Below are 56,851 nucleotides of genomic sequence, written 5' to 3'. Positions count from 1 at the left end.
CCTCCGCGTCGCCCAGATCGCGCAGGAAGGTCGTTTCGGCCGAAATCACCTTGGCCTCGCGCTCGGGCTCGACCGCGCGGTTGTCGCGCCCCTCCGCCATGCCGAACAGCCATTTGCCCGTATCCGCGTAGCGCGCGGCGAGTTCGCGCTCGCCCGCGCGCTGCAAATCGGCGACCGAAACGAAGCCGTCCTCGGCCAGTCGCGCCCCCAGCTTCGGCCCCACACCGGGCAATACGCGGATGGAACGCGTCGCCAAAAACGCATGCGCCTCCGCCCGCCCGATCACGCCGAAGCCGCGCGGTTTTTCGAGCTCGGAGGCGAGTTTCGCGATCAGCTTGTTGGGCGCCAACCCGACCGACACGGTGATGCCGATCTCGACCTCGATCCGCTTGGCGATGCGCGCGAGCGTCGCCGCCGGCGTTGCGTGATGGAGTTTTTCGGTGCCCGACAGATCGAGAAACGCCTCGTCCAGCGATAGGCTTTCGACCAAGGGCGTCGTTTCCTCGAAAATCGCCTTCACCTGGCGCGAGACGCCGGCGTATTTCGCCATATCGGGGCGCAGGATCACGGCATGCGGGCAAAGCTCGCGCGCCTTGAACATCGGCATCGCCGAGCGCACGCCGAATTTGCGCGCGTTATAACAGGCGGTCGAGACGACGCCGCGCGTGCCGCCGCCGATGATCAGCGCCTTGTCGCGCAAACTGGGATCGTCACGCTTCTCGACCGACGCGTAGAACGCGTCGCAATCGATATGCGCGAGGCTCAGCGTGTCGAGTTCGGGATGCCGGACGATGCGCGCGGAGCCGCACGCGGCGCACCGCAAAGCCGCCGCATCCTCGATCCGCGCAAAACAATCCCGGCACAGTCCTGGAGTCATGCGCCCATCATAACCGCCCTTCGCGGGAACGCGGGAGGCCGCTATGGTTTCCGGGACAGCAACACGGGATTCCGCCATGCCGCCCCAGAAACTTACGCCCCGGATCGTGACCATCGGCTGCGCCCAGATGGGCCCGATCGCCCGTGCGGAAACGCGCGCCCACTGCGTCGAGCGTTTGATCGCGTTGCTGCGCGCGGCGCACGCCAAAGGCTGCACGCTGGTCGTGTTCCCGGAATTGGCGCTGACGACCTTCTTCCCGCGCTGGTTCATGCCCGATTGGCGCGAGGTCGATGCGTTCTTCGAAACCGAGATGCCCAACGCGGCCGTGGCGCCCCTGTTCGCCGAGGCCAAGCGCCTGAAGATCGGTTTCTATCTCGGCTATGCGGAGAAAACGCCCGAAGGGCGCCGCTTCAACGCCGCCGTGCTCGTCGACCGGGAGGGCGCGATCGTCGGCAAGTACCGGAAAATCCATCTGCCCGGCCATGCGGAGAACGAGCCCGAGCGGCCGTTTCAGCATTTGGAGAAGCGCTACTTCGAGCCCGGCGATATCGGCTTTCCGGTGTGGCGCACGATGGGCGGCATCGTCGGCATGGCGATCTGCAACGATCGCCGCTGGCCCGAAACCTATCGCGTGATGGGCTTGAAGGGCATGGAGTTGATGCTGCTGGGCTACAACACGCCCGCGATCAACGGCTGGGCGATGGTGCATTCGGAACCCGAGCCCGAGCATCTACGCCAATTCCACAATCATCTGGTGATGCAGGCGGGCGCCTATCAGAACTCGACCTGGGTCGTCGCCGCCGCGAAGGCCGGCATCGAAGAAGGCTGCTCGCTGATCGGCGGATCGTGCATCGTAGCGCCGACGGGCGAGATCGTGGCGCTGGCGCGCTCGGTCGCCGACGAGCTGATCGTCGCCGATTGCGATCTCAGCCTTTGCGCCTACGGCAAGGAAACGACCTTCGCCTTCGCCAAGCACCGCCGCGTCGAGCATTACGGCCTGATCGCCGAACAGACCGGCGTGGTCGAGCCCGATTGATTCGCAGTTCTAGATCCCGGGTCTCGCTCACGCTCGCCCGGGATGACGGCATACTCACACGTCATCCCGGGCAAGCCGTCGCGACAGCGGCGGCGCGACCCGGGATCTCATACGATGCGGGCGTAAAGATCGTCCCAATTGGGATTGAGCGATTCGATCAATTCGAATTTCCAGGCGCGATGCCAGCGTTTGAGCGTCTTCTCGCGCGCGATCGCTTCGACGATATCTTCGTGCCGTTCGAACCACACGAGAAGCCGAAGCCTATAGCGCTTCGTGAATCCTTCGACGGCGCCGGTTCGATGTTGATGGGCGCGACGCGGTAAGTCGGACGTGACGCCCGTATAGAGCGTCCCGCGCGGGCGGTTGGTGACGATATAAACCCACCCGCCTTTCTCCATGTCCGCCCCTTTCCGGGATCCCGGGTCGCGCGAACGCCTCCGGCGTCCGCTTGCCCGGGATGACGGATGTCATTTCGTGCCGAACAGGCGATCCCCGGCGTCGCCCAGGCCCGGCACGATATAGCCGTGGTCGTTGAGATGGGAGTCGAGCGAAGCCGTGAAGATCGGCACGTCGGGGTGCTGTTCCTGCATCTCCTTCACGCCTTCGGGGGCGGCCAGCAAGCAAACGAATTTGAGCGATTTCGCCCCCGCCTGCTTGATCCGATCGACGGCCGCCGACGCCGAATGCCCGGTCGCGAGCATCGGATCGACGATGATCGTCTCGCGCTCGGCGATATCCTCGGGCAGCTTGCAGTAATACTCGATGGCGTTGAGCGTTTCGGGATCGCGATAGAGCCCGACGAAACCCACGCGCGCCGAGGGCAGAATTTCGAGCATGCCGTCGAGAATGCCGTTGCCCGCGCGCAAGACCGAGACGAGGCAGATTTCCTTCCCCGCCAGAACGGGCGCGCGCATCTTCGTCAGCGGCGTTTCGATTTCCTGCGTCGTCAACGCGCGATCGCGCGTGACTTCGTAGGCGAGCAGCATCGCAATCTCGCGCGCCAAGCGGCGGAAATCGCGCGTCTCGGTTTCCTTGCGGCGCATCTGGGTCAGCTTGTGCTGGATCAGCGGATGGCCGACGACGTTGAGCGTGCCCGTCATTCTTCTTCCCCGTTCGCTTAGAAAACAGTTCCGTCGCTGTCGATGGCGAGCGGCGGTCCGCCGCCCGGACGTTTCTCTGCCGCGATCACGCGGCCCGCGGTCCAGGTGCCGCCTTGCAACACCTTGGCCAGCGGAAAATCCTTCGCCGCAAGACCCAGCTGCGCGCGCACGCGCTCGGCGACGAGGTCAAGCAATTCGACCGTCAACGCGCGCCATTCGACGACGAGTTCCGATGTCGCATCGTGGCGATGCTTCGCTTGCGCCGGATCCTTCAGCGCCAAAACCCCGGTATCGAGGAACAAGCCGCCATTGCGATACTCCGGCAAGCCGGTCAACGCATCGATTTCGACGATCTCGATGCCGAGCCATTCCATCGGCTCGAGCAGCGAGTAGGCGAGCCATTGGCTGAGCTTGTGGAACGGCACCAAGCCATCCGTCGCGGCCGGATGGCGGCCGACATCGCCGACATTCACGCCATCGATCGTCACGCGCGCGGGCCAGGCATCCGCGAAACCGTCGAGCAGATGATGGAGCACGCGCGCCGCCGGCAGCTTGCCTTCGCGCGCATCGAACATCAACCGGTCGACGAGATTGCCGAGACGCGGTTCGGGCCCGAAAATATCGGGCCGCTTGGCGATGGCAGCCCCCAAGCGCCGCAGCAGCGCCGCGCGGGATTCCGCGCCCGCCAGCGGATTGGTGGCCGAGACTTGAAAACCGGCGGCGAGTTTTTCGCCCGTCAGCGCTTGCAGCGTTTCGGCCGTGCCCGACAAGGCACCGCTCGCGAACATGTCGAAACTCGCGACCGCCAAACCTTCCGAGCGCGCGAACACGCCGTCCGGCGTCGTGTATTTCCAATCGGGGCCGGACCCGGCGTCGAGCAGCACCGAGGTGACGGCGAGGTCCACGCCCAAGCGGCTGCGTTCGAGCTTGTCCTCCACGCGCGCGGCATACTTGCCCCACCGATCGATGCCGCCGACATCGAAATGCCGCCAGCGCGAGTGATAGGGCACGTTCAGATCGGGATAGTCGCGGCGGATGACGGCGACGGTGCGCGCGGCCGCGTCGTCGAGCTTGTCGAGATCGACGGCGAAATGCGGCGTCGATCCGGCGCACGCCGCGTCGAACACTTCGCGCGCCCGCGCGCGGATCGTGCGCGGATCGCGCAAATGGCGCACGCGGGCCGATGGCAGGCCGAGTTCGGGCATGTCCGCCATATCAGGAATCCAGATCGCGGCCCTTGGTGGATTCGAGCTTCGCCGCATCGGGGGCCGGTCCGCCGGTGAAGTAACCGGCCGCCTTCTTCGCCTCCATCTCCACCGACGCGTCGGCGGGGATGAGGTCCGGCGGAATCTCCACCTGCTCGATGATCTGAATGCCGGTGCGGGTGATCGCCTCGGATTTCATATTGCTCATCGACGCGAAACGGTCGATGCGCGAAATGCCGAGCCAATGCAGCACGTCGGGCATCAATTCCTGGAAGCGCATATCCTGCACGCCCGCGACGCATTCGGTGCGCTTGAAATAGGTCGCGGCCTGGTCGCCGCCTTCCTGACGTTTGCGCGCGTTGTAGACGAGGAACTTGGTGACTTCGCCAAGCGCCCGGCCTTCCTTGCGGTTATAGACGATGAAGCCCACGCCGCCTTGCTGCGCCGTTTCGACCGCGACTTCGATGCCGTGCGCCAGATACGGCCGGCAGGTGCAAATGTCGGACCCGAACACATCCGAGCCGTTGCACTCGTCGTGCACGCGCCCGCCGATCTTGGTCTTGGGATCGCCCAAGCCGCGCACGTCGCCGAACAGATAGACGGTCGTGCCGCCGATGGGCGGCAGGAACACCTTCATGTCCGAGCGCGTCACGAGCTCGGGGAACATCCCGCCCGTATACTCGAACAGGCCGCGGCGCAGATCGGTTTCGGCGATGCCGAAGCGCTTGGCGATACCGGGCAGGAACCACACGGGCTCGATCGCGACCTTGGTCGTACGCACCGTGCCATCCTTTTGGACGATGGCGCCGTCGATCTTCAAACGCCCGGCGGCCAACGCCGCGCGGATTTCGGGCATGTCGATATGCGCGCGCGTCACCGCGATGGTCGGGCGGATGTCGAGGCCGCGCGCCAACTCGGCCGCAAACACCTCGCCCACCATGTGACCATAGGGATCGAGGCTGACGATCTTTTCCGGATCGCCCCATTGCGGGAACGGGCCGATCGGATCGGGCGGCGAGGTGTTGGTAAGGTCAGGCTTGTGCATCGGCGACAAGGCGCCGGCCGCGACCGCGAGGGCGCGATAGAGCATATAGCTGCCCGAATGCGTGCCGATGACGTTGCGCACCGACGGATCGGTCGTCGAACCGATGATCGGCCCGCGCGCTTGCGCACCCGGCGCGCCCCAGTCGATGCGCGACGGCAGCGGCCCGCTTTTGGGCGGGTGCGAGGTCAGGGTGATGTGCTTGGATCGGGCCGCCCCAACAGGCGTGGGGCTCGGCGGGGATTGCGTACCGGTGGTCATCGGAAACGGCTCCGCTTAAAAAAGCAGTATAGAGCAATTCCCGCGGTTTTGAACAGATTTCGCCGATGACGAGTTAGGGGGCCTGGACGGCCATCGTCCCGGACCTTCCATCGACCGTACCCTGGATCAATTCGGCGACCGGCAGCTTCGCGGGATCGAGCTTTTTGGCCTCGGCCGCGAGATTGACGAATTCCACATCGCGCGCGGCGGCCTTCGCCAGCAAGGCCTCGAACCACCCGGCGTAGCGCATGCCTTCGAGCTCGGCATGGACGGTCAGCGTGTTGAGGGCGCCCGGCTTCAGCCAACCGAGATAGCGATCGACCAACTCGGCTTCCGGATATTCCGGACGGCCGAGAAGTTCGTCCAATGTCGGCAAGGTCGTCGGGATCTGGATCGTGCGGAACACCTTGTCGCCCACACGCGGAATGAATGGTTCCGTCCCGCGCGCGTCGGAGGCGTAGTCGAGCCGCGCTTCGTCATACGCCTCGAGGCTTTTGGCGTCGGCCTGCCAGCCCGCCGAGCCCGCCGTGCGCGCGGCATGGCCGAACACGCGCACATAGGCTTCGCGCGCCTTGGCGAATTCGTGGCGCGTGCGCTCCAAGCTCATCGTCGCCAAGCCATCCTGCCAGAAGACATGATCCCAGCAATGGATGCCGGTCTCGTGACCCGACAATGCGATCGCGCGCATCATATTGGCGTTGCGCTTGGCGATGTCGGGCCCCGGCAGCAGCACGCCGTTCATCAGCGTGCGTAGACCGTAAACCTGGACGACGCTGGTGCGGCTGACCTTGGCGAAGAAGCCGGGGCGGAAAATGCGCTTGATCGCGCGGCCCGTATTGTCCGGCCCCATCGAGAACAGGAACGTGCCGAGGATGTTGTGCTTTTCGAGCGCGCGCGCCAGGGGTGCGATACCTTCGCGCGTCCCCCGGTCGGTATCGACGTCGATCTTGATGGCGAGGCGCGGGCGCCCCGTCATTGCACCGGCGAGGACGAGAGATCGCCCGCGTCCTGCGACTTCGACAGAAGATAATAGTCGAGCGTCAGGCGCAACGCGGTGCGCAGATCGGTCGTCGGGCGCCAGCCGAGATATTTCTCCGCCGCCGCGACCGAGGGCACGCGGACTTGAATATCCTCGTAGCCCTTGCCGTAATAGGCGCCGGGATCGACGTCGATCAGCTTCACCTTCTTGCGCACGTCGTCGAAGCCCTTATAGAGCGCGATCTCGTCGAGCAGCGCTTCGGCCAATTCGCGCACCGAGCAATCGTTCTTCGGCTCGCCGATATTGAAGATGCGCTGGTCGGCGCAGCCGTCCTTGTTGGCGATGATGCGCACGAGGCAATCGATCGCGTCGTCGATATAAAGGAAGCAACGGCGCTGGGCGCCGCCGGCGACCAGGCTGATATTCTCGCCGCGCACGATATTGCCGACGAACTGCGTCAGCACGCGCGAGGAGCCTTCCTTCGCCGCCCAGATATTGTCGAGCTTGGGCCCGATCCAGTTGAACGGGCGGAACAGCGTGTAGCGCAGCTTGCCTTCGAGGCCGTAGGCGTGGATCACGCGGTCGAGCAATTGCTTGGAGCAGGAATAGATCCAGCGCTGCTTGCCCGTGGGCCCGAGCACGAAATTCGAATGCTCCTCGTCGAACGGCGTGTCGGCCGACATGCCGTAGACTTCCGACGTCGACGGGAACACGACGCGCTTGTTCCACTTCACGCAGTCGCGAATGATCGCGAGATTCGCTTCGAAATCGAGTTCGAAGACGCGCAGCGGTTCGCGCACATAGGAAATCGGCGTGGCGATCGCGACCAGCGGCAGGACCACGTCGCATTTCTTGACGTGGTACTGGATCCATTCGCGATTGATCGTGATGTCACCTTCGACGTAGTTGAAGCGCGGATTGCCGAGGAACTCCTCGATCTTGTCGCGCTGCACGTCCATGCCGTAGATCGACCAGTCGGTCGTCTCGAGGATACGTTTCGACAGATTCGAACCGATGAATCCGTTGACGCCGAGAATCAGGACTTTGAGGCTCACGAGGACGGCCTAGGAAAAAGTGAACAAGACGGGCTTTCTAGCCCAGAGAGGCGCCCGTTTCCAGCCCCAGCCCCCCGGCCTCGGCTTTGGGCTGGTCCGCCCAGTTCCAGCGCATCAGCTGAACCGCGCCCTGCCCCGAAGCGATCACCGGCGGAACGGCCGAAATCAGCGTGCCGGGCTTGCCTTGCCCCGGCACGGCTTTGGCGCGCCAGACGAACAGGCGCTTGCCGCTTACATCGCTGAACGCGCCGGGATAAGGCTCGGACACCGCGCGCACCAGATTGACGATATCGGCGGCCTTCTTCGTCCAATCGATCCGCCCGTCCTCCGGCTTGCGGCCGCCGAAATACGTCGCCTGGGACTCGTCTTGCGGAATGCGCGGTGCGGTCCCGGCCAATAGCGCATCGATCTGCCGCGCCAAAACCCGGCGGGCGGCGGCCACACATTTGACGGTGACGTCGGCGGTCGTCTCTTCGGGGCCGATATCGACCGCTTCCTGATCGACGATGTCGCCCGCGTCGGCGCGCTTCACCATATGATGGAGCGTCACGCCGATCTGCGTCTCGCCATGCAAGATCGCCCAATTCGCCGGCGCGCGGCCGCGATATTTGGGTAGATACGAACCGTGCATATTGACCGCCCCACGCGCGGCGCGATCGAGAATGCGCATCGGAATCATCCGCCGGTAATAGGCGGAGAGGATCAGATCGGGTGCCAACTCGGCGACGCGGTTTTCGAGCCACGGCCCGTCCTTGGCTTCGAGGATCGTGGTCTCGATCCCCGCTTCGCGCGCGCGCTCGGCGACCGAGCGGAACCACTTGTTCTCGCCCGGATCGTCCGCATGCGTGGCGACGAGGCGCACGTCGTGGCCGCGCTTCAACAACTCGTCGAGGCACGCATGCCCGACTTCGGAATACGCGAAAACGACGATGCCCGGCATTACGTATCCAGCTTTTCGTGGACGGCGCGGATCTGGAAGCGCGGGCGCTTGCGCACTTCCTGATAGATGCGGCCGACATATTCGCCCAGCAGCCCGATCCCCATGATCATCACGCCGGCGAGAAAATAGAGGAAGGCGAACAGCGTGAACACGCCGTCGGCTTCCGATCCGATGAAGATGCGCCGGCCCAGAATGATCGCGACCAGGCCAAGCGAGCCCGCCGTCACCAACATGCCGACGATGGTGAACAATTGCAGCGGTACGACGGAGAAACCGGTCATCAAATCGAAGTTCAGGCGCACGAGCTTGTAGAGCGAGTATTTGCTCTCGCCCGCATGGCGCGCGGCGTGGTCGACTTCGACTTCGGCCGGGTTGGCGGCGAAATGCTGGCCGAGCGCCGGGATAAACGTCGATTGCTCCCCCGTCGCGACGATCAGGCGCACGATCGGCAGCGAATAGGCGCGCAGCATGCAGCCTTGATCGGTCATGCGGATGCCGGTGATGCGCTCGCGCACCCAGTTCATCGCGCGCGACGCCCACACGCGCCAGCCGACGTCCTGGCGGTTCTTGCGGACCGAACCGACGACGTCGTGGCCTTGATCGGCCAGCGCCAGCAGCTTCGGAATTTCCTCGGGCGGATTCTGCAAGTCGGCGTCGATCGTGACGACCGTATCGCCGCGCGCGCGTTCGAACGCGGCCATGATCGCCATATGCTGGCCGGCGTTGCGTTCGAACTCGATCACCCGCACTTCCGCGGGCCGCGCCGCATGGAATTGCTTCAGCAGGTCGATCGAGCCGTCCTTGCTGCCGTCGTCGGTGTAGAGGATTTCCCAGCTTTTGCCCGTGCCATCGAGCGTCTTGGTCAAGCGCTCGTGCAACATGGGCAAGTTTTGGCGTTCGTTGAACACCGGCACGACGATCGAGATTTTCGGCTGCGGGGTCATTTCGTTCACGCGCGCGACAGGATCCAGACGCCGGCGCAGATCGTGGCGATCCCGGCGATTTTCATGGCCGACAACGGCTCGCCCATGAACCACCAGGCGATCAGCGCGTTGACGACGTAGCCGATGGACAGCATCGGATAGGCGAGGCTCACGTCCACGCGGCTCAACACCAAGAGCCACACGCCGACCGAGACGACGTAGCAGAACAAGCCCAGCGCCACGAACGGGTTCGTGCCGATCTGCCAGCCGATCGGCAGCAGATTCGACATGGCGAAATCGAAATGGCCGACGCGCGTCATCCCCGCCTTCAACGCGAGCTGCGCTGCGGCGTTGAGCAGGACTCCGGTCAGGATCAGCGGCAGATATTGGACCATCAGGGCGTTCGGTTAACGATCAGCATGAAGCGGCGCGTGCGCGCGAGTTCGGTGAACTTTGCCCCGACCGCTTCTTTGACTTCCGATTCGAATTGCAGCGGAACGATCATATAGACCGTCCGGTCCGCCTGCCAGCGGCGCCACAATTCCTCGGGATCGCCGAACATCCAGGCGGAGGTGTCCTCCCATTCGCGGCCGAAATCGAGCTCGCCCGACCATTGGAAGACCGAAATGCGCCTTCCGAGATAGACCGGCATATCCTGCGGATAGGCGCGGAAGGCGATCACCTCGTCCGTCGGCGACGCGACCGCGTTGATCGCCTGCGCGATCGGCTTGGCCGAGCGCGGCTGCAAATTCGCCATCGTCGTATCGACGCCTTGCAGGAACACGGCGGAGGCCACGCACGCCACCGCGAAGGCGGTCGCGGTCGAACGGCGCAGCGTCCACAGCAAGCCCGCGAGGGTGACGACGCCGCCCAGCGCCAACCACGGCAAAGCCGGGGCCGCGGCCGCGACATCGATCGCCGTGTCGCCGGCGAAGAAGCGCGTATGCCCCAGTGCGACGACGATCGCGGCGACGGCGAGCGCCCCGGCCAGGCCCGCGACGATCATCAGTGCCACGCGCAGCGATTTCGCACTCGTGTCGAGCGCCACGGCGACGTAGCGACCGGCGAACACCGCGACGGGGACGACGATCGGCGTCACGTAAGGAATGAGTTTCGAATCCGACGCCGAGAAGAACAGGAAGATCGCCCAGAACCACAGCGCCAGGAAAAGTTCATCGCGCCAATTTTTCGTCCGCGCGGCGATGGCGCGCAGATTACCCCATAGCGCCTGGAATACGATCACGGTCCAGGGAAAGAAGCCGAGAGCCATCACCGCCGCGAAGAACCACCAGGGCTGTGTGCGGCCATGGACGGTGCTGGTGAAGCGTTCGAAATGTTCGCGGACGAAATAGAAATGCCAGAACTCGGGCGATTTAATTCCGACCGCGACATGCCACGGCACGGTCAGCACCAGGAACAGGATCAAGCCCTGGATTAACTTCACCTGCAGCAGCAGGCGCCAATTCCAGGTCAGCACGATCCACAGCCCGATAACGAGGGCGGGCAGCACAATGCCGATCAGGCCCTTGGTCATCGTGGCGGCGGCGGCGGCGACATACATCGCGTAAAGCCAACGCGAACGTGCCGCACTGCCTTCGGGCGCCTTGACCGCGAACAGAAAGGCCATGAAGCCGAAGCTCATGAACACGCCGACGGGCACGTCGAGCAGGATCACCCGCGACAGCGCGAACCACAAAAGCGTCGTCGCCATAATCGTGGCGGCGAGCCAGCCCGTGCGCCGGTCATGGACCAAGCGCCCGGTCGCATAGGCGATGACAACGCCCCCCGCCGCCATCAGCGCCGTCGCCAAGCGCAGCGCGAACTCGGTCAGGCCGAACAGATGGATGAAGCCCGCCTGCATCCAGTAGAACAGCGGCGGCTTGAAGAAATATTTCACGCCGTTGATGCGCGGGGTGATCCAGTCGCCGGTCGAGAAGATCTCGCGGCCCAGTTCGGCGTAGCGCGCTTCCGACGGCACGGCCAGGGGCCGCGCGCCTAGGAACAGCAGGAAATACGTCCCCACGATCAGGGCGACCAAAATCAAGTCGATCGTCCAGGAAGGGTCCTTGGGCGCCACGGGGGGCGAAGGGGTCGGCGCGGGGGGCTCTTGCGCCGCCGGGGCGGGTTGGTCCACAAGCATGGGGCTTGGTACGCCCCCGGACGATACCGCTTCAACCCCTATTTTCGGACCCGTCATGGCTCTGGTTCCCAAAGAAACCCTGCATTCGGCGGCGGAAATCGCCGCGCGCGTCGAGGCCCTGGCGGGCGAAATCGCGGTCAAGCTGCCGGGCGATTTCACGATCATCTCGGTGTTGAACGGCGCTTTCGTGTTCACAGCCGATCTGATGCGGGCGCTCGCCAAGCGCGGCGTCCATCCGCGCGTCGAATTCGTGAACCTGAAAAGTTACGGCGACGCGACGACCAGCTCCGGCCAAGTGCGCGTCACCGGCACGCTGCCGGAGGATTTGAAGGGCCGGCCGGTGCTGCTGATCGACGATATTCTGGATACGGGGCGCACGCTGTCCTTCGCCAAGCAATTGCTGGAAGGCCTGGGCGGTTCGCCGGTCAAGATCGCGGTGTTCGCCGACAAGCCCGCGCGCCGCGTGGTGCCGCTGGAAGCCGATTTCGTCGCGTTCAAAATTCCCGACCGCTTCGTCGTCGGCTATGGCCTGGACCACGCCCAGCAATGGCGCGGCCTGCCCGATCTCGCCACCGTCGACTAACGGCGGAACAGCCGCCCGTCGACCAAGGCGAGGCCCAGCAAAATCACCGCGAAGCCGGCGAGCGCGAGCATCGTCGGCGTTTCGCCCAATACGCCCCAGCCCATCAGCATCGCCGAGGGCGGAATCAGCATCGTGACGAGCGCGGCATTGCCCGCCCCGTTGCGCGCCATCAGCGCGAAATAGATGCGATAGGCGAGTGCTGTCGACGCCAGCGCCAAGGCGATTACCGATGCGACAACCTCGATCGAGGGCATCGGCAAATTCCAGGGCGTATCGATCACCAATGCCATCGGTATCGCGAGCAGGCTGGAGCCGATCAACTGTCCCGCCGCCGGCACCACCGGCGGAAGCCCGCGAAAGCGCCGCGCCCACATCAACGCGATCGCGTAGCTGAACGTCGCGACAAGGAAGGCAAGTTGCGACAAGCCCGCCGTCCCCAGCCCGCCCAAGGCTTCGGGCCCGATCAGCAAGGCGACACCCGCGATACCGACCAGCACGCCGGCCAAGCGCAAGCCCGTCAGCTTTTCGTCGTCGGTGACGAAATGGGCGAGCAGAATGGTCCAGAGCGGCGTGGTCGAGTTGACGATGGCGGCGGCACTCACGCCCAACTCCTTCTGGCCCCAAAAATTGAGGCCGAAGGGAATGATGTTGTTGAGGAAGCCCATCACCAAGCACGCGAACCAGATGCGCTTCGGGATCGCGAGGCCTTGGACGCGCAGCCACACGAACAACGCCGCCGCCGCGAGAGCGACGCGCAACGCGACCAGCGTGAAGGTCGGGATCGTATCGACCGCGATCTTGGCGAACAGGAACGACCCGCCCCAAAGACAGGACAGGACGATCAACATCGCCCAGGCTTTGCCGTCGAGTTTCATGGCGCGGTTTTGCGGCGAAGCGAGGCGGCGTTCCACCCGCTTCTTGCGCGCGGCCTCAAGCGACCGAAATGCCGCGCGCGGCGACGGCCGATTTGAACGCGGCGAAACGCGCGCGCAGATCGGCGATCGCGGGCATGTCATGGGCATAGGCGCCGTCTTCGATGCGCTGTTCGATATCGGCGGCCAGCGCCGCGAGCGACGTGGCGCCGAAACTGCCCGAAGCGCTTTTCAGCGAATGCACCGCGCGATGCATCGCGGCGGTGTCGCCTTTCGATTCCGACAGCGCTTCGAATTCCGCGATCTTGGCGACCGCCTCGCCATAGAAGGTGCGCAGCAGGCGCGGCAGGATGTCCGCGCCCACTTCTTCGGTCAGCTGGTCGAGCGTCGCCCAATCGAACTCGGTCATGGACGAAAATTACCCGGGTCGCGCCCGGCTGACCAGAGCTACCGCCGAAATTATTGGGCCGCCGCCGCGACCGGCTTCTTGCCCGCCGTCTCGGCGAGATACGCCATCGCCGCATCCACGCCGCCCTTCTTGTGCGGCACGTTCGCCAGCGTCAGGCCCATTTCCACGCCGGCCAGCGTGCCCATCAGCATCAAATCGTTGAACGACCCCAGATGCCCGATGCGGAACACCTTGCCCGAGACTTTCGCCAAGCCCTGGCCCAGCGACATGTCGAACGCATCGAGCACGGCTTTGCGGAACTTGTCGGCATCGTGCCCGGCGGGCATCAGCAGCGCCGTCAGCGCGCTCGAATATTCCTTGGGCTCCAGGCACAGAATTTCGAGCCCCCAGGTGCGGGCCGCCCGGCGCGTGGCTTCGGCATGGCGGTCGTGGCGCGCGAAGACGTTGTCGAGCCCTTCTTCGTGCAGCATGTCGATCGCTTCGCACAGCCCGTAAAGCAGGTTCGTCGCGGGCGTGTAGGGGAAATAGCCGTTGGCGTTGGCGGCGATCATCTCGTCCCACGCCCAGAAGGATTTGGTCAGCTTCGCGGTCTTGGAAGCTTCCAGCGCTTTCTTCGACACCGCGTTGAACGACAGGCCGGGCGGCAACATCAAACCCTTCTGCGAGCCCGCGACGGTGACGTCCACGCCCCATTCGTCATGGCGATAATCGATCGAGCCCAGCGACGAAATCGTATCGACCATCAGCAAGGCCGGATGCTTGGCGCGATCCATCGCCTTGCGCACCTCGTTCACGCGCGTCGTGCAGCCGGTGGACGTTTCGTTATGGACGACCATCACCGCCTTATAGGCGTGGCCCTTGTCGGCGGTGAGTTTCGCCTCGACGGCGGCGGGATCCACACCATGGCGCCAATCGCCCTCGACGAATTCGACCTCGATGCCGAGCTTGCCCGCCATCTTGCGCCACAGCGTGGCGAAATGGCCGGTCTCGAACATCAGCACCTTGTCGCCGGGCGACAGCGTGTTGACCAAGGCCGCTTCCCAAGCGCCCGTGCCCGAGGCCGGGAAGATGATCGCGTGGCCTTCGGTCGTTTTGAAGATCGTCTTCATGCCGGCGAGCGCCTTGCGCCCGATCGCGCCGAATTCCGGCCCGCGATGATCGATCGTCGGATTGTCGATGGCGCGCAACACGCGCTCGGGCACGTTGGTGGGCCCCGGGATCTGCAGGAAATGGCGGCCGGATGCGGCGTTGCTCAGCTTGATCATGGGGGCGCTCCCTCGGGGCTTGGTTAACTTGGTATACCAAATGGCGCATAACCCGTCAATCCGGCTTTTCAGGCGCGGATTTTTGGTATACCAATAAGGAATGCCGGACGATTCCTCCCTTCCCGTCACGTTGCCCGCCAAGGCGGTGGATGCGTTGCGCCAGATGATCCTGGACGGCGAATTGCCGCCGGGCGCACGGCTCAGCGAACGCGCCTTGGGCGAACGCCTGGGCGTGTCGCGCACGCCGTTGCGCGAGGCCTTGCGCATGTTGGCGAGCGAAGGTCTGGTGCGGCACGAGCCCAATCGCGGCGCCGTCGTCGCCCCGCTGGACCGCGCCGACATCGAAGCGACGTTCGAGTTGCTGGCGGCCCTCGAAGGCCTCGCGGGCGAACTCGCCGCCCGGCGCATCGACGCGGCACAACTCGCCGAGATCAAGGCGCTGCATTTCGAAATGCGCGCCCATCACGCGCGCGGCGACCGCGCCGCTTATTTCCGCGCGAACCAAGAAATTCACCGGCACATCGCCGCGGCGGCCGCGAACCCCGTTCTTGTCGAAACGTTCGAGCGGTTGAACGCGCGCGTCAAACGCGTGCGCTACGCCGCGAACCTCACGCCCGAGCGCTGGGCCAAGGCGGTCGAGGAACACGAGCGCATGATCGCCGCTTTGGATGCGCGCGACGGCGCGGCGTTGCGGGCGATCTTGGAAGCGCATCTCGCCGGCAAGCGCCAATCCGTTCTCGCCGCCTTCGCGGGTACAGCCGAAGCCTACGACTAAGAAGATAAAACCGAGGGAAGAAATATGCCGCTCGACGCCCCGCTTGCTTCCGATCTCGAAACGCGCCTGAAACGCGAAGTCGAGGGCGACGTGCTGTTCGGCGCCTTCGATCGCGGCCGCTACGCGACCGACGCGTCGATCTATCAGATTGATCCGGTCGGTGTGGTGATCCCGCGCAATGCCGAAGCCGCGCGCATCGCCATCCAGATCGCGGCGGAGATGGGCGTGCCCGTCCTCCCGCGCGGCGGCGGCACGTCGCAATGCGGCCAGACGGTCGGCGCGGCGCTGGTCATCGACAATTCGAAGCACCTCAACAAGCTGCTGTCGGTCGAGGGCGACGTTGCGACCGTCGAGCCCGGCATCGTGCTCGATCATTTGAACGCGCAGCTCAAATCCACCGGGCAATGGTTTCCGGTCGACGTTTCGACCTCGGCCCAGGCGACGATCGGCGGCATGGCGGGAAACAATTCCTGCGGCTCGCGCTCCATCGCCTACGGCAACATGGTGCATAATGTGCTGGGCATCGACGCGCTGCTCGCCGACGGCACGCAAGCGCATTTCGGGCCCGTGGGCGGCAATCTCGAAGGGCTGAGCGGCCCTTCGCGCTTCGTCGATATCGTGCGCGCGATCCGCGCCATCGCCGAACGCGAAGCGGACGAGATCGAAGCGCGTTACCCCAAGCTGCTGCGCCGCGTGGGCGGCTATAATCTCGAAACCGTCAAGTCCACGGGCCACAACCTCGCCCATCTTCTGGTCGGCTCGGAAGGCACGCTCGCCTATTCGCGCGCGCTCAAACTGAAGCTCTCGCCGCTGCCCAAGCACAAGACGCTCGGCGTCGTGCACTATCCGCAGTTCCGCCAAGCGATGGAGACGACGCAGCATATCGTCAAGCTCGGCCCCGTCGCGGTCGAGTTGGTCGATCGCACGATGATCGATCTGTCGCGCTCGATCCCCGCCTATGCCGGCATCGTCGCGAAATTCCTGAAGAGCGAGCCCGACGCGATCCTGCTGGTCGAGTTCGCGGGCGAGGACAAGGACACGCAGGTCCGGAAATTGAAGGACCTCGTCACGCTGATGGCCGATCTGGGCCTGCCGGGTTCGGTCGTCGAGATTCCCGACGCGGCCCTTCAGAAGGACGTGTGGGAAGTCCGCAAAGCCGGCCTCAACATCATGATGTCGATGAAGGGCGACGGCAAACCCGTCTCGTTCATCGAGGATTGCGCGGTGCCGCTCGAACACCTCGCAGACTACACCTCGCGCCTGACCGAGGTGTTCCACAAGCACGGCACCAAGGGGACGTGGTACGCCCACGCCTCGGTCGGCTGCCTGCATGTGCGCCCGATCCTCAACATGAAGCAGGACGGAGCCGCGAAAATGGCGGCGATCGCCGAGGAAGCCGCCGCTTTGGTGCGCGAATACAAGGGTGCGTATTCCGGCGAGCATGGCGACGGCTTGGTGCGTTCGCAATGGATCGCGCCCTTCTTCGGGCCGCGACTGACCGGCGCCTTCGGCGAGATCAAGAAGCTGTTCGATCCCAAGGGCGTGATGAACCCCGGCAAGATCGTCGAACCGCCGCGCCAGGACGACCGCACGCTGTTCCGCTTCAAGCCCGGCTACAAGACCGACGCGATCCCGACCGTGCTCGACTGGTCGGATTGGGGCGGCTTCGCCGGTGCGGTCGAGATGTGCAACAACAACGGCCATTGCCGGAAATTCGACGCCGGCACGATGTGCCCCAGCTATCGCGTGACGCGGCAGGAAAAAGACCTGACGCGCGGGCGCGCCAACACGCTGCGCCTGGCCATCTCCGGCCAGTTGGGCGCGGATGCGCTGACCTCCGACGCGATGTACGAAACGATGCGCCTGTGCGTCGGTTGCAAGGGTTGCAAGCGCGAATGCCCGACCGGCGTGGACATGGCGAAGATGAAGGTCGAGTTCCTGCATCACTACAAGACGCGCCACGGCCATACGCTCTTCGACAAGTTGGTCGGCTATCTGCCGCGCTATGCGTCGATCGCCTCGAAACTGGGGCCCCTGCTTGCACTACGCGACAAGATCCCCGCCCTCGCCCGCCTATCGGAAACACTGACCGGCTTCGCCGCGTCGCGCAGCCTGCCGCGTTGGGCCGCGAAACCGTTCCGCGCGCGCGAGGCGCAAGCGCAAGACGCCGAAATCGCCTTCTTCGCCGACACGTTCAATACGTGGTTCGAGCCGGAGAATGCGCGCGCCGCGATAAGCGTGCTCGAAGCCGCCGGCTACAAGGTGCATGTGCCGACCGCGAACGATGGCGGGCGGCCCTTGTGCTGCGGACGCACCTTCCTGTCGGCGGGCTTGGTCGATGAAGGTAAGCGCGAGGCGCAACGCTTGATCCACGCGATGCTACCCTTCGCCGAACGGGGCATTCCCATCGTCGGCTTGGAGCCGTCCTGCCTGTTCGCGCTGAAGGACGAGCTATCGTCGCTGCTGCCGGGGGCGGATTCCGCGAAGATCGGCGCATCGGCGATGCTGTTCGAGGAATTCCTCGCGCGTGAAGCCAAGGCCGGGCGCTTGAAGCCGATCTTCAAATCGCTGCCGGAGACCAAAGCGCTCGTCCACGGCCATTGCCATCAGAAGGCGTTCGGGGCCGCCAACGCCACGCTCGACGCCCTCAAGCTGATCCCGGGCATGGCGGCCAGTTTGATCGAATCGTCGTGCTGCGGTATGGCCGGCGCGTTCGGCTACGAGCCCAAAAATCTCGACGCGTCGAAGGCGATGGCGGAAGCGTCGTTGCTGCCGGCGATCCGCAAGGCGGGCGACGATACGCTGATCGTCGCCGACGGCACGTCGTGCCGCCACCAAATCGCGGATCTCGGCGGGCGCGCGGCCGTTCACGTCGCGCGGGTCTTGGAACGCGCGCTGGTCTAGGCGGATTTCTTCGCCGCGATTTCGCGGGCGGCGCGATTGGCGAGCGTTTGCCAATGGCCGAGCGAAATCAAATGGCAATGCACCGCCGCGATCCAGCCCTTCTTGCGCCAGTCGAGATAGATATCGTCGGGCAGCGTGTCGAATTTCACGGGATCGACGGTGCGGAAGCCTTGCAGCGTCAAATCCTTGCCGCCGGGCAATTGCGCCTTGGCGTTGTTGTCCATCAGCAGATTCTGTTCGGCCAGCGCCTTCACGAACGCCACGGCGAAATCGTGTTGGGCATGGAAATCGCCCGAGAAGCGCAGCGCGTCGTCGATCACTTTCCCGGCCTTGCCGTCCGCTTCGAAGAACGGCTTGTCGCCCGTGTCGGCGATGGCATTGGCCCCGGCTTCAAGGCACAGCACGAACTGCCCGTCCGGCGCTTGGGTGAAGATGAAGGGGTAGCGGCGGATATAGGCCGGGATGTAATGGTCGTCCGCCCAAAATCCTTCGGGCGTCACGAACAGATTATGCGCGTTCTCCAGCCCCAACACGGCGAGCGGGCCGCCTTGCGCGTTGGCGGGGAACACGATCGGATAATGCCGCGCGGCGAAGGCCATCTCCGCCATGCCCAGCGGCACGAAGGACGCGGCGCGCGCGAAACGCAAATTTGTCGGGGCTGCATAGAATTTGCCCGCATGCGCGACGCGATCCACCGGGATCGGCTTCGAATAAAGCACCGGCAGTTGGGCGTTGGCGGCGTCGGTCATATTTTTTCTCACGCGGCTGAATCGGGACGCGGCAAAGTACCATGACCGTGCCGTGTTTTCGCCATCTTCGCGCGCAAGCCTGCACGTGCCAAATCCGGCCCGCCTATGCTATGCCGTTTGGCCCCGGGGGGAGTTCGCATGCGTTTTGCCGCCGCCCTATCGATGCTGTTCGCCGCGACGATCGCCGCGGCCGCACCGGCGCGCGCGGCCGAATGGACGAGTGCGGGCGAAACCGCAAGCGGCAATCCCGTGTTCGTCGATATCGCGGGCATGCGGTCGGCGGGGCAAATGCACACGGCGTGGATCCGCGTCGTTTACAAAGCGCCGATCCAGGCCGGCAATTCGCGCGTCGCGTCGATGCAAGCGCTCGCGCATTTCGACTGCGCGTCGGGCGAGAACGCGGGTATTCGCGTGCTGATGTACGAGGACGAGGCGGGCGAAAATCTCGCCATTTCGCGCGAGGAGCGCGAAGTGCGCTTCGGCATGGAGCCCGACGGCTCCGTCGGGCGCATCGCGCATGCGCTGATCTGCAAAGACGCGCCGAAAGCCGCTCAATAACGCTCGACCAAATCCGCGTGATGCTTGACGCACGCGGCCAGCGCGTAATCGCGGAGCACCTTCGCGCGCGCGCGCGTGCGCATCGCCCGATAGGCGGCGGGTTTCTCCAGCACCGCCGCCACCGCATCGGCCAAGCCGTCGCGATCGAAAAAATCGACCAGCACGCCCGACTTGCCGTCCTCGATCGCCTCGGGCACCGGCCCGGTGCGCGAGGCGACGATTGCGCATTCGGCGGCCATCGCTTCCAGCAACGACCAGGACAGCGCGAACGGATAGGTCAAATACACATGCGCCGCCGAGACCTGCAGCACCTTCAAATAGGTGTCGTAGGGCACGCGGCCGAGGAAATGCACGCGGCTCAAATCGAGTTGATCGCGCATTTCGGCGAGATAGCGGTCCTTATAGCTGATGCCGTCCGGCGGCTTGATGCCGTAGCTGACGCCATCGCCGCCGACGATCAGCACCTGCGCATCCGGCACTTTCGCCAGCAAGTGCGGCAAGGCGCGCATGAAGACGTGATAGCCGCGATAGGGCTCAAGATTGCGATTCACAAAGGTGACGATCTTTTGCCCGGCGGCGAAGCGGCGCCCCGCAATCTCCAGCACGGCGCCCGGATCGGCGACGACACGATCGACGTCGATCCCGTCGAAACAGGTTTCGATACGCGGCCGATAAACGTCCGGGAAACGCTCGCGCTGCCAGGCGGTGGGCGCCACCGCGCCGTCCATCGCGTCGAGGGCGAGCAGCTGCGCGGCCGAGCGCGCGCGAAGGCGCGCGGGCCCGTCGAATTCCGGATGCGGAAATTCGGGATCGAAGCCGAAATCGCCGCCCTCGGCGCGATAGAAGAATTCGAGATAGAGATGCAGCTTCGCCGCCGGCAGCGCGTCTTTCAGGAACAGCGATTCGCCCCAGCCGGGATTGGCGCAGATCACGTCGGGCACGAAGCCTTCGCGCGCGAGGTCGAGGGCCGCGCGCGCGCACGCCTCGCCGCGCAGGATTTTTGTTTCGAAATCCTGGCTCCAGGGGTGGGCCGCCAGTGTCGTGCCGCGCTGGGGCGCATAGCGGCGGACCATCGTGTCGCCCGCCTGCCCGCCGCGCTCGATCGCCAGCGCCATCGTGCGGTGCCCGCGCCGCGCCAATTCGGGGGCCAAATGCAGGTATTGGCCCGGGAAATTCTGATGGACGAACAAGACGTTCATGCCCGGCCACCCTGGCAAGACGGGCCCCTTCCCGCAAGCTTGCCTTCCGCCCCGAGGTGGGCTACATGACCCGGCCTTACGGGACACCACGACCCGTAAGGATCGATTTCGGCGGCAGCGTAGCTCAGTGGTAGAGCAGGGGAATCATAATCCCTTGGTCGGGGGTTCAAATCCCTCCGCTGCTACCAAATCGGCCGTCCGGATTGGCTCCGCTGGAGCGCTTCGGACACCCGATTAACCACCTGAAAAACATGAATGATCCAGAACGTGCGCGGCGATTGCCGTGCGCGAATGCTGGTTCATCGTGTTTCGTCAGGTGGAACGGTCGCGCGGTAAATTTGGACCATTTTGGGAACACTTACCCCCAAAGCTACCCCCAAAATACCCCCAAAACGGACATCGCGATTCCTCGGTCAGCGCCCTCGTCCCCACTCAAATCGAGGGCTCCAAACCATGGCGACCATCTGCAAGATCCGTTGGCAAAACATCGACGGATCGACGAGCGAACGCTGGCTCGTCGAGTGGCGGGACAAGGCCGGAAAGCGGTCGCGCCGCCAGTTCATAACCCAACCCGAAGCCAAGCGGTTCCACGCGACGGTCGAGCTGGGCGTCGCCCCTGCCCCGACCGGATCCGGCGGCGAAATCATCCGCTTTACGGACGCGGCCCTGGAGTTCATTCAGAGCCGGATCAAGTTGGGCCGCGAGCCGAGCACCTGGCGCACCTACGACCGCCATCTTCGCCTCCATCTCGAACCGTTGATCGGCGAGGAGGATGTCCGTGCACTCCGCCGCGTCCATTTCCACGAATTGCAGGAGCGGCTGCTGGCCAAGTTGAGCCCCGCCCTCGCCAAGGCGGTGTTCGTCACGGCGCGCGCCGTGATGGCCTATGCGGTCGAACGCGAATGGCGGCTGGACGATCCTGCGAAGACCGTGCGCTTCAAACGCGCCGGTCGCGACCAAGCGCGGATCGATATTCCGCCGAAGGCCGATATACGCCGGTTGCTCGAGGCGTTCGGCGCGGCAGACGTAGCGGCAGGCGCGCCACCGTCGCGCGCTTTCATGCTGGTCCGCGTGGCGATCGGTACGGGTATGCGCGCATCGGAGATACGCGGCTTGCGCGTCACCGACTTGAAGCTCGATCGCACGCCAGCACAGGTCGAGGTGACGCAGCGCGCCGATCAATGGAAGCGGATCGGGCCGCCGAAGTCGCGCAACGGGCGGCGGACGATCCCGATCGGGCCGGAGCTCGCCGCCCTGCTCCGCCGCTGGCTGCCGCTACGCCCAAACCTCGACAGCCCGCTCGTGTTCCCGACCGAGACGGGCGCGGTAATGGACCTCAGCAACTTCGAACATCGCAACTGGCGGCCGACGCTCAAGCGCCTGGGCCTTTCCGGCCCGAAGGCCGATCCAAGCTGTCGCAAATGGACGTTCCATCTGCTGCGGCACATCTATGCGAGCCAACTGATCGAACTGGGCCTCAACCCCAAGCAAGTCCAGATGCGCCTCGGTCACGGCTCGGTGACCATGACGCTCGACGTCTACGGCCATCTCTGGCGCGACGCCGAACGCGAGCAACAGGAGGTCGAAGCGTTTGAAGCGAAGATGCGGTTAGCTTAACTGCGTGTTCCAAAAACAGGGCAGCCAAGTAAGAAGTATTACGATGCGGATTGGACAAAAGCTGCGCGAATTCTCCATTCAAAACGACGAACACTTTACTGGAATGCGGGAACGCGCAGCAGTGCGTTACATATTAAAAAAACGTACCAAGGTACACGCCTCGCATGAAGCGCTGATGACTTTTAACGGTGATTCTTCACGATGCCAGCACTGAAATTGGAAGTGACGGGGTCACGTGCACGCCCCCCCAAAAAGCAAAAGTCGTCAAGTTGCGTCAAAAATTTCAGCAGATCGCGCACGAGCCCTTGCCGAGGATTACCCGGCAATGTTTCTAGCATTGGCGACTGAAACAATGGAAAATCTATTCGTTCGCCGAAGTTGAACGGGCTAGCGCTCCCAAAAAACGAATTGTCTAGGCCGTCGGCCAATTTAATCTTCGATATCGATCGATTTAACGTGTGGTGTAGAGGATTTCGCATCGTATTTCCAGGCGCCTTTTCTCAGCGCTCGTCGGCGTGAACGCCGGACGTATTTTCTCTGGAATCGGAACAAATATCTTATTCTTCATTACGATTGTGCACGTTTTTACGGCGCCGCCGCCAGGCTGCTCTCCGATTACATTCGACGCCTGAATATCATAGTACAATCCAAACTCGCCGGAATGATGTTCAAAAATGAACAATACTTTTTGACCGCCCCAAACTATTGATGTTCGGTGCGGCTGCAAAAAGAAGTGTCCTTTTTCCTCTCGAACTCTTTCTGTAATTGCCAAAAAGCAGCGAAACCCTCGAAGATCCGGTTCTTGATCAGTTATTGTGAGTAGCTTCTTTTCCGTCGGGATATCGCGACGCTCGATTGGTGGCAATGCTACATACTCGCGGCCTTGTTCGCCGGCGTTACCGAGTGATTGCTCATTTTCAATGACACCGGGGACAACATCACGCACGCTGCCAGCAGCACTTGTATCAATTACCTGGACAGCTTGGTGGGCAACTAAACTCGATCGTCGAGCCGCCTCATCGATCGACAATTTCCCTTCGTAATAGTCAGTCCAAATTGACGTCAAGCTGTCGTGATCGCCAGCCTCAATCTCGAATACCTCGCGACTTCTTTGGATCGTTTTTAGAAAGGCTTCGGCACCCTGCCTAGTCGCGCTAGGTACTAGATCTGACACTCGAGAGAATATGATGTTTCTTACAAAGTCTTTGGCCATATTCCCAAATGCTTCGTATTCCCGATCGAAGAGAGCCAAGAGCTGTTGAACTGATGGACTCGATGGATCAAGAAAAATTTCAACGGGCTCGACTCTCTTAGTTACTAGCACAGGAAGCGCATGAGAGATCTTCCCAAATCTGATCTGCGTTTCCAGAAAGTAATCAGTCGAGAGAATACTGGAAATACGATAGCCGAGTGCATTCTGAGCGGAAGTTGCTTGGCTTATCGACTCAAGCACACTGGGCTCATCTTTTAGTTCATCAATTTTGCAGTATTTTCGTAAGTATTCATGCTCACATTGGCGCCGCGGGTTGGATCGACTGAGGATTACAAGTGGCTGATCCTCTGAAGCGTGTTTAATAAACTCTGGATCAGTGCCAGCATAGATTAGTAAGGGTTTTGTGGCCGACATCGCCTTTAAATCTACCAGCTTAATATTTTGATCATTTGGTTCGACCCTCATGACCAAGTGATCGCAGAAATTATACGCCCCACGTTGGGTCACCCATGTCATGAAGTTTGTATTCGAATTACTTTCTGGCCGACCTGAAAATTTGACGGAGATGAAGTTATCTATTCCAGTGATTATCTCTTGCAAGCGCTGCATACTTTCCGATGTCAGCGCCTCACGTCCAGCTGTCGGCTGCAAGAAGAGAAAGTCAGCGGCGCCGCCTAGTTGATAAGCGGAGTTTAGGGATACCGTTGCTAGTCCAAATAAGCTTCGAAAGGTTCGGAGCGCACCGATCCCCTGCCTTAACTCCATCCTTCCTTCGAGTTTTTGCCCTGCAACCTGAAACTCTGTTAAAACCAATCGAACTTCGCCGTTGGCTGCTACATGGAGATCAACTCTTGCATTGACGGCGTTTCCTAGATCGACTCCACCTTCAGTGTGGGTCCAACTGGAGGATAGTTGAGGCACAACATCTTGAAACGGGCGCTGGCTTACCAAAGCACCGTTGACCGTCACCGCAATAGGGACGTACGCCACAAACTCTGAGATATACGATTTGGCCTGGTCAACATTAACCGATTTTCCCGGCTGTAGAAGCGCAGTCACGGTAGTACCGGGACTACCAGTTGGCGCCTCAAAGATTGTTTCTATGCAGTCCTGAGTGACGGACAGGGTCGCTCGATTTGCAACACATCGTGTCCTTTGTGGGTTAACCGCGCTTTCTGATTCGACTATTAAATTTTCTGCAATGCCGAAATTTGCCATTGCACCAATCCCAAAGGTTCCAACTACGCCTGCGGCCTTGGCGTTAGGATTGTTTTTGCTACTCGATCCTGCTCGCCAATAGTGGTTTTTGAGCTCGTCACTAGTCATCCCAACTCCATTATCTGAAATGGAGATTTTCTCTGGAGTGATAGTAATGTTGATAGCTGGCTCGAATGCCTGCCCTAAATGCTTTCGGAGTAAAATTGCATCGAACGAATTTTGGGTATTCTCTCGCAAGAGCGCAAAAGGCGACGGATAGATTTGAGCCGCCAGCAACTCGATCATTCGGGTGACGTCGATAGAAAATGGTATTTTCGTGGGGCCGGAGCTCATTGCCGTAACCTCTTCTCAGTAGCTATTTGCGCACGCTGTTCTGCGACAAGCGGCGCAGGGAGTTGCAATTGACCGCCGTATTTATCAAGGTCCGACTGGGCTTGGTCGTATCGCCCCAGTCTAATCAACGCCTGCACAAGGGTGATTAATTCAGCAATGCTTTCAGGAACGGAAAACCTCTGAACAATCACGTTCCATGCTTTCGCATTCACTGCAATTTCCAAAAGCAACGAACGTTCGTATCCTTCTGGTGCTTGCAGCTCAGAGAGGAGATTTAGCGCGGTAGCCAGATCGCCTCGTTTTGAAGCGACCTCTGCCTCGATCACTTTAACGCGCCTTCGCTGCTCGTTTGCTTTTATTGGTTTTCCTGCAGCGTTTGATGGCAACTTCCATTTTAACTTTGTATAGCTTCGTCCACCCCAACTCGGAATAAGCGCCCTGCCAAATAGGTTTGCCTCGTGCATTTCTCGGACGTGAATTCTAGCTTCGCTTAGGTTGTCAGATAGCTCAATTATATTGTATTGACGCTTTTGTCCCGTAGGCAATGCCTCACGCCCGGCACAAAGGGATCCGGCGCTAACGATCACCATCATTTCTTCGTCTGGAAGATTAATTGAGTAAGGCGAAGATTGCGCTTTATGTTGGTGGCCAAAGAGGCCCAGCCTAAATCCGCGCCCAATCATCCCGCGCACAATATCGACGTCCATATAGTCAGTACTGTATGGCGGACCTTCGATGCCATGGTGCCAAACAGCAATGCGAAGCTCGTGGTTTGGGGATATTTCGGCTAGAGCCAGATCTGTTTGGGCTATAAGCTCTTTTCGTATCGCTCCATGAAAAGCAAAGCAGTCGTTATCTTCGCAGGAATTGAAGGCAGCAACCGTGATTCGTCCACCAAAAAGCTCAAATAGATTGACGTCAGAATTGGCGTCGACCCTTAGGAGACCAGGTACATCACGATAGAATTCTGCAATAAAGTTTCGGTATGCGGCAAACCGTCTTCTGTATATCTCAAAATCTGAAATTTTATAGAGTTCACGCTGCTTCCAATCCCAACGGTATTTTGAATCGTCTTTAAACAGCGCCTTTTGCAAATTCGTAGGCATTTCTGCCGACTCAACGAGCGACATAGATGCTCGCGCTGTGTTCCAGTCCACGTCATGATTACCTGGAACAATTACTACCTTTGACCGGTCTCCCCCAACGAAGTGCCTGGCGATTTTGTCCAAAAACTCAATTGCGGTTCTGTATTGCGCTTTTAGCTTTTCTTCTGGTTGTGTTTCGTTTGTTAAGACACCCTGGACGATGTCGCCGCTCACGATGATCGCCTGAGGAGGCGTAATTTTTGGCTCTTCGTTTGAATATCGCTCTTGATCGCGAATTAGCGCGCTAATTAATTCCGCGTTAGTGATTGGATCATCGGGAGAGCGATGAAGATCTGAAATATGGAGAATCGAAAACACCACCGCTCCTAAAGAAATTGCCCAAGAAGCGTACCGCAATTTTTATATCTAGCCAGTCAAGAATCTCGTCAATTGTGGGGCTGGATTGCACGTCAAGTGCTTCCAGAAAGCTTATAGAATTTGTCAGCCAAAGAATTCTGGAGATAAGGAAATCCCGATAAGTCATTATTTTATATTAGAAACTTTAGTTGTAGGAATGGGATTTGAACCTGTGAACTTCAGGTTATGAGCCTTAGGTCATTACTATTGCGGCGCAACCCATTGCACGGAACCGTTATCCGCGGGAGTCTCACTCCTGCAATTGGTTCGAATCCCTTAATAACGATTAGTCGAAACCGAAGCGCCGATAGTCCGACGAACGAGAGCGATCGAACTGCAATACCAAGCCTTCTCGAAGGAACAGCGAAGGCGACTGCGGAGCCTCGGCGCGCCAGTCCTGTGACGCCGTTGCAATAAACGGCCCGACGCATGCGCCAGCGACTTCAGCGCCGCCGGAACGCATCGACGAAATCGGAATCTGCCCTAGGCCGCCTTGGCGCGCCTTGCGGAGCCCATGCGGCAGGCAATGCGGAAGGCCTGACGCGTCGCCTCGGGGTTGGCGATACCCTGGCCGGCGATCTCGTAGGCCGTGCCGTGGGCCGGCGTGCAGATCGGGATCGGCAGGCCACCGAGCACCGTCACGCCTTTGTCGAAGCCCATCAGCTTGATGGCGATTTGCCCCTGGTCGTGGAACATGCTGAGCACGGCGTCGAACTTGCCGTCACGCGCCCGCAGATAGACCGTATCCGACGGGAACGGCCCCTCGACGGCAAGTTGCATCGCTTTGGCCTTCTCGACCGCGGGCGCGATCACATCGATCTCCTCGCGCCCGAAATTGCCGCCGTCGCCGGCATGCGGGTTGAGCGCCGCCACGGCGATGCGCGGCCGGGCGAAGCCCGCCGCCTGCATCGCGTTATGCGTCAGGCGCAGCGCCTCGAGGATACGGTCCACGGTAATCAGCGAACTCACTTTGACCAGCGGCACGTGCGAGGTGACGCGCGCGTTCCAGATCTTCTCCAGCACGTTGAACTCGCCGTAAGTGCCCTTATGCGCGAGCACGTCGGCGGCGAGTTGCAGCTCGTCCTCGTAAGGGTTGCCGGCGAGGCGCAGGGCCGTCTTGTTGAACGGCGTGAAGCACAGCGCATCGACGAGGCCGCGCTTGGCCAGGTCGAGACCGTGCTTGAAATTGGTCATGGCGAAACCGCCGCCTTCCGCCGAGGCCTTCTGCAGCGTGATGGCGGCGGGATCGAGGTGGCCGAGATCGAGAAACACGGGCTGGCCCAAAGCGAGCCGCGCATCCTCGGCACGCTTCACCACCGGCAGATTCAGCGAGACCTTGGCGATCCTCTCGCCTTCGGCCAGGACACGGCGGTCACCGATCACCAGGATGGCGGCCTGATCCGCTGTCTCCGGCATGGCGAGCAGCCGGGCCATCAGCTCCGGGCTAATGCCGCAGGGATCGCCCATTACCAGACCGACACGCGCAGTCAGAACGTCGCTCATGTTTCCTCCGTATGACGCCCTTTATGCCTCAGACGGCCGGGATAAGTCATCCTGAATGTTGCATTCAGAATTTAGAAAGGGCAAAGTTTGGATCGCGACGCCTCAATGGCGCGCCGAAAAAAAGGGAGAAACGCCGTGACATCGATGAAATCGCTCATGCCGATGCTCGCCGCCTGTGCGGTTGCCATCGGCACCCTGACCATGGCCGGCACTGGCTCAGCACAAACCGTTCTGCGCTATGCCCATGTCGGCGCAGAAGGTGAGTCGCAGACCCGCTACGCCACCGAGCTAGCGGCGCTGGTCAAGCAAAAGACGGAAGGCCGCGTCGACATCCGCGTGTTCCCCGGCTCACAGCTCGGCAACCTTAGTGAGATGGTCAACGGGGTGCGCATCGGCTCGATCGCCATGGCACATCATGACTTCGCCTCCCTCGACCGCATCGTCGAGGATGTCGGCGTGTTCAATTCGCCGTTCATCTACCGTGATGCCGGTCACGCGATGAAGGCGACCGATGCCAAAACCTCGCCGGTGCTGCAGGACATCAACAAGCAGCTCGTCGAAAAGGGTGGCATGCGCATCGTCGGCAATTTCTATCGCGGGGCGCGCCAGCTCTCGGCCAAGTTCCCGGTGAAGAGCCCCGACGATCTCAAGGGCCGCAAGATCCGCGGCGTCCCCATCAAGCTGTGGAACACCATGCTCGGCGGCATGGGCGCCATCCCCACACCGGTCGAGATCACCGAGCTCATGACGGCGCTGTCCACCGGCGTGGTCGACGGGCAGGAGAACCCGCTCAACAACATCATCGCCCAGCGCTTCTACGAGGTGCAGCCCTTCATCATGATGACCAGCCATATGGAATCGGTGCTGGCTCTGTTCATCAACGAAGCCGTTTGGCAGCGCCTGCCGGCGCGCGACCGCGGCCTGTTCGAGGAAGCGGCCACCGAGATGGCGGCGCGCTCGCTGCAATGGGCGGAGGAAGGCGTGAAGAAGGATCAGGACTTCCTGCGCTCCAAAAACGTGACCATCATCGAGGCCAAGGACGGCCTCAACATCAACGCGTTCCGTACCGCCGTCGGCGCGCAGATGGCGAAGGACTTCCCTAACTGGACAGGCCACATCCAGAAGATCCAGGCCATCCAGTAACGCAGGCCGCAGAGCCGCTCGTCATGCCGGCCCTCGCCGGCATGACGAGCGGCCGGATCCGCCGCCCGCGAGACCGTTTATAATTCTCCGCTTCACGAGCTCCGCCATGATCCTCCACTACATCCGAAGCGCCTGCGTCGTGATCGGCTGCTTCGCGCTGGCCGCCATCGTCGTGCTGCCTGCCAGCCAGATCGTGCTGCGCGAGTTCGGCGCGCCCTTCGTCGGTATGGAGGAATTGGCGCGCTACTTCATGATCGTCGTCACCTTCGTCGGCATCCCGCTGGTCAACCGCGAAGGCGGCCATATCCGCATGGACGAAATTCACGGCATCATCCCGCTCTCGGCTTCGCAGGTTCTGCGGGTGATTGTCGCCATTGTCTCCGGCACCGCCTTCGGCGTCGTGGTCGTCGCCATCTACGCGTCGGTGCGCATTACCATGGGCAGCTCAACGCCGACCCTCGGCATCCCGTTCTGGCTGTTCAACGCACCGGCCATATTCGGGCTGGCGCTGGGCGCTCTCGAATTCGTCCTGCAGGCCTGGCGGGTCGCCCGTGGCCGGGACGACGCCGCCGCACCGCGGATCGTCTAAGAGGCCGCCATGGACGCCACCGTTCTCGTCATCGCGACCTTCGTCGTACTCTTCGTCTTCGGGTTCCCGGTGGTCGTCGCCGTGCTGGTGCCCTCGATCATCTATGTGCTGTGGGAGGGCATCCCGCTGGCCATGGTCGGCCAGCGCACGGTCTACGCTCTCGACTCCTTCCCGCTGATGGCGGTGCCGATCTTCATCTTCGTCGGTGCCCTGATGAACTCGTCGGGCATCACCACGCGTATCTACAAATTCGCCGATACGGCGTTCGGCCGCCTGCCCGGCGGCCTCGCCCAAGTCAACGTCGCCGGCAGCCTGATCTTCTCCGGCATGTCGGGCGCCGCTCTGGCCGATGTCGGCGGCCTTGGCCGGGTCGAGATCAAGGCGATGAAGGAGCACGGCTTCAAGCCGGCCTACGCCTCGGCCGTCACCTGCGCCACGGCCATCGTCGGCCCGATCTTTCCGCCGAGCATCCCGCTGATCATCTATGCCTCCGTCGCCAGCGTCTCGAGCGTACAGCTTCTGCTCGCCGGCATCGGCCCGGCGCTGATCTGTGTCCTCATGCTCTCGATCACCGTGGCCATCGTCGGCATCATCCAAAATCACCCGCGTGCGGCGCGCTGGCCGACGATCGGCGAGGTATGGCGCGACTTCGTCCCCGCCTCTCCCGCTCTGTTCACGCCGGTGCTGCTGATCGGCGGTATGCTGCTCGGCTACTTCACGCCCACCGAGGCCGCGGCGGTCACCGTCGTCTACATCCTCGTAATCAGCGCCTGCTACGGCGAGTTCGACCTGCACCATATATATCTGGCCGCCATCGACACCATCAAAGGGACGGCGGCGATCATGGCCATCGTGGCGGTCGCCGCGATGTTCGGCTGGATCCTCGCGGTCGAGCAGGTACCGCAATGGTTCAGCGGCTGGATCACCGGCATCAGCAGCGACCCACTGGTCCTGTTGTTGATCCTCAACGTTATTCTGCTGATCGCCGGCATGTTCATCGATAGCACCACGGCGACGCTGCTCCTTGTTCCCATCCTCTGCCCGCCCATCGTCGCCGCCGGCGTCGATCCGATTCAACTTGGCCTGATCTTCATCTTCAACCTGATGATCGGCCTAGTGACGCCGCCCATGGGCTTGTCGCTTTTCCTGATGAGCGACATCGCCAAGGTGCCGATGCGCGATATCCTCAAGGCGATGATCCCCTTCTATCCGCCCCTGTTGCTGACGCTGGCCATCATTACGCTGGTGCCTGAGGTCTCGCTGTGGGTTCCCAATCTTTTGAAGTAGCGTAGGGATGATGGCCAGCCACCCCGAGTCCCTGCCGACCGCCGAGATCGTGCCCATACGGCGTGCGAGCCTGCACGACGAGGTGGTCAGCCGGGTGCGCGATATGATCGTCGAGGGCCAGTTCAGCTTCGGCACCCGCATCCACGAAGGCCGGCTCTGCGAGCAGCTCGGCATCTCGCGTACGCCGCTGCGTGAGGCGCTCAAGGTGCTCGCCACCGAGGGCCTGGTCGACCTCTCGCCCAACCGCGGCGCGATCGTGCGCGAGGTAACGCCCAAGGACATGCGCGACATGTTGCGCGTCCTGGGCCAGCTCGAGGCCCTGGCGGGCGAGCTCGCCTGCGCCAATGCCAGCGAGGCCGATATTGCCGCCATCCACGAGATGCACCAGCGGATGATGGAGCACTACACGGCCCGCAACCGCATGGAGTATTTCAAGCTCAACCAGGCGATCCACAGCGCCTTCGTGCGCCTGGCCGACAACCCGACCCTGCAGACGATGCATGAGACCCTGCAGGCGCGCATCAAACGCATCCGCTACCTCGGCAACGATCACGACACGCAGTGGCACGACGCGGCCGACGACCACGAAAAGATGATCGCCGCCCTGCTCAAGCGCGACGGCCCGGCCCTCGGCCGCGTGCTGCGCTTCCATCTCGAGCGCACCTGGGAACGGGTGCGCAACGTGCTGGGTGTCGGTGAGCTCTAGAATGATACGCGCCACGGAGAGAATCCTATGACGACACAGCCCGCGATCGGCTTCATCGGTCTTGGCCTGATGGGTCAGGGCTTCACTCGGCGCCTAGCAGAGAGCGGCTTCAAGGTTACCGGCTACGACATCGCCGCCGAAAAGGTGAAGGCCGCAGCCGCCCATGGTGTCGCACCGGCCGCCTCACCCGCCGCCGTGGCCGCGGCCAGCGATATCGTGCTTGTCTGCGTCACCTCGACGAATGCGGTACGGGAAGCAGTGTTCGGCAGCGGCGGAATCGTCGAGGCCTCCGGTACAGGCAAGGTGCTCGTCGATCACTCGACCACCGAGGTCGAGGCCACGAAGCAATTCGCCGCCGACCTGTTGAAGCGCTCGGGCATGAAATGGGTGGATGCGCCGGTGTCCGGCGGCCCGGGGGCCGCCGCATCCGGCTCGCTCGCAATCATGGCCGGCGGCGACGCCGAAGCCATCAGGCAGGTCGAGCTGGTGATGGCAAAACTCGCGGCGAAATTCACGCCTATGGGCGACGTAGGCGCCGGTCAGATCACCAAGCTGATCAACCAGGTGCTGGTATTGACCAACTACTGCGTAATCGCCGAAGCCATAAGGCTGGGCGAGAAATGCGGCATCGATGTCGCGAAGATTCCGGAGGCGCTGGCCACCGGTCATGCCGGCAGTAACCTTCTCAAGGACGTGACGCCGCGGCTGGTCGACCGAGACTTCGCGCCGCGCGGCTATGTCCGCCAAGTGCTCAAGGACCTCGACATGGTCCATGATCTCGCCAAGGAGGTGAAGGCGCCCACCCCCATGGCCTCCCAGGCCGCGTCGCTCTTCCGCCTGATGGTCGCCCGCGGCCACAGCGAGCTCGATGCATGCGCGGTTATGCGCCTCTATCTCGACGAACCGGTCTGATCCGCGCATGTCAGGCTTCGAAATCGTCGACGCGCACCAGCATTTCTGGGACCTCGACGGCCCCCTGCACTACCCGTGGCTCGAGGATGCGCCGCTGGCGACGTTCCGATACGGCGACTACGCCGCCATCCGCCGCTCCTATCTGCCGCACGACTTTCGCCGCGACACGGCCCGCCAGAACGTAATCGCAAGCGTGCACATGGAAGCCGAGGTCCGGCACGATCAGGAAGTCGCCGAGACGCGCTGGATCCACGATATCGCCGAGCGCCACGGCCTACCGACTGCCTGCATCGGTCACGCCCGTTTCGAGACGGAGGACATCGCGGCGGTGCTCAAGGGACATGCCGCCTATCCGCTCATGCGCGCCATCCGCCAAAAGCCGGCGGCTTCGCGCTCGGCGAAGGAGATCGTCAGAGGCGCACCCGGCTCCATGGGCGACCCGATCTGGCGACGCGGCTATGCGCGCCTCGCCGATCACGGGCTGCACTACGAGTTGCAGACGCCCTACTGGCATCTTCACGAAGCGGCCGAGTTGGCGCGCGCCTTCCCGGATATTCGCATTCTGCTCAACCACACCGGCGTGCCCCACGATCGCAGTGCTGCGGGTATCGCGGCCTGGCGTGAAGGGTTGGCTGCCTTCGCCGCCGAACCGAACACGCGGATCAAGATTTCCGGCATCGGCGAGGCAGGGCAGACTTGGACCGTCGCCTCCAACCGACCCGTCGTGCTGACCGCCATCGAGCTCTTTGGCGTCGACCGCTGCCTCTTCGCCAGCAATTTCCCGGTCGACAGCCTCTGCAGCAGCTACGATACGATCTTCGACGGCTTCAAGGAGATCGTCGCCCACCTGCCGGAAGCCGACCAGCGGAAGCTGTTCCGCGATAACGCGCTTCGCGAGTACCGGATCCGTCTCTAGACGGACTTGTGCGCGTCACGACCGCTGTTCGCCGTCAGCGCCGATGGTGGGCGAAGCCGGGCTCAAACCTACGACCCGCTGATTAAGAGCCGTCAAGCCGCGTTGATATTTCTTGGGTTTTCCGCCGCAGAAACCCCATAGAGCCCCATTGAATCCCAAGGCAGATTCGCGGGGCGACGGAAAATTCTGGCCAAATCGAAGCGTCACTCACATCTTGAATTTGAGATGGATGTTTTTCTCGCGCGTATAGCCGAGAAGTTCCTCGAACGCCTCTTCCTTGCCGAAGCCGGATTGCTTGAAGCCGCCGAAAGGCATCCCGATCTCGTGCGTGCTGACGTCGTTGATCCAGACGTAACCCGCCTCCATCCGCGACGCGATGCGATGGCCGCGATCGATATCCTTCGTCCATACCGCCGCCGTCAATCCGACGTCGAGCGCGTTGACGCGTGCGAGCACATCGGCTTCGTCGCGCCAGGTAAGCAGGCTGAGGATCGGGCCGAACACTTCCTCTCGCGCCAAACGCATATCGTCGGTCACGCCGGCGAACACGGTCGGTTCGACGAAGTATCCCTTGGCGAAGTCGCCATCGCGCAGCGCCTTGCCGCCCGCGATCAGGCGCGCCCCTTCCGCTTTGCCGATGGCGATGTAGTCCATTGTCTTGTCGAATTGCTGGACGGTCGAGAGACTGCCGACCGTCGCGTCGGGATCCGTCGGCATGCCGACTTTCAAATCGGCCATCGCTTCGGGCAATGCCGCTTCGACCTTTGCCGCGATCGCTTCGTGCAGATAGACGCGGCTGAGCGAGCCGCAGGATTGTCCCGCGACCGACGTGAAGTTCATCCCCCGCACCATCGCGGCCGCGACGGCCTTGGGATCGGCGTCGCCGCAGGCGATGAAGGCGTTCTTGCCGCCCAGTTCGAGGGTGAGGCTTTTCAGCGTATCGGCCGCGGCGCGCATCACCGCGCGCCCGGCCGCGATGCTGCCGATCAGCGCCACCTTCGAAACGTCGCGATGGGCGACGAGGGCGGCCCCCACTTCGCGCCCGCCGGTCACGAAATTGAGTACGCCCGGCGGGAACAACGGCCCGAGCAGTTCGGCGATGCGGATTGCGGAGATCGGCGTTTGCTCGGCGGGCTTAACCACGACGCAATTGCCGGCTGCTAGCGGTGCGGCGACACGCCCGCAAACGAAAAGCGTGGGGTGATTGAACGCGGCGATGCGCGCGACGACGCCGAACGGTTCCTTGGCCGTGTAGTTCAGCACGCCGGGCCCGAGCGGCAGCGTATGCCCCTTCAGTTCCAGAATGAGCCCGGCGAAGTAGTCGAAATAATCGGCCGTCAGCATCACGTCGTAACGCATGCCCTTGGCGGGATTGCCGCTGTCGAGCGCGTCGATCAGCGTCAATTCGTCGGCATTCGCGCGCACGATTCGGCCCGCTTCGCGCAGCAATTCGGCGCGCTGGCGGGCGGGCATATCGCGCCACGCCGGGAACGCGGCCTTGGCCGCGGCAACCGCGCGATCGACGTCGGTCGCGTCGCCTTCCGCGACGATGCCCAAAGCCTGACCGGTGGCCGGGCTGACGATCTCCATTTCGCGGCCGGAATTGGCGCGCTGCCAAGCGCCGCCGTAATAGACATGGCTGCGGCCACGCAGAATCGGCTCGAATTTCGGCGCTGCGGACATCGGCGTACCCTCCCGTGAATTGCTGTCGTCAGCCGCGCGGTGCGCGGCCCATGGGCGCGTAGGCCCAGTCACGACCGGCGACGTCGCGCGCGTGGAAATCCGCGATCTCGTTCGCCATTGCCAGCGTCATGCCGATCTCGTCGTCACCGCGCATCAAAGCCGCGCGACGGGATTCCGGCACGTCGAACGCCCAGCTGCGGTTGCCGTGCAGCACCAGCTTGCGGTCGAGATCGACGGTGAATTCGGGATTGGTCGCCGCTATTTCCGCCATTTCGGCGATCGCGTCCGCCGCGACGATGCCGGGCAACACACCGTTGCGGAATGCGTTCTCGTAGAAGATATCGGCGAAAGACGGTGCCAGCACCACGCGGATACCGAAGCGTTGCAGCGCCCAGACGGCGGCTTCGCGCGAACTGCCGCAGCCGAAATTGTTGCCGGCCAGCACGATCTTCGCTTGGCGGAACGGCGCTTGGTTCAGCACGAAATCCGGCTTCTCGTTGCCCGAATCGTCGAAGCGCCAAGCGGCGAACAGGCCCTGCGCCAGGTCCGCACTTTGAGAGCGCAGATACGATCCGGGAATGATGATGTCGGTATTGACGTTTGTTTTCAGGATCGGCGCCGCGGCACCGGTCACGCTGGCCATCGGCGTCATGCCATCACCTTACGGACGTCGACGATCCGCCCGGCGATCGCCGCCGCCGCGACCATGGCGGGGCTTGCGAGATGGGTGCGCGCGCGCGGACCCTGACGGCCTTCGAAATTGCGGTTCGAGGTCGCGATACAACGTTGACCCGGCGCCACGACGTCGCCGTTGATGCTGAGGCACATCGAGCAGCCGGCCGCGCGCCATTGGAATCCGGCATCGGCGAACACGCGGTCGAGCCCCAGCGCTTCGGCTTGGCGCTTCACCTCGGTCGAACCGGGGACCACCAAGGCGCGTACGCCGTCCGCCACGCGCCGGCCACGCACGAGTTCCGCCGCCGCCTTCAGATCGGACAAGCGGCCATTGGTGCACGAGCCGATGAACGCGACATCGATCGGCAGGCCTTCCATCTTCTGCCCCGGCGCCAAGCCCATATAGCCGATCGCGGCGGCGGCGAGACCGCGCCGCCCCGTATCGGAATACGCGCCGGGATCGGGCACCGCGCCGTCGACGCCGACCACATCTTGCTGCGTCGTCCCCCAGGTGATCTGCGGCGCCACTTCGCGCGCGTCGATCGTCGCGGATTTATCGAACGCCGCGCCATCGTCGGTCGCGAGCGTGCGCCAATGACGCACGGCCGCATCCCATTGCGCACCACGCGGCGCGTAGTCGCGCCCGTCGAGATAGGCGAAGGTCACGTCGTCCGGCGCGATGACGCCCAGCCGCGCGCCCAGTTCGATCGAAAGGTTGCAGACGGTCAAGCGCGCTTCGGCCGCGAGGGCGCGGATCGCGGGCCCCGCATACTCGATCGCATGGCCCGTTCCGGCGTCGATACCAAGCTTGCCGATCGTGTGCAGAATAAGATCCTTGGCGCTCACGCCCGGCGCCAACGCGCCGTCGAACCAGATGCGCATTGTCTTGGGCCGGCGCAACGCCAAGGTCTGCGTCGCGAGAATATGTTCGACCTCGCTCGTCCCCACGCCGATCCCCAGCGCGCCCAAGCCGCCGACGGTCGAGGTGTGGCTGTCGCCGCAAGCCAAGATACAGCCGGGCAATGCCAGCCCAAGCTCCGGCGAGATGACGTGGACGATGCCCTGCCGCCGGTCTTCGACGCCGAACAGCGGAATGCCGTGCGCCGCCGCGTTGCGGCGCATCAGGCCGAGCAATTCCCGGCCCGGCGGAAACGTCGTTTCGGTGCGTGCGGGATCGGTCGACAGAATATGATCTTGCGTCGCGACGTGCAGCTCGGGATGGCGCACGGGAATGCCCCGCCGCGCCAGACCTTCGAAGGCGGTGGCGCAGGTCGTTTCCTGCAACACATGGCGATCGACGAACAACAGATCGCGCCCATCGTCCAGCCGTTTGACCAAACGGCTCGTCCAGATTTTTTCGAACAGCGTTCTTGTCATTTGAGACGCGGCAATACCTAGCGTTTCTCCACCCTGACCGCGATTTCTGTCAGATGTGCGCGCGCCGCTCACACCAGAAAAAGGCCCGTCGCATGAAACGTTCTCAACCGAGTTCCGGCAGTTTTTCCGGCGCCGCAGTGCGAGTGCCGGCTTGAGCCTCCTCGACTTCCCGGAACACCCATTCCTCGAAGAATTTCACGCCCGCACGATCGCGCGAGCGGCGCGGATAGACGATAAAATACGCATCGTCGGTCTTCACCGAGTGCTTGAACGGGCGTACGAGCTTGCCCGCGCGCAGCTCGTCTTCGACCAGGGCGATCTGCGCCATCGCGATGCCCAGATTGTCGATCGCGGCCTGATAGGCGAGCGCGGAGTTCTCGAATTTTAGGCCGTCGTCGCCGTCGATCTCCGGCGCGCCCGCGGTTTCGAGCCAGCTCGACCAATCGTTCGGCCGGTGAAGCGAGCACAATAGCGTCCAGCCCTTCAGATCGCGCGGATGGCGCAGCGGTGGCGAGGCTTTCAGCAAAGCCGGGCTGCAAACCGGCGTCAGTTCCTCGCCGAACAATCGCTTGCTGATAAGCCCATCGGGCGGTTGAGCGCCCGAATAGATGGCGATGTCGATTTCCTCGCGGCTGAAATCGACCATCCGGTGCGACGTGGTGATCTGCACGTCGCGCCGCTCGTGAAAGGCGTGCAACCGCGCCAAACGCGGCACCAGCCAGCGAATCGCGAAGGTCGGCGGCAGCTTGATCCGCAACATCGGCGACGCGGGCTCGCCCGCAACCTGATCCAGCCCCGCCTGCAACAGATCGAAGGCCTCGCGCAGGTGCCGGAACAACACATCGCCCTTCGGCGTCAGCGCGATGGCGCGATGGTAACGAAAGAACAGCTTCGTCCCCAACGCATTCTCGAGCGTCGTGACATGATGGCTGAGGGCGCCCTGGGTGACGCAAAGCTCCGCCGCCGCCTTGGTGAAGCTCAAATGCCGCGCCGCCGCCTCGAACGCACGCATCGCCTTGAGATGTTCAAGTCTACGCATGCGAGCATTCTCCCCGGTCACGCCCGCGCGTGCAGACGCCGGTCGAGCGCCAATAGAAGGCTGCTGCCGAGTGCGGCCACGACCGTGACGATCAGCGCGATCGCCATGATGATATCGACCTGATGTAGACCGATCGCGCGCATCAGCAAATTGCCGAGCCCGCGTTGCGAGGCGAACATTTCACCGTAGAGCGTGCCGATCAGCGTCAGCGAAAAGCCGATACGCACGCCCGTGACGATCTCGGGCAGGGCTGCGGGAATCAGCACTTTCGTCGCCATATCGGCGGGCCCGTATTGCAGCACGCGGCCCGACTTGATCAGCACCGGCTTGATGTTGCGCACGGCATTGAGCGTGAACAGCGCGATCGGAATGATCCCGTGGATCGCGCCGAAGGCGACCTTCGCCGACATGCCGAGACCGAAAAGCAGCAGCAGGATGGGATAAAGCGTGAGCTTGGGGATCGAATACACCGTGACCAGCATCGGTTCGAAAATCTGTCCGGCGACCTTGCCCGCCCCCAGCACCAGCCCCGTCGTCAACCCGACCCCGATCGAAATCGCGACCGCCATCGTGCAAGCCAGCGCGGTTTCGGCGAGATCGGGCCAATAGCGCTCGTTTGCCAGGAACGCGGCCGTGAACCGCAACGTCTGCAAGGGCGAACGCATCGCGATTTCGCCGGTCGCCATATAAAGCGCCTGCCAACCGACGAACAGCGTACCGAGAAGAATCAGCGCGCCGCGCCATTCCTTGAGGAATTTCGTCATAGCAGGCCCCGGCGGGAGAGGATCACCCTCTCCCAATAGCTGATCGATAGGTTCAACGTGATCGCCACGATCACCACCAGCAGGATCAGCGGGTACATGACCGAGTTCGTGAAATTGTTGTAGGCGAAGGAGATCTCGAAACCGAGGCCGTCCGACGACATGATGAACTCGGACCCGACGATGCCGATCAACGAGTAAGCGACCGCGAATTTGACGCCCGTCAGCATGTAGGGCATCGCGTAGGGCAGCGTCACGCGGAACGCGGTTTCGGCGGGCGAATATTGCAGCACGCGCGCCGTCTTGCTCAGCACCGCCGGCACGCGATCGAGCCCGTGCAGCGTGTTGGTGATGACCGCGATCACGCCCAGCATGAAGGCGATCAGGATTTTCGGCAGATCGCCGACGCCGAACAGAATGATGAGAACCGGATAGAAGGCGAGAACGGGAATCGCATAATAGGTCGCGAAGAGCGGCTCCAGCGCCTCGCGCGCCACCTTGCGGCGATGCACGATCAACGCGAAGGTCACGCCGATCGACACCGCCATCGAAAAGGCGATCGCCGCATTGCCGAGCGTCGTGGCGATAGCGCCATTGAAGCGGCCGCTTACCATGATGCGGTAGAAGTCGCGCAATATCTCGGACGGCGGCTGCATCGTGAAGCGCACGATGATGCCCGCACGGCACAGCGCTTCCAGCAGCAGAAAAACGGCGACCAGCACGCCGATCCGCAGAAGGGAAAGCCGCTTCACGGCTTCGCCCCCGCAAGGCCGATCGCCTTTTGCGATTCGCCGCGCAGCGTCTTCCACAGATGGGACGTGATGCGCCCGAACTCCGGCCGCTCCACGACTTCGGAGGTACGCTCGCGCTCCCAGCCCGTCTCGACGATCTCGATAAGGCGGCCTGGACGCGACGACATGATGCCGATGCGGTCGGACAGCATCGCCGCTTCGTCGAGCGCGTGGGTGATCAGAAACACCGTCGTATTGGTGCGCCGCCACAGCTTCAAGAGCTCGTCGCCCATCAGCAGACGCGTCTGCTGATCGAGCGCACCGAACGGCTCGTCGAGCAAGATCAGGCGCGGCGCCATGACCATCGTCCGCGCGATGCACACGCGCTGGCGCATGCCGCCCGAAAGTTGGGCGGGATAGGCTTTACGGAAATCCTTCAGCCCCATCAGGTCGAGCGCGCCGTCGATGCGCTTGGCGCGCTCTTCCTGACTGAGGGCCGATTTGTGCAGACCCACTTCGATGTTCGAAGCGACGTCCATCCAGGGGAAGCAAGCGTCCTCCTGGAATACGACGCCAACGCCGTCCGGCACGCGGCCGTTCACCGGCTTGCCTTCGAAGCTCAGCTCGCCTTGCGTCGGCGTGCTGATGCCGGCGATGAGTTCCAGCAGGCTCGACTTGCCGCAGCCGGACGGGCCGACCACGGTGAAGAACTCGCCTGATTTCAACTCCAGATCCACCGGACCGAGGGCGTGGACGTCGCCCCCGCCCCCAGCCCGGTTGAAGACCTTCGTTACGCCGCGGATCGTGATGTCTGCACGTTTCACTGCGTCATTCCGCCTTAGTTCATTTCACGGATATCGGCCGGCAAGTACCGGGTGTCGATGATCGACTTCAGATCGACGTTACCCGAAATGGCGCCGACCGATTGCTGGGCCTTGACCATGCGGTCCAGGCCCGCAAAGTGGATGCGGCCTTCGCCCCAATAGGGGATGCCGTTGGTGCGCGAGGTGACGAGGTTCTTCACCGTCGCGCGTGCCACGTTGCGGTCGATATTGTAGTGCTTGGCCACGATATCGCCAGCTTCTTCGGGATTGGCTTCCATGAACTTGACGGCGTTGCGGCGCGCGCGGATCACGGCTTCCACGAACTTCTTTTGAGGTTCGCTGATGCTGGAGAGCGCGACGGCGACGACGTTGGACAGCGGCGGCAGCACTTCGCTGGCCTTGGCGAGGCCGCGATACTTATCGGCATATTGCGACCACAGCGGCTCGGTCATCGGCGTCATGTCGATCGTGCCGACTTCAAGCGCGGTCAAGCTTTCGCCGAAGCCGCCCGTGCGGACCAGATTGATGTCCTTCATGGTCAGGCCCGCACCTTCCAGCAGCAGGCCCAGCAGCGCGACGCTGGTCGAGCGCGGGTTGTTGAAGCCCACCTTGGCGCCTTTCAGATCGGCGGCGGTCTTGATCGGCGAGTTGTTCTTCACGAACCAAGTGAACTCGGCCACCGTCTGGACGTTCTCGGCGATGATTTTGAGATCGAGGCCTTCCTGGATTGCGCCGATCGCGGCGGCCGGATTGATTTCGGCGTAGGGCGCGTTCGCGGCCATCATGTTGCGCAAAGTCGTGCCGCCGCCGGCCGAGGTGATGATCTCGGAGACCTGGATACCTTCGGCGTCGAACATCTTCTTTTCGACGGCGATGGCGAAGGGCATCCCGTTGGCCGACACGCCGTAATTCGTGGCGACGATCTTGAACTGGGCGTTCGCCGTGCCGCTCAGGGCGAACAAGCTCGCGGCCCCCAGCACGGCGCCGAACACGGCGCCGGTCTTGCTTGCGAAGAATTTCATTGGGTTTTCTCCTCCTGGTTTGTTTTTCGACTTGTTAACGGCCTACTCGCCGCTTCGCCCTTGCGGGGTGAAACCGGTTTCGATGTCCATCCAGCGCGCGAGTTCGACGGCGCCGTCGAGCGAGGCGCGAATTTCCGCCGCCCCCGTCAGGCGTTCCATTTCGCGCTCGCCCCGGCTGAAAGCGCGCAGATCGCCCAGCGCCTTCTCGACCGCGCCGACGACGCGCAAAATCAAACTGGTGGGATAGGAAATCTGCGCAAAGCCCATGGCGCCGAGTTCGGCGGGCGTGAGCCACGGCGTATCCATGCCTTCGAACATCGCGGCGAGCAGTGTGGCACCGCGCAGCGTGCGGCCGACGCGTTCCAATTCTTCGACCTTGCGCAGGCCCGCGACGAACACGCCGTCCACGCCCAACGACAGGAAGCGTTCGGCGCGGCGCAAGGCCTCGTCGAGACCGACCGCGCCATAGGCATCCGTCCGGCCGATGATCACCGTCTCGCGCGACGCGCGGGTTTGCAGCGCCACGCGCAGCTTCGCCTCGATCACCGCGTCGTCGGCAACGGCGAGGGATTTCTCCGCACGCTGGCGTTTCACGTCGCGTAGCTGGTCTTCGATCAGCATGCCGCCAACGCCGATCGCTTCGTATTCCATCACGGTCTTGGCCACGGCCTTCACGTCGCCATAGCCGTCGTCGGCGTCGGCCATGAAGGGCAGATCGGTCGCGGCGGCGAGTTCGCGCATGCCGTCGATCATGTCGCGCAGGCCGATCAGCCCGACATCGGGCAGGCCGTAGCGCGCGGCGAGCAGCGTCGATCCGCCGACATTGAACGCCTTGAAACCGGCGCGCTTGATCAGCCGCGCGGTCAGCGCGTCATGAGCCAGGGGCGTGACGAGCGGCTTTTCGGCCGCCCAAGCGGTGCGGAAGCTCGGACGTTTCATCGTTCAGCCTTTCGCGCCGCGATCGGGGCCGGCCGAGCCGGCACCGGGCAAAGCGCTTTCGCTCAGGGTGGTCATCGCGCGGGTCGTGTTGGGGTCGTAGCCGGGCTGGACGCGCACATCGAGCACGACGGTCTTGCCCTTGCGGAACAGCGCGACCGCTTCGCGCATCGCGCTGCGCAATTCGTCTTGCGTGCGGATCGGGCCGATGCCTTCGGCACCCTGCCCTCGCGCGACCATGGCGAGGTCGATGTCGGGATCGGCGATGCGCTGGCCGATCCATTTGTTGCCAACCACGCGGCCGCGCGCGCGCGCCATGCGTTCCTGGTGCAGTTCGTCGTTGAAGAACGAACGATTATTGGCGACGACGACGATCAGCGGGATCCGGTAATGGACCGCCGACCAGATCGCCTGGCAGCCCATCATGTAGTCGCCATCGCCGAAAATCGACAGCGCGATGCGGTCCGTCGATTTGAGCGCGAGGGCCGCTCCCACGGCGATACCGGGGCCGGAACCCAACCCCGCGCCGCCATCGATGCCGAGATAGTCGAGCGGATGCGCCACTTCCCAAAGATGCCCGGCCCACGAGAACGGCCCGCGGATCAGGCAGCTTTCCTGGCCCTTCACCGCTTCGCGCGCGGCGGCGGCGAGTTCGGGAATGGTGATAAGGCCCGTGTCGCTGGGCTGATCCTCGGGCGTCACCTTCGGCCCCGCCTCGCCCTTCGCCTGCGGCCACTGCGAGGCCGAGACCTTGGCGGGAAGCGCCGCGAGCAGCGCCGCCACGACCGGATCGGGCTCGTTCAGCAGATTGATATCGACCGGGGCAAGACCCTGGTGATCCATGCTCCAGCCGTTATGGATCTGCACATCGACCGAGACTTGAACGATCTTGGCCGGCGGCGCCTTGTCGCCGAACGCGGTTTTCAGCGTGCCGGCGAGATCGATCCAGTCGAGGCTGAGGATCGCGTCGGCCTGACGGATCACTTCCAGCGAACGGGGCACCGGGAAGGTGCCCGCCGGGGCGGCATGCAATCGATGCGCGGACGGGAACGACGCGGCGGTCTTGAGGTCGGTCACGACCAGCGCGCCGAGCTTTTCCGCCAGCGCGACGCGGGCCGCCCACGACGCCTCGCTGCGGCCCACGCGGCCCATCAGAATCACCGGATGACGCGCACCGGAAAGCAGCTTTGCGGCTGCGGCAACGAGATCGGCATGCGGTGCTGCCGGTGCGGGCGGCTGGAACCTCGCCACGTCGGGGATCGCCGGCAATGCGTCGATTTTCGATTCCTGCAAACCGGCGTCGAGATTGATGTAGGTCGGCCCGCAAGGTGCTGTGCGCGCGATCATCGTCGCGCGCAGCATCGCTTCGACGATCGCGCCGACCGATGCGGGCTGATCGTCCCATTTCGTGTAGGGGCGCACCAACGCCCCCTGGTCGCGGGCGGTGTGGATCCAATCGATCCAGGGGCGGCGCTTGGTCGCATCGACCGGACCGGTGGCGCCCAGAACCAGCATCGGCACGCGATCGCACCACGCGTTGAAAATGGCCATGGTCGCGTGCATCAGGCCAACATTGCTGTGCACGATTGCACCCATCGGCCGCTCGGTGACCTTCGCCCAGCCATGCGCGATAGCGATGGCGTGTTCCTCGTGCAGGCACAGCAGCATCTGCGGATCGGCGTTACCCGCGTGATTCACCAGGCTGTCGTGCAAGCCCCGAAAGCTGGCGCCCGGGTTCAGCGCCACGAACGGAATGTCGAGTTTGCGCAGCAAGTCGGCCACCACATCGCTGGCCCAGAACCCGGCCGATCCCGACGGCTCGGGACGCTCCAGCGCCGCCGTCGGATCAACGAAATTCACGCCGGTTGCCTTCTGCGACACGCTTTCCTCCTGTTACGGCCGGCGCCACGATCACGGCGCCGGAGTGACGTCTCCGCCGCCAATGCGGCGCGCTTCACGGCTACGGACGAAGCGGGCGGATCCCTCGGAAAGTCCCGGAAATACCGCCAAAACTTTGATTTCAAGCACTCGAATGAAGTTCGCACGACGCGCGTGCGCGCTCCTCCCGATTGATTTTTTGCGATCGCTCGACGGCGATCATCGACCCTTAGCTATCGTCGTTCGCGCGATCCGGACAATCTGTTTTTTTTCATTTGGCATTACTTTTATGGATGCGACACGATCGGATATTCCGCATCGGTCCTGGTATGCCGACTTACGATCCGACCGATGCTGGCCGCTTTCGCGCGCGCAGCATCGCCCGCGCAGCACACATCCTTATGTATGACAACGGCAATTTGCGGGCCTAGCGCAGGCCGACCAGCATTTTGAGTTCGGCGACCGCTGCGTCGGGCGTCGTGTAGACATGGGCGTGCGCAACGTTGACCGCCGCGCGCGCCATCGAGAACTGCCCGAGCACGATCGCATCCACCGGCGGCAACGCCGCCGCAGCCACGGCAATGGCACGGTCATGCGCGGCTCCGTCGCCCTTCTCCAGCGCTTGCAACGCGCCTTCGACCAGACGCGCTTCGAGTTGCAGCCCCTCGCCCGCCGCCACGCGCAGTTCCGCCGACAACGGCGCCAGAGAACCCACGAACGTCACCAGCAAGCCGATACGCTTGCCATGCCAAAGCGCCGCGCGAAACGCGCTTTCGTTGGGTTTCAGCACTGGGATCGGCAGATCGGCTTTCACAGCCTCGATCGCCTTGCCGAAGGCCGAACAGGTGAACAGAATGCCGTCGGCTCCTTCGTCATGCGCATAACGGCCCAGGCGTACGAAGCGCTTGATCATCGCATCGTCCAGACGGCCGAGGCGCGCGAGATCGGCGGACAGTGAGTCGTCCAGCAGATTGCAAACCTGCGCATCGGGCCAGCCGCGTTCCATCGCCGCACGCGCCGGCGCCACGGATTCGCGCAAAGCGTGGATCAGGAAAATACGCGCCATCGCCCCTCGCTAACCGCGGGCCCCTTCGTATTGCGGTCCGCGCGCGGCACCCGCGTAGCGCAATTGCGCCTGCCAATCGAGCATCCGCGCGTGATACGCGACCGCCTCGGCGTCGAAATCGGCGCGCGGGATCGGTTCGTGCTCAAAATGCCCGTATCTGTCGATGCCGCGCACCAGCGTGGCGCTGTCCCGCGCGCCCGACACTTGACGCAGATGCGTGGGTATATAGCGCACGGTGAAGCCGATCCGCGGCGCCGTACCGGTATTCGCCTTCGAGCCGTGAATGATGCGCACATGATGCAGCGACATCTCGCCCGGCTTCAGGACGATATCGAGCGCATCCGCCTCGTTCACCTCGACGGCGACTTCCTGGCCGCGGCTCAACATGTTGCCTTCGCCGAACGTGTCGGCATGGGGCAGTTGATCGCGCGTGTGGCTGCCGGGCACGACGCGCATGCAGCCGTTCGACGGGGTCGACGGCGTGAACGCGATCCAGGCGCTGACGACGTCGGGCGACGACAAGCCCCAATAGGTCGAATCCTGATGCCAGGACACGAAGCCGCCGTCGCCCGGCTTTTTGGCGAAGAACCCGGATTGCCAGACCAGGATATCCGGCCCGATCAGATCTGCGACGGGATCGAGGATCGCCGGATCGCGGATCAGATCGTTGAGCCAACGCATCAAAAGATGCGGCTTTTCGTTATGGCGCTTCAGCAGCTTGCCGCCGTCGCGTTCCTCGGCCGCCGCGAACTTGGCGGCGTAACCGTCCATGGCGCTTTCGGGAAAGCAGCGGATCGGAAAGATCACGCCGTCGCGTGCGAAACCTTCGATCTGCGCGTGCGACAGGCGCGCGGGCTTCGCGTTCATGGATCTCTCCCCCCGTCAGGTGGCGGACATATACTTGCGCGTGCCGAAGAAACGCGGCCACAACAGCATCAGCAGCAACGCCGCCGCGAAGATCAGCAGACCCAGCGCGATCGGGCGTTCGACGAAGATCATGTAGTCGCCGCCCGATTGGATCAGCGCCTTGCGGAAATTCGTCTCCATCAGTTTGCCGAGCACGAAGCCGAGCAGCAGCGGCGCGGGCTCGAATCCGTAGCGATAGAGAACCACGCCGACGACGCCGAAAAAAATGGTGAGATAGACGTCGATCACGCTGTTGTTGACGGTGTACACGCCGATCACCGTGAACACGAGGATGCCGACATAGATCGCGCGATACGGGATGCGCAGCAGCGTGATCCAGAGGCGGATCAGCGGCAGGTTGATGATCAGCAACATGATGTTGCCGACCAGCATCGAAATCACGAGGCCCCAGAACACCGAGGCGTTGAGCGTGAGCAGATGCGGACCCGGCTGGATGCCGTGGATCGTCAGCGCGCCCATCATCATCGCCATCAGCGCGTTGGCGGGTATGCCGAGCGTGAGCATCGGAATGAAGTTGGTCTGCGCGGCGGCGTTGTTGGCGCTCTCGGGGCCCGCCACGCCTTCCACGGCGCCCTTGCCGAAACGCGAGGGATCGCGCGCGATCTTCTTTTCGACGATATACGACGCGAAGGACGCGAGGCCGGCGCCGCCGCCGGGCAGAATGCCCAAAATCGATCCGATGACCGTGCCGCGGATCGACGCGGGCACGGCGCGCTTCACGTCGTCGCGCGTCGGCATCCAGCGGCCGATCACCGACAGCTTGCCGAGCTTACCGTCGGTCTTGCACAACTCGCGCACGACATCGGCGATACCGAAGAGTCCGACGGCGACGGGCACAAAATCCAATCCGTCGGCGAGATTGGGCAGACCGAACGTGAAACGCCAGATCGCCGTGTCGATATCGATGCCGACCAAACCGATCATGATGCCGACCGCGACCATGGCGATCGCCTTCAAGGGCGAGCCTTGTGCCAGCACCACCGCGCCGATCAGCCCCAGCAGCATCAAGGCGAAATACTCCGGCGCGCCGAAGCTGGCGCCGATATAGGCGAGCGGCACCGCCAGTGCTGCGGTCAGAATGATTCCGACGACGCCTGCGAAGAACGAGCCGACGGCCGACACGACCAAAGCGGGGCCCGCGCGCCCTTGCTTGGCCATCGGATGGCCGTCAAGACAAGTGACGATCGACGACGTCTCGCCGGGAATGTTCAGCAAAATCGCGGTCGTCGAACCGCCGTACTGGGCGCCGTAATAGATGCCGGCGATCATGATCAGCCCTTCGGCGGGCGCGAGCTGATAGGTCAGCGGAATCAGCATCGCGATCGTCGAAACGGGGCCAACGCCCGGCAGCACGCCGATCAACGTGCCGACCAGCACGCCCAGGAAGCAATACATCAGACCGTTGATGGTCAGCGCGACCGAGGCGCCGAGCGCCAGATGCTCCAACATTTCCAAAGGTCAGGCCTTCCCGATCAGCGGCACGGAGATTTGGACGAGGTACCACATCGACAACGCCATCGCCTGCATCGCGACGACGAGCAGAACGACTTCCCAGAACTTCCGGCCAGGGATCGCGAAAGCGGATATGACGACCAGCAACACGAGGGCCGGCAACAGGCCCACAATGTTCAGCGTCAAGCCGAAGACGATATAGGACGCGGCGATGGTGATGATCGGGCGCGCCTTCAGGCGCTCCTCCGGCGCGTCGCGCGGACCGGTCTTCAGAAGATCGCCGATGATCAGAACGCCGCCGAAAAAAGCGATGATGACGCACAGCGCGCGCGGGAAATAGCCCGGCCCCATCTCGCTGGCGTTGCCGACCGGATAGCCCCGCGCAACCCACATGATGAAGACCGAAAACAGGATCATCGCGATCCCGCAGAACATATCTTCGTGCCGGTGATATTTGCGTAAGGCGTGGATCATGTGCGTCGCGTCCGATCGTGATTGCCCGCCGCCATACTTAATGCGGCTGGGCCTCGAGCGGCAAGGCCGCCCCCTTTCGAAGGGAGCGGCCCGCCATTCGATGCGCCGGGATCAAGCCGTCATTCGACGGTGATGCCCGAGTTCTTGAAATTGGTGCGCCAGCGGTCGATTTCCGCCGCGTTCCACTTCTTCGCATCCTCGATCGTCGGCGAGATGTAGGGGATCATCTGGTTGGAACGGAAACGTTCCTTCACTTCGGGGATCTCCTGCGCCTTGTTGATCGCCTCGTGCAGCTTGGCGAGCACGGCCGGCGGCGTTTTGGACGGCGCGAACAGGGCACCCCAGTAATTGGCGTTGAGCTCCGGCATGCCCAGTTCCTTCATCGTCGGCGTATCGGGGAAGTCCGGCAGGCGGGCGTCCGTCGTGATGATGATCGGACGGATCTGGCCGGCGGCCACCATCGGACGCGTTTGGATGATGTTCAGCGAGCAGAAATGCAGATCGCCGTTGATCAGGTCCGGCGCGGTCTGTCCGGTGGGATACGGCACGTGGGTGAAGCGCACGCCTTGCTTCTGCTGGAAGATCGCCATTTCGATATGCAGCGCGGTGCCGACGCCGGTAGAGCAGTAGCGGATCCTGCCGGGGTTCGCTTTGGCGTAGTCGATCAATTCCTTGAAGTTCTTCACGTCGAAATTCTTCGTCGTCGTGACGTACACGGCCGGCACGTCGGCGACGCGGCCGACGACGGTCACGTCGCGGTCGTAATCGATCGTGAAGCGTTTCGGGTGCACGGCAACGACGGCGCCGTTGACCATGCCGCTGCCCATCATCAGCGTGTAGCCATCGGGGGCGGCCTTCGCCATTTCCTCGATCGAGATGATGCCGAGCCCGCCCGGCTTGTTGTCGATCACGACCGGCTGACCCAGAACCTTCTGCATGCCTTCGCCGATGATGCGCGCGGTCGTATCTGTGGCGCCGCCGGCGGCGAACGGGATGACGATGCGGATCGGCTTGGTCGGGAATTCCTGCGCGACGGCGCCGGCGGCGCCGAACGCCGCAAGGCCCAACGCGGCCAAAGCGACTGTCAATTTTTTCATAACGATTCCTCCCTCGGGGTTTTTGCAGTGGGGGTTTGCCGGATTAGGGCTCCGGTCAGGTGGCGATACGGCGTTCGGACGCCGCTTCCTTGGCGGCGGCGAAGAAACGCCGCGCGGTGGATTTCTGCATTTCGTAGATCGAGCCTTCGCTGTCGGCGGGCGGCAGCGGCAGGCGCACGGGAACTTGCGTCATGCGCGGCTCGACCGACGTTTTACCAGCGACCATCATCGAATCGTAATCGGCCAGCGTGCCGGGGAAGCCGAGCAGCGGCCACGCGTCCGCCGCACGATACATCATCAGGAACAGGCGGCGTTCGCGGCCGGATTCGTTGGCGGCCGAACCATGCACCGTGCGGACGTGATGGATCGTGATCGATCCCGCCTTGCCGGTCAGCGGCACGGCCTTGGAAAGATCGATCCCGCATTGGCGAGGATCGATCGCGCCGCAGAAGCGGCCGTTCTCGTGATGATCGTGGATCGGCCCTTTATGCGAGCCGGGGATCATCAGCATCGGGCCGTTATCCGGTTCGCAATCGTCGATCATCACGCCGACGGCGGCGAGGTCGTCGTTGGTGTGCGGATAGAACGCCCAATCCTGATGCCACTGCACCGGCGCGCCGAAGCCGGCCGATTTCATGTTCAGTTTGCTGTAATCGAAACGGATATCCGGGCCCCACAAATCGGCGAGCGCGCCGATCACGCCGGGATGCGTCACCAAACGGCCGAAGGCCTCGTCGTGGCGATGGGGTGTCTTGATCCGGCGCACGCGCGGGTTTTCCGGCGTATGGGAATCTTCGAGATCGTAGATGTCGTCATGCGCCGTGACCTTGCGCGCACCCGCCATGAACGCGTCGACGCCGACCCGCAGACGCGCCACTTCCGCCGGAGAAAGCACGTTCTCCAGAACCAGGTAGCCGTCACGATTGTATGCATCGATCTGCGACTTTGCGAGCATCGTTTTCCGTTTTTCCGTCGCTCCGGCAGCCCCATCCGGCCCTTCGGCCGGTCGTTTCGGGCGCCGACGCGTCGCTCCCTTCGACACGTTCATCCCTGCGATTCTCTTAAGGGAATCGCCTCGGCTTGCCCAATCAGTAAAAAAGATTGGCCGCAGAACGATTCATGATGATGGCGGCCGATTTGGCAGGGCAGACGCCATTGGACTAGTATCGCCGGCCCCCTTTCGAGACCACGACGAACATCAGGGCGCCCCCCGCCATGTCGCAAAGCATCCGAGACATCCGCGTCTTCGTCGCGGCGTACGAAGAACGCTCCTTTACGGCCGCCGCGGCGCGCGAACACGCCACCCAATCCGGCGTGTCGCAGCATATCCGCAAGCTGGAAGAACGCTTTGGTACGCGGCTCTTCGCGCGCACCGCGGGCAGCGTCGTGCCGACAGCGGCAGGCGATGTCTATTACCGCAGCTGTCTGGAAGTCTTGCGCGCCTATAACGCATCCAAGGAAACGATGCGCCCGTTCAGCGGTGCGGCCGACGGCGAGGTCGTGATCGGCCTGATGCCGACGATGACGCGCTGCGCGCTTGCCCCAGCACTGGAGCGTTTCATCGCGTTGCATCCAAACGTGTCGGTGCAGGTGGTCGAAGCCTATAGCGGCGTGCTGACCGAACAGGTGCGCGCAGGCACGCTCGCCTTCGCCGTGGTACCCGCCTTCGCCGGGGGTGCGGGCTTACGCCAACGCCTGTTCGCGCGGACGCGCGAAGTGTTGGTCGCGCGCGCCACCGACAAGCGCGAACATCTCGCCCCCGTTCGCCTCGCAGATCTGCCGCCGATGAAACTGGTGCTGCCCAAGCCGCAGAACTCGCGGCGCAAGACCGTCGAGACCTACATCACGTCCAACGGCGTGCGCGTCGATCGGATGATCGAACTCGACGCGATGATGGGCACGCTCGATTTCGTCGCGACGACGGATTGGGTGACGGTGCTGCCCGGCGTGATGATGGCGAGCGACGTCGATCCGCGCCGCTTCACCGTGAACCCGTTGGACGAGCCGCCGCTCTGGCTCGATCTCGTCCAGATCGAATCGGCGCATCACGCGCTCACGCCGATGGCGCAAGCCTTCTCGGAAATCCTGTCGGAGGAGACGACGCGCCTCAATCAGCCATGGAGCGAACAAGCCGCCATGGCGCGCGCGGCGGTGGAAGCGCCGCCGACGAAACTCAAGTCGTCTTATGGCCGACGCCGTCGATGACGCCCTTGACCGACACCGCTTCGACGTCGTCCAGCATCTTCGTGCCGTGCGGCACGTTCGGCAGGAAATGCGCGGCCTGACCCGGCCCGATGATCGTTTCCTCGCCTTCGGTGAAAACCTTCATCCGGCCCTTGAGCACGTAGACGATCTGCTCCTGATCGTGGGAGTGGATTTCAGCACCCTGCCCCGCCTTAAAGCTCAAAATGCCGAACTCGACCTGGCTGCCGGTGATGAGGCGGCCCAGCGCCGTCGAATGCTTCGGCGTGACCAGTTCCTGCGGAACGTCCTGCAGCGTGTAGAACGGCATCGTTTCTCTCCCGGGCGATATCTCGGATAAATCTATACGCGCCGCCGCCCTTCCCCGCATTATCCTTGATAATCGGGGCGAGTAGTTCGTTTGATTTGGGGGCGGAATCGCTTCTTGTCATAAACGGCGCGGTCCAACGAACATGCGCATATAGCGGAGGAAAACTTGTTCACGCTCGACGGCAAGGTCGCCATCGTCACCGGCGGCACGCAAGGCTTGGGCGGCGCCTACACGGCGATCTTCGTCAAGCTGGGGGCGATGGTCGTGATCGGCGACGTACGCGACGACGAAGGGAGCGACGTCGCCGAGCGCTACAACGCGCTCGCTGGGGGCAAACGCGTCGTCTATCGCCATCTCGACGTGACCGATTCCGCGCAATGGCAGCGCATCGCCGATACGGCGGAATCCGAGTTCGGCAAATTGACCACGCTCGTGAACAACGCGGGCGTGCCAGGCCGCGACGGAATCGAAGCGACGACGGAAGCGAGCTGGGCCGGCACGATCAATGTGGACCTCAAGGGCACGTGGCTCGGCATGAAGCACTGCATCCCGGCGATGCGCCGGGCGGGCGGCGGCTCGATCGTCAATACCTCGTCGACCTCGGGCCTCGTCGGCACGGGTCGCGGTGCGCCCTATTGCAGCGCCAAGGGCGGCATCCATGCGCTGACCAAAACGGCGGCCGCGCAATACGGGCTCGAGAAAATCCGCGTCAATTCGATCCATCCGGGCTTGGTCGACACGCCGCGCAACAAGAACATCTCCGACGCATGGCGCAAGGAGATGCTGCGCGACACGCCGCTGGGCCGCATGGCGGACCCGGCGGAGATCGCCAACGCCGTCGCGTTCCTCGCTTCCGATGCCGCGTCGTTCATGACCGGCTCGGCGATGATCGTCGATGGCGGGATGACCGCGATCTAGCGGGTGGTCAATCCGCCATCGACCAGGACGTTCGATCCGGTCATAAACGCGGCCATGTCGCTGGCGCAGAAAAACACGACGCGCGCGACCTCGTCGGCCTCCGCCGCACGGCCCATCGGGAAGGACGCGCGCAGCGTCTTTTCCATCGCCGCGACCGTATCGCCGTCGCTGTCCTTGCTGCGCGCGGCTTCGCGCATTTCGGCGACACCCGGCGTCTCGGCCATCGACGGTGTGACGCACAACACGCGAATGCCGTGTTTGACCAGTTCCATCGACGACGAGCGCGTCAAGCCCAGCACGCCGGCTTTGGCTGCACTGTAAGCCCCCAAGCTGACGCGCCCGCGCACCCCTGCGACCGACGCGATATTGACGATCACGCGGCCGGGACGCCCCGCACCCGCGATCATGCGCTTGGCGGCGGCACGGCTGCCAAAGAACACGCCGCGCAGATTGACGTCGTACATCGCTGTCCAATCTTCGTCGGTTGTTTCGACCAGCGGCTCGCCCCGGAACACGCCCGCGTTGTTGATCCAGATGTCGAGCGCGCCGAGATCCTTCAGCGCCTTGTCGGCCAGCGCTTCGACCGAGTCGACCGCGCGAACGTCCAGCTCGGCGCCGATCACCTTGGCGCCGTATTGCTTGGAGAGCTCGGCGGCTGCCTGCTTGGCGCCATCGGCGTTGCGATCGCCGATCAGGACCGAAGCCCCCGCCTCGGCGAAGCGCGCGGCCGTGCAATAGCCGATGCCGCGCGCGGCCCCGGTGACGACGGCGACGCGACCTTTCAGCGACAGAAGTTCGGAAATCTTGGGGACGGACATATCGTGCCTCACTTCTTCGCGAAGAGTTTTTCCATCGACGCATAGGCGCGCTTGGCGACCGTCGCCGCGTCGAAGGTGCGATACGTGGCGTTGAAGACCTCGACCGCGAAATGGCCGCGATAGCCCGTGGCGAGCACGCGATCCACGTATTCGCGCACCGGCTTCACGCCTTCGCCCGGAAACAGGCGGTAGTTCCGCAACTGCTCGCGGATCGGCAGATTCGATTGCGCGAAATCGTTGATCTCGGCGAGAAAGATCTTATCGCCGGGAATCTCGTTGATCGCGTCGAGCGGATGGCCGGGCAGGAAGATATGCGCGGTGTCGAGCACCATGCCGACATGGCTGTGATCGACTTCCTTGATCAGCTTCCAGCCCAGGCGATAATCGTTGATCCACTCGCTGAAGCACATCGGCTCGTAACCGATACGGATACCCTCGGCCTTGGCGAGATCGCCCAGCGCCCGGATCGACGCGACCGCCCCCTTCCAATCGGTCTTGTCGGCGGGCGACATGGTGGAGCCGAGGACGAGCATGTCCCCGCCCACCAGCTTGATCTGGCCGATCTGCTGGCGCGCGATGTCGAGCTTGCGACGCTGCACGTCGGCGGGCATGCCTTCCAGATCGCGCAACAACTGATAGGCCGACAGCTTCATGCCGCTGTTGTTGAAGGCCATGATCGATCCGTCGGGATCGTCGAATAGCGGGAACAGATCGCTGTGCCACAGCGTGGCGGCGGGGAAACCCGCCCCCTTCATCGCCGCGACGCGGTCGACGAAGGACCCGGCGAGCGTGCCGGAATTGATGGACCAAAGATGATCGGTCATGACGTCTCCTTTTTGTTCGTTATCGGCGATCACGCGGCGGTATAGCCGCCATCGACCACCAGCCCGGTCCCCGTGACGAAGGTCGCGAGATCCGAGGCGAGAAAGACATAGGCGCCAGCGATTTCGTCGGCGCCGCCCAAACGCTTCATCGGCGTTAGCTGCAGGAAGCGCGTTTGCGCGGCCGCGTCGAGCCCCGCCGCGAGCGACGGATCGACCGGCCCCGGCAGCACGGCATTGATGCGGATCCCTTGCGTCGCGTATTCGATCGACGCGGTGCGTGTGAGCATCAGCACGCCCGCCATCGCGCCGTGATAGGCGGCGGAATGCCCGCTGCCGACCATCGCGGCGGTCGAGGATGTATTGATGACCGCACCGCCGCTCGATTTGCGGATCGCGGGGATCGCGGCTTTCATGCCGAGCCAAGCGCCGCGCAGATCGGCGTCGATCGTGCCGTCCCACTCGGCTTCGCTGGTTTGTTCGACGCCCGCACGGCCCGGGTCCGGTGCCGTATTGACCAGCGTGGTCAAGCCACCGAATTCGGCAATCGCGAGATCGACAAGCCGCGCCCAGGAATCCGGGTCGCGCGGATCGAGCGCGCCGGCACGCAAACGCGACGATTTTTCACCCGTGTATGCGCCGCCCGCGACGACATTGGCGCCGTGGGTCAGGAACGCGGCCACGATCGCCGCACCCAGCGCGCCATCGGCGCCGGCGACGATCGCCGTCTTGCCTGCCAGAAGTCCCGTCATCGGCGTTCCCTTGATACGTCTTTTTATCGCGCGGCTATTTCAGCCGCGCCAGAAAATCGGCGATGACGCGGTCGAAAGCGACCGCATTCTCGACATTGGCGATATGCGCGGCGGCGGGGAGCATCGCGAATTCCGCCCCCTTCACGGCCTGCGCCATATCGCGCATCGCGTCGGGCGGGGCGGCCAGATCGTCGGCGCCGACCACGAACAGGCAAGGCAGCGCGATTTTCGGCAGGTCCTTGCGATAATCGAGCGCCATCAACGCGGCTGCACAACCGCGATAGCCTTCGACCGGCGTCGTGCGGATCGTTTCGTCGAAACGCGCGACGGTTTCGGGATGGGCGGCGCGGAACGCCGCACCGAACCAGCGCTCGATCGTGCCGGACGCGATCGCGCCCATACCGCCTTTCTCGATGGCGGCGATCCGGTCGCGCCAACCTTGAACGTAAGGCGGCGGCGCATCGGCGCGCGCATCGCAGCAGATCAAGGCCGACAGGCGATCGGGATGGGCCAAGGCCATCCCCAGCCCGGTCATGCCGCCCAGCGACAGGCCCATGAATACGGCCTTCGCCACGCCGTGATGATCCATCACGGCGACGGCATCGGCGACCAGATCGGCGAAGCTATAAGGGCCCTTCGGCACGCCGCTGGCACCATGGCCGCGCGTATCGTAGCGCAGCACATTGTGCGTGCGCGTCAGCAAAGGGATCTGCGCGTCCCACATACGATGATCGGCGGCGAGACTATTCGACAGCACGATCCAGGGTGCGGCCGGATTGGCGGCACGGTCGATGCGCGTCGCCAGCGCGAACCCGTCGCGGGCGACCGCGATCATGCGACGCGCGTCTTGTGCTCGGCGCTGTCGATCTTGGGCAGCACCTTCTCGGCCAGCAGCACCATCGAATTGCGGCCGAGATCGCGGTCGAGCCAATCCTTGCCCGCATAAAGCAGCGTACCGAAATCGCCCACTTCCTCGCGGAAGGCGAGCAATTCCTCGGCGACCTTCGACGGCGAGCCGTGGATGATGAGCTTCTCGCACACGCTGTCGGTCGTCACTTCGTCGTCGGGCTGGTCGCGATGGGTTTTGAACAATTCCGCGCGGCCGTTCTTCTTCAGCTTGGTGACGAGCTGATTGTAGTAGAAGCGATACGGGCTGTTCGACCCCAGCGCATAATCGCGCGCGGTCTTGTCGTCCTTGGCGACGAACACGCTTTTCGCCACGCGCCAATTGGCCGGATCGACGCGCCGCCCGGCGCGCTCGCAGCCTTCGACGTAAC

55 protein-coding genes and 1 tRNA gene (2 of these 56 running past the window's edge) are annotated in these 56,851 nt (G+C 63.2%); 15 read left to right on the top strand and 41 right to left on the bottom strand.

Annotation, left to right across the window (positions count from 1 at the left end; genetic code table 11):
• A protein-coding gene (locus J0H39_07565) for a DNA polymerase IV (GenBank protein MBN9496596.1) crosses the window boundary here: on the bottom strand, window positions 1-877 show its 5' portion. 443 nt of this gene lie to the left of the window's left edge; only the first 877 of its 1,320 coding nucleotides appear in the window; the start codon lies at window positions 875-877; its stop codon lies beyond the left edge, outside the window.
• Between the two features lie 76 nt (window positions 878-953).
• Here J0H39_07565 and J0H39_07560 point away from each other — a divergent pair, with 76 nt between their 5' ends.
• Window positions 954-1,913 (top strand): N-carbamoyl-D-amino-acid hydrolase, encoded by a 960-nt coding sequence (locus tag J0H39_07560; protein ID MBN9496595.1) that lies wholly within the window; start codon window positions 954-956, stop codon window positions 1,911-1,913.
• Window positions 1,914-2,020: 107 nt separating this feature from the next.
• On the opposite strand, the gene J0H39_07555 is transcribed toward J0H39_07560, so the two are convergent.
• The 10 genes from J0H39_07555 to J0H39_07510 all read right to left on the bottom strand — a co-directional run bounded on the left by J0H39_07555 (window position 2,021) and on the right by J0H39_07510 (window position 11,462).
• Complete coding sequence (locus J0H39_07555; protein MBN9496594.1) at window positions 2,021-2,311, bottom strand: GIY-YIG nuclease family protein; 291 nt, start codon at window positions 2,309-2,311, stop codon at window positions 2,021-2,023.
• Between the two features lie 69 nt (window positions 2,312-2,380).
• Entirely contained in the window at window positions 2,381-3,013 is a 633-nt protein-coding gene (upp, locus tag J0H39_07550) for a uracil phosphoribosyltransferase (GenBank protein MBN9496593.1), read from the bottom strand.
• A gap of 17 nt (window positions 3,014-3,030) precedes the next feature.
• Window positions 3,031-4,218, bottom strand: a complete 1,188-nt coding sequence (locus J0H39_07545) for a URC4/urg3 family protein (GenBank protein ID MBN9496592.1) — start codon at window positions 4,216-4,218, stop codon at window positions 3,031-3,033.
• A gap of 10 nt (window positions 4,219-4,228) precedes the next feature.
• Window positions 4,229-5,521: a GTP cyclohydrolase II gene (locus J0H39_07540; protein MBN9496591.1), complete on the bottom strand. Its 1,293-nt coding sequence runs from the start codon at window positions 5,519-5,521 to the stop codon at window positions 4,229-4,231.
• Window positions 5,522-5,594: 73 nt separating this feature from the next.
• A complete protein-coding gene (locus tag J0H39_07535; GenBank protein ID MBN9496590.1) occupies window positions 5,595-6,497 on the bottom strand; it encodes a 4-deoxy-4-formamido-L-arabinose-phosphoundecaprenol deformylase in 903 nt (300 codons plus the stop codon).
• The gene (locus J0H39_07530) at window positions 6,494-7,555 is read right to left on the bottom strand and encodes a bifunctional UDP-4-keto-pentose/UDP-xylose synthase (protein MBN9496589.1); all 1,062 of its coding nucleotides are present in this window, start codon (window positions 7,553-7,555) and stop codon (window positions 6,494-6,496) included. The genes J0H39_07535 and J0H39_07530 overlap by 4 nt, the downstream gene beginning before the upstream one ends.
• Before the next feature lie 37 nt (window positions 7,556-7,592).
• Window positions 7,593-8,495, bottom strand: a complete 903-nt coding sequence (locus J0H39_07525) for a formyltransferase (GenBank protein MBN9496588.1) — start codon at window positions 8,493-8,495, stop codon at window positions 7,593-7,595.
• Window positions 8,495-9,439 carry a glycosyltransferase gene (locus tag J0H39_07520; protein MBN9496587.1) on the bottom strand — a complete coding sequence of 315 codons (945 nt, stop codon included), beginning with the start codon at window positions 9,437-9,439 and terminating at the stop codon, window positions 8,495-8,497. Before J0H39_07520 ends, J0H39_07525 begins: the two co-directional genes overlap by 1 nt.
• A 5-nt stretch (window positions 9,440-9,444) precedes the next feature.
• The gene (locus J0H39_07515; protein MBN9496586.1) at window positions 9,445-9,813 is read right to left on the bottom strand and encodes a 4-amino-4-deoxy-L-arabinose transferase; all 369 of its coding nucleotides are present in this window, start codon (window positions 9,811-9,813) and stop codon (window positions 9,445-9,447) included.
• A complete protein-coding gene (locus J0H39_07510; protein MBN9496585.1) occupies window positions 9,813-11,462 on the bottom strand; it encodes a phospholipid carrier-dependent glycosyltransferase in 1,650 nt (549 codons plus the stop codon). The genes J0H39_07515 and J0H39_07510 overlap by 1 nt, the downstream gene beginning before the upstream one ends.
• Window positions 11,463-11,613: 151 nt before the next feature.
• On the opposite strand from J0H39_07510, the gene J0H39_07505 reads away from it, so the two are divergent.
• Window positions 11,614-12,141, top strand: a complete 528-nt coding sequence (locus tag J0H39_07505; protein MBN9496584.1) for a hypoxanthine phosphoribosyltransferase — start codon at window positions 11,614-11,616, stop codon at window positions 12,139-12,141.
• Here J0H39_07505 and J0H39_07500 read toward each other — a convergent pair.
• The 3 genes from J0H39_07500 to J0H39_07490 are packed head-to-tail and all read right to left on the bottom strand — an operon-like array spanning window position 12,138 to window position 14,687.
• Window positions 12,138-13,016 carry a DMT family transporter gene (locus J0H39_07500; GenBank protein MBN9496583.1) on the bottom strand — a complete coding sequence of 293 codons (879 nt, stop codon included), beginning with the start codon at window positions 13,014-13,016 and terminating at the stop codon, window positions 12,138-12,140. The two genes, J0H39_07505 and J0H39_07500, sit on opposite strands and share 4 nt — an antisense overlap.
• A 55-nt stretch (window positions 13,017-13,071) precedes the next feature.
• Window positions 13,072-13,422: an Hpt domain-containing protein gene (locus J0H39_07495; protein MBN9496582.1), complete on the bottom strand. Its 351-nt coding sequence runs from the start codon at window positions 13,420-13,422 to the stop codon at window positions 13,072-13,074.
• A gap of 50 nt (window positions 13,423-13,472) precedes the next feature.
• Window positions 13,473-14,687: an aminotransferase class V-fold PLP-dependent enzyme gene (locus J0H39_07490; GenBank protein ID MBN9496581.1), complete on the bottom strand. Its 1,215-nt coding sequence runs from the start codon at window positions 14,685-14,687 to the stop codon at window positions 13,473-13,475.
• Between the two features lie 100 nt (window positions 14,688-14,787).
• Between J0H39_07490 and J0H39_07485 the strand changes: the two genes are divergently transcribed.
• Together J0H39_07485 and J0H39_07480 are read left to right on the top strand one after the other, a co-directional pair.
• On the top strand, window positions 14,788-15,462 hold the full coding sequence (locus J0H39_07485; GenBank protein MBN9496580.1) for a GntR family transcriptional regulator: 675 nt from the start codon (window positions 14,788-14,790) through the stop codon (window positions 15,460-15,462).
• A gap of 24 nt (window positions 15,463-15,486) precedes the next feature.
• Entirely contained in the window at window positions 15,487-18,366 is a 2,880-nt protein-coding gene (locus J0H39_07480; GenBank protein ID MBN9496579.1) for an FAD-binding protein, read from the top strand.
• Here J0H39_07480 and J0H39_07475 read toward each other — a convergent pair.
• A complete protein-coding gene (locus tag J0H39_07475) occupies window positions 18,363-19,115 on the bottom strand; it encodes a SapC family protein (protein MBN9496578.1) in 753 nt (250 codons plus the stop codon). The two genes, J0H39_07480 and J0H39_07475, sit on opposite strands and share 4 nt — an antisense overlap.
• A gap of 138 nt (window positions 19,116-19,253) precedes the next feature.
• Between J0H39_07475 and J0H39_07470 the strand changes: the two genes are divergently transcribed.
• Window positions 19,254-19,673: a hypothetical protein gene (locus J0H39_07470; protein MBN9496577.1), complete on the top strand. Its 420-nt coding sequence runs from the start codon at window positions 19,254-19,256 to the stop codon at window positions 19,671-19,673.
• On the opposite strand, the gene J0H39_07465 is transcribed toward J0H39_07470, so the two are convergent.
• Entirely contained in the window at window positions 19,667-20,872 is a 1,206-nt protein-coding gene (locus J0H39_07465; protein ID MBN9496576.1) for a glycosyltransferase, read from the bottom strand. The genes J0H39_07470 and J0H39_07465 overlap by 7 nt on opposite strands.
• Before the next feature lie 113 nt (window positions 20,873-20,985).
• Between J0H39_07465 and J0H39_07460 the strand changes: the two genes are divergently transcribed.
• Window positions 20,986-21,060 (top strand) — tRNA-Met (locus tag J0H39_07460).
• 265 nt (window positions 21,061-21,325) lie between these two features.
• Complete coding sequence (locus J0H39_07455; GenBank protein MBN9496575.1) at window positions 21,326-22,489, top strand: site-specific integrase; 1,164 nt, start codon at window positions 21,326-21,328, stop codon at window positions 22,487-22,489.
• Window positions 22,490-22,940: 451 nt separating this feature from the next.
• Here J0H39_07455 and J0H39_07450 read toward each other — a convergent pair whose 3' ends face one another.
• The 3 genes from J0H39_07450 to J0H39_07440 form a co-directional block, all read right to left on the bottom strand.
• A complete protein-coding gene (locus tag J0H39_07450; GenBank protein ID MBN9496574.1) occupies window positions 22,941-25,253 on the bottom strand; it encodes an ATP-binding protein in 2,313 nt (770 codons plus the stop codon).
• Entirely contained in the window at window positions 25,250-26,716 is a 1,467-nt protein-coding gene (locus tag J0H39_07445) for a metallophosphoesterase (GenBank protein ID MBN9496573.1), read from the bottom strand. Before J0H39_07445 ends, J0H39_07450 begins: the two co-directional genes overlap by 4 nt.
• Window positions 26,717-27,238: 522 nt before the next feature.
• Window positions 27,239-28,258: a 4-hydroxythreonine-4-phosphate dehydrogenase PdxA gene (locus J0H39_07440; protein ID MBN9496572.1), complete on the bottom strand. Its 1,020-nt coding sequence runs from the start codon at window positions 28,256-28,258 to the stop codon at window positions 27,239-27,241.
• A gap of 144 nt (window positions 28,259-28,402) precedes the next feature.
• On the opposite strand from J0H39_07440, the gene J0H39_07435 reads away from it, so the two are divergent.
• From J0H39_07435 to J0H39_07410, 6 genes are all read left to right on the top strand, one after another.
• Window positions 28,403-29,401, top strand: coding sequence for a TRAP transporter substrate-binding protein (locus J0H39_07435; GenBank protein MBN9496571.1), 999 nt, complete (start codon window positions 28,403-28,405; stop codon window positions 29,399-29,401).
• A 106-nt stretch (window positions 29,402-29,507) separates the two neighbouring features.
• Window positions 29,508-29,990 (top strand): TRAP transporter small permease subunit, encoded by a 483-nt coding sequence (locus J0H39_07430; protein MBN9496570.1) that lies wholly within the window; start codon window positions 29,508-29,510, stop codon window positions 29,988-29,990.
• A 9-nt stretch (window positions 29,991-29,999) separates the two neighbouring features.
• Entirely contained in the window at window positions 30,000-31,277 is a 1,278-nt protein-coding gene (locus J0H39_07425; GenBank protein ID MBN9496569.1) for a TRAP transporter large permease, read from the top strand.
• 7 nt (window positions 31,278-31,284) lie between these two features.
• Complete coding sequence (locus J0H39_07420; protein MBN9496568.1) at window positions 31,285-31,983, top strand: GntR family transcriptional regulator; 699 nt, start codon at window positions 31,285-31,287, stop codon at window positions 31,981-31,983.
• A 27-nt stretch (window positions 31,984-32,010) separates the two neighbouring features.
• Window positions 32,011-32,895 carry an NAD(P)-dependent oxidoreductase gene (locus J0H39_07415; protein MBN9496567.1) on the top strand — a complete coding sequence of 295 codons (885 nt, stop codon included), beginning with the start codon at window positions 32,011-32,013 and terminating at the stop codon, window positions 32,893-32,895.
• Between the two features lie 7 nt (window positions 32,896-32,902).
• The gene (locus J0H39_07410; protein MBN9496566.1) at window positions 32,903-33,811 is read left to right on the top strand and encodes an amidohydrolase family protein; all 909 of its coding nucleotides are present in this window, start codon (window positions 32,903-32,905) and stop codon (window positions 33,809-33,811) included.
• Between the two features lie 207 nt (window positions 33,812-34,018).
• Here the strand turns inward: J0H39_07410 and J0H39_07405 are convergent, their stop codons facing one another.
• The 16 genes from J0H39_07405 to J0H39_07330 form a co-directional block, all read right to left on the bottom strand.
• Window positions 34,019-35,494, bottom strand: coding sequence for an aldehyde dehydrogenase family protein (locus J0H39_07405; GenBank protein ID MBN9496565.1), 1,476 nt, complete (start codon window positions 35,492-35,494; stop codon window positions 34,019-34,021).
• Window positions 35,495-35,522: 28 nt separating this feature from the next.
• On the bottom strand, window positions 35,523-36,146 hold the full coding sequence (gene leuD / locus J0H39_07400; protein MBN9496564.1) for a 3-isopropylmalate dehydratase small subunit: 624 nt from the start codon (window positions 36,144-36,146) through the stop codon (window positions 35,523-35,525).
• Window positions 36,143-37,546: a 3-isopropylmalate dehydratase large subunit gene (gene leuC, locus J0H39_07395; GenBank protein ID MBN9496563.1), complete on the bottom strand. Its 1,404-nt coding sequence runs from the start codon at window positions 37,544-37,546 to the stop codon at window positions 36,143-36,145. Before leuC ends, leuD begins: the two co-directional genes overlap by 4 nt.
• A gap of 103 nt (window positions 37,547-37,649) precedes the next feature.
• Window positions 37,650-38,585, bottom strand: a complete 936-nt coding sequence (gene gcvA / locus J0H39_07390; protein MBN9496562.1) for a transcriptional regulator GcvA — start codon at window positions 38,583-38,585, stop codon at window positions 37,650-37,652.
• Window positions 38,586-38,602: 17 nt separating this feature from the next.
• On the bottom strand, window positions 38,603-39,349 hold the full coding sequence (locus J0H39_07385) for an ABC transporter permease subunit (protein ID MBN9496561.1): 747 nt from the start codon (window positions 39,347-39,349) through the stop codon (window positions 38,603-38,605).
• Window positions 39,346-40,098, bottom strand: a complete 753-nt coding sequence (locus J0H39_07380) for an ABC transporter permease (GenBank protein ID MBN9496560.1) — start codon at window positions 40,096-40,098, stop codon at window positions 39,346-39,348. Before J0H39_07380 ends, J0H39_07385 begins: the two co-directional genes overlap by 4 nt.
• Window positions 40,095-40,901: an ABC transporter ATP-binding protein gene (locus J0H39_07375; GenBank protein ID MBN9496559.1), complete on the bottom strand. Its 807-nt coding sequence runs from the start codon at window positions 40,899-40,901 to the stop codon at window positions 40,095-40,097. Before J0H39_07375 ends, J0H39_07380 begins: the two co-directional genes overlap by 4 nt.
• Before the next feature lie 14 nt (window positions 40,902-40,915).
• Window positions 40,916-41,923, bottom strand: coding sequence for an ABC transporter substrate-binding protein (locus J0H39_07370; GenBank protein MBN9496558.1), 1,008 nt, complete (start codon window positions 41,921-41,923; stop codon window positions 40,916-40,918).
• A gap of 42 nt (window positions 41,924-41,965) precedes the next feature.
• Window positions 41,966-42,862: an isocitrate lyase/PEP mutase family protein gene (locus tag J0H39_07365; protein ID MBN9496557.1), complete on the bottom strand. Its 897-nt coding sequence runs from the start codon at window positions 42,860-42,862 to the stop codon at window positions 41,966-41,968.
• 3 nt (window positions 42,863-42,865) lie between these two features.
• Complete coding sequence (locus J0H39_07360) at window positions 42,866-44,719, bottom strand: thiamine pyrophosphate-binding protein (protein ID MBN9496556.1); 1,854 nt, start codon at window positions 44,717-44,719, stop codon at window positions 42,866-42,868.
• Window positions 44,720-45,164: 445 nt separating this feature from the next.
• Window positions 45,165-45,803 carry an arylsulfatase gene (locus J0H39_07355; protein ID MBN9496555.1) on the bottom strand — a complete coding sequence of 213 codons (639 nt, stop codon included), beginning with the start codon at window positions 45,801-45,803 and terminating at the stop codon, window positions 45,165-45,167.
• 9 nt (window positions 45,804-45,812) lie between these two features.
• A complete protein-coding gene (locus J0H39_07350; GenBank protein MBN9496554.1) occupies window positions 45,813-46,670 on the bottom strand; it encodes a phytanoyl-CoA dioxygenase family protein in 858 nt (285 codons plus the stop codon).
• Between the two features lie 15 nt (window positions 46,671-46,685).
• The gene (locus J0H39_07345; GenBank protein ID MBN9496553.1) at window positions 46,686-48,185 is read right to left on the bottom strand and encodes a tripartite tricarboxylate transporter permease; all 1,500 of its coding nucleotides are present in this window, start codon (window positions 48,183-48,185) and stop codon (window positions 46,686-46,688) included.
• Window positions 48,186-48,188: 3 nt separating this feature from the next.
• The gene (locus J0H39_07340; GenBank protein MBN9496552.1) at window positions 48,189-48,656 is read right to left on the bottom strand and encodes a tripartite tricarboxylate transporter TctB family protein; all 468 of its coding nucleotides are present in this window, start codon (window positions 48,654-48,656) and stop codon (window positions 48,189-48,191) included.
• A 119-nt stretch (window positions 48,657-48,775) separates the two neighbouring features.
• Window positions 48,776-49,753: a tripartite tricarboxylate transporter substrate binding protein gene (locus J0H39_07335; GenBank protein MBN9496551.1), complete on the bottom strand. Its 978-nt coding sequence runs from the start codon at window positions 49,751-49,753 to the stop codon at window positions 48,776-48,778.
• Between the two features lie 55 nt (window positions 49,754-49,808).
• Window positions 49,809-50,708, bottom strand: coding sequence for a phytanoyl-CoA dioxygenase family protein (locus J0H39_07330; GenBank protein ID MBN9496550.1), 900 nt, complete (start codon window positions 50,706-50,708; stop codon window positions 49,809-49,811).
• A gap of 260 nt (window positions 50,709-50,968) precedes the next feature.
• Between J0H39_07330 and J0H39_07325 the strand changes: the two genes are divergently transcribed.
• Window positions 50,969-51,958, top strand: coding sequence for a LysR family transcriptional regulator (locus tag J0H39_07325; GenBank protein ID MBN9496549.1), 990 nt, complete (start codon window positions 50,969-50,971; stop codon window positions 51,956-51,958).
• Here J0H39_07325 and J0H39_07320 read toward each other — a convergent pair.
• Window positions 51,927-52,265 carry a cupin domain-containing protein gene (locus tag J0H39_07320; GenBank protein MBN9496548.1) on the bottom strand — a complete coding sequence of 113 codons (339 nt, stop codon included), beginning with the start codon at window positions 52,263-52,265 and terminating at the stop codon, window positions 51,927-51,929. The two genes, J0H39_07325 and J0H39_07320, sit on opposite strands and share 32 nt — an antisense overlap.
• Before the next feature lie 165 nt (window positions 52,266-52,430).
• Here J0H39_07320 and J0H39_07315 point away from each other — a divergent pair, with 165 nt between their 5' ends.
• Window positions 52,431-53,183 (top strand): SDR family oxidoreductase, encoded by a 753-nt coding sequence (locus J0H39_07315; protein ID MBN9496547.1) that lies wholly within the window; start codon window positions 52,431-52,433, stop codon window positions 53,181-53,183.
• Here J0H39_07315 and J0H39_07310 read toward each other — a convergent pair.
• The 5 genes in view from J0H39_07310 to J0H39_07290 are tightly spaced (at most 34 nt apart) and all read right to left on the bottom strand, a layout consistent with a single transcriptional unit that may run on beyond the window.
• Window positions 53,180-54,013: an SDR family oxidoreductase gene (locus J0H39_07310; GenBank protein ID MBN9496546.1), complete on the bottom strand. Its 834-nt coding sequence runs from the start codon at window positions 54,011-54,013 to the stop codon at window positions 53,180-53,182. The genes J0H39_07315 and J0H39_07310 overlap by 4 nt on opposite strands.
• Window positions 54,010-54,825 carry a sugar phosphate isomerase/epimerase gene (locus J0H39_07305; GenBank protein ID MBN9496545.1) on the bottom strand — a complete coding sequence of 272 codons (816 nt, stop codon included), beginning with the start codon at window positions 54,823-54,825 and terminating at the stop codon, window positions 54,010-54,012. The genes J0H39_07310 and J0H39_07305 overlap by 4 nt, the downstream gene beginning before the upstream one ends.
• 29 nt (window positions 54,826-54,854) lie before the next feature.
• Window positions 54,855-55,574 carry an SDR family oxidoreductase gene (locus J0H39_07300; protein ID MBN9496544.1) on the bottom strand — a complete coding sequence of 240 codons (720 nt, stop codon included), beginning with the start codon at window positions 55,572-55,574 and terminating at the stop codon, window positions 54,855-54,857.
• Window positions 55,575-55,608: 34 nt separating this feature from the next.
• On the bottom strand, window positions 55,609-56,409 hold the full coding sequence (gene pcaD / locus J0H39_07295) for a 3-oxoadipate enol-lactonase (GenBank protein MBN9496543.1): 801 nt from the start codon (window positions 56,407-56,409) through the stop codon (window positions 55,609-55,611).
• Window positions 56,406-56,851, bottom strand: partial view of an LLM class flavin-dependent oxidoreductase gene (locus J0H39_07290; protein MBN9496542.1) — the 3' portion only. It continues 655 nt past the right edge of the window; only the last 446 of its 1,101 coding nucleotides appear in the window; its start codon lies beyond the right edge, outside the window — the gene reads right to left on this strand; its stop codon occupies window positions 56,406-56,408. The genes pcaD and J0H39_07290 overlap by 4 nt, the downstream gene beginning before the upstream one ends.

It is taken from the genome of Alphaproteobacteria bacterium (assembly GCA_017308135.1).
In the GTDB taxonomy this organism is placed as follows: Bacteria; Pseudomonadota; Alphaproteobacteria; order CACIAM-22H2; family CACIAM-22H2; genus Tagaea.
Note: the sequence above shows the minus strand (reverse complement) of the source record. Positions and strands in the feature narration are given on the sequence as shown.

Bases quoted from the DNA above. Each gene is read 5' to 3' on its own strand.
- J0H39_07560 (MBN9496595.1), top strand. From the start codon at position 954: ATGCCGCCCCAGAAACTTACGCCCCGGATCGTGACCATCGGCTGCGCC.
- J0H39_07555 (MBN9496594.1), bottom strand. From the start codon at position 2,311: ATGGAGAAAGGCGGGTGGGTTTATATCGTCACCAACCGCCCGCGCGGG.
- upp (MBN9496593.1), bottom strand. From the start codon at position 3,013: ATGACGGGCACGCTCAACGTCGTCGGCCATCCGCTGATCCAGCACAAG.
- J0H39_07545 (MBN9496592.1), bottom strand. From the start codon at position 4,218: ATGCCCGAACTCGGCCTGCCATCGGCCCGCGTGCGCCATTTGCGCGAT.
- J0H39_07540 (MBN9496591.1), bottom strand. From the start codon at position 5,521: ATGACCACCGGTACGCAATCCCCGCCGAGCCCCACGCCTGTTGGGGCG.
- J0H39_07535 (MBN9496590.1), bottom strand. From the start codon at position 6,497: ATGACGGGGCGCCCGCGCCTCGCCATCAAGATCGACGTCGATACCGAC.
- J0H39_07525 (MBN9496588.1), bottom strand. From the start codon at position 8,495: ATGCCGGGCATCGTCGTTTTCGCGTATTCCGAAGTCGGGCATGCGTGC.
- J0H39_07520 (MBN9496587.1), bottom strand. From the start codon at position 9,439: ATGACCCCGCAGCCGAAAATCTCGATCGTCGTGCCGGTGTTCAACGAA.
- J0H39_07515 (MBN9496586.1), bottom strand. From the start codon at position 9,813: ATGGTCCAATATCTGCCGCTGATCCTGACCGGAGTCCTGCTCAACGCC.
- J0H39_07505 (MBN9496584.1), top strand. From the start codon at position 11,614: ATGGCTCTGGTTCCCAAAGAAACCCTGCATTCGGCGGCGGAAATCGCC.
- J0H39_07500 (MBN9496583.1), bottom strand. From the start codon at position 13,016: ATGAAACTCGACGGCAAAGCCTGGGCGATGTTGATCGTCCTGTCCTGT.
- J0H39_07495 (MBN9496582.1), bottom strand. From the start codon at position 13,422: ATGACCGAGTTCGATTGGGCGACGCTCGACCAGCTGACCGAAGAAGTG.
- J0H39_07490 (MBN9496581.1), bottom strand. From the start codon at position 14,687: ATGATCAAGCTGAGCAACGCCGCATCCGGCCGCCATTTCCTGCAGATC.
- J0H39_07485 (MBN9496580.1), top strand. From the start codon at position 14,788: ATGCCGGACGATTCCTCCCTTCCCGTCACGTTGCCCGCCAAGGCGGTG.
- J0H39_07480 (MBN9496579.1), top strand. From the start codon at position 15,487: ATGCCGCTCGACGCCCCGCTTGCTTCCGATCTCGAAACGCGCCTGAAA.
- J0H39_07475 (MBN9496578.1), bottom strand. From the start codon at position 19,115: ATGACCGACGCCGCCAACGCCCAACTGCCGGTGCTTTATTCGAAGCCG.
- J0H39_07470 (MBN9496577.1), top strand. From the start codon at position 19,254: ATGCGTTTTGCCGCCGCCCTATCGATGCTGTTCGCCGCGACGATCGCC.
- J0H39_07465 (MBN9496576.1), bottom strand. From the start codon at position 20,872: ATGAACGTCTTGTTCGTCCATCAGAATTTCCCGGGCCAATACCTGCAT.
- J0H39_07455 (MBN9496575.1), top strand. From the start codon at position 21,326: ATGGCGACCATCTGCAAGATCCGTTGGCAAAACATCGACGGATCGACG.
- J0H39_07450 (MBN9496574.1), bottom strand. From the start codon at position 25,253: ATGAGCTCCGGCCCCACGAAAATACCATTTTCTATCGACGTCACCCGA.
- J0H39_07440 (MBN9496572.1), bottom strand. From the start codon at position 28,258: ATGAGCGACGTTCTGACTGCGCGTGTCGGTCTGGTAATGGGCGATCCC.
- J0H39_07435 (MBN9496571.1), top strand. From the start codon at position 28,403: ATGAAATCGCTCATGCCGATGCTCGCCGCCTGTGCGGTTGCCATCGGC.
- J0H39_07430 (MBN9496570.1), top strand. From the start codon at position 29,508: ATGATCCTCCACTACATCCGAAGCGCCTGCGTCGTGATCGGCTGCTTC.
- J0H39_07425 (MBN9496569.1), top strand. From the start codon at position 30,000: ATGGACGCCACCGTTCTCGTCATCGCGACCTTCGTCGTACTCTTCGTC.
- J0H39_07420 (MBN9496568.1), top strand. From the start codon at position 31,285: ATGATGGCCAGCCACCCCGAGTCCCTGCCGACCGCCGAGATCGTGCCC.
- J0H39_07415 (MBN9496567.1), top strand. From the start codon at position 32,011: ATGACGACACAGCCCGCGATCGGCTTCATCGGTCTTGGCCTGATGGGT.
- J0H39_07410 (MBN9496566.1), top strand. From the start codon at position 32,903: ATGTCAGGCTTCGAAATCGTCGACGCGCACCAGCATTTCTGGGACCTC.
- J0H39_07405 (MBN9496565.1), bottom strand. From the start codon at position 35,494: ATGTCCGCAGCGCCGAAATTCGAGCCGATTCTGCGTGGCCGCAGCCAT.
- leuD (MBN9496564.1), bottom strand. From the start codon at position 36,146: ATGACGCCGATGGCCAGCGTGACCGGTGCCGCGGCGCCGATCCTGAAA.
- leuC (MBN9496563.1), bottom strand. From the start codon at position 37,546: ATGACAAGAACGCTGTTCGAAAAAATCTGGACGAGCCGTTTGGTCAAA.
- gcvA (MBN9496562.1), bottom strand. From the start codon at position 38,585: ATGCGTAGACTTGAACATCTCAAGGCGATGCGTGCGTTCGAGGCGGCG.
- J0H39_07385 (MBN9496561.1), bottom strand. From the start codon at position 39,349: ATGACGAAATTCCTCAAGGAATGGCGCGGCGCGCTGATTCTTCTCGGT.
- J0H39_07370 (MBN9496558.1), bottom strand. From the start codon at position 41,923: ATGAAATTCTTCGCAAGCAAGACCGGCGCCGTGTTCGGCGCCGTGCTG.
- J0H39_07365 (MBN9496557.1), bottom strand. From the start codon at position 42,862: ATGAAACGTCCGAGCTTCCGCACCGCTTGGGCGGCCGAAAAGCCGCTC.
- J0H39_07355 (MBN9496555.1), bottom strand. From the start codon at position 45,803: ATGGCGCGTATTTTCCTGATCCACGCTTTGCGCGAATCCGTGGCGCCG.
- J0H39_07350 (MBN9496554.1), bottom strand. From the start codon at position 46,670: ATGAACGCGAAGCCCGCGCGCCTGTCGCACGCGCAGATCGAAGGTTTC.
- J0H39_07340 (MBN9496552.1), bottom strand. From the start codon at position 48,656: ATGATCCACGCCTTACGCAAATATCACCGGCACGAAGATATGTTCTGC.
- J0H39_07335 (MBN9496551.1), bottom strand. From the start codon at position 49,753: ATGAAAAAATTGACAGTCGCTTTGGCCGCGTTGGGCCTTGCGGCGTTC.
- J0H39_07330 (MBN9496550.1), bottom strand. From the start codon at position 50,708: ATGCTCGCAAAGTCGCAGATCGATGCATACAATCGTGACGGCTACCTG.
- J0H39_07325 (MBN9496549.1), top strand. From the start codon at position 50,969: ATGTCGCAAAGCATCCGAGACATCCGCGTCTTCGTCGCGGCGTACGAA.
- J0H39_07320 (MBN9496548.1), bottom strand. From the start codon at position 52,265: ATGCCGTTCTACACGCTGCAGGACGTTCCGCAGGAACTGGTCACGCCG.
- J0H39_07305 (MBN9496545.1), bottom strand. From the start codon at position 54,825: ATGACCGATCATCTTTGGTCCATCAATTCCGGCACGCTCGCCGGGTCC.
- J0H39_07300 (MBN9496544.1), bottom strand. From the start codon at position 55,574: ATGACGGGACTTCTGGCAGGCAAGACGGCGATCGTCGCCGGCGCCGAT.
- pcaD (MBN9496543.1), bottom strand. From the start codon at position 56,409: ATGATCGCGGTCGCCCGCGACGGGTTCGCGCTGGCGACGCGCATCGAC.